The following is a 57671-nucleotide window of genomic DNA, read 5'->3' as shown; positions in this document are numbered from 1 at the left end:
CAATATCCTGCCGATCGAGCAGCGCGTCGAGGCGCGCTATACGATCAGCGTCCATGGCCAGCCTCCGCAATCGGGCGCCAGATTGGCGATCCGCGTTCGGCCCGCAGCGATGGGATGGTCTTGCCGTCTATATCGGTGATGCCATAATCCTGCGCGACTTCGGCGGTGATGAAGGTGCCGCCCGACCGGGCCATGATCGCCGGATCGGCGGCCAGCGCGGCGATGACGCGGCCCGGAAATTCGGGCGAACAACCAATCAGCGGATTGGTCACGGTGCGGGTTTTCATGGCCGGGTCGGCCGTCAGGTTGCGGTTGGCCCGCTCGGTAAAGGTCAGCCCCTGCCAGAGCGAGAGCGAGGCGACATTATGCGGCTCCAGCTCGATCGCCATGTCGCGCGCCATCCGGTCGACCGCTGATTTGCAGGTGCCGAACACCGCGCCATAAGTATAGGTGACCCCGACATAGCCCGAAATTGCGACGATCAGCCCTGATCGCTGCGGCGTCATGATCTTTGCCGCGTGCCAGGCGGCGGTGAAATTGGACCGCACCCCCACATCCACCATCTCCCAATTGGACAGCGGCTTTTCCCAGAAGGGCAGGGGGGTGGTCAGATCCTCCGGCAAAGCGAAGGCATTGTTGACGAGGATATCGAGGCGACCCTGTTCACCGGCGACCCGATCGAACAGTGCGGCGACCTGCGCATCGTCGCCATGATCGACCGCCACCGCAATGCCGCGCCCCCCGCGTGCATCGCATTGCGCCGCTGTCTCGCCCACCGTGCCGGGCAGCGCATGATCGCTTGGCCGAACCGAGCGGCCCGTCACATAGACGGTTGCGCCCTGATCGGCGAGCGCAAGCGCAATGCCCTTGCCGATCCCCCGGCTCGCCCCGGTGACGACTGCCACCTTGCCTGTCAGCTGTCCCATCCCGTACAACTCCCTTATTGTCTCAATCATGGTCCGCGAAAAAGGCGGTGCTGATATCGCCCCGTGCGCGACCGGTGAAATGCGGCGCGCTGAATGCCATGCCCATCAGCCCCTGCGACCAGTCGACCGCTGGGCCATCATCGCGGAACCAGTCATAGACCATCATGCGGCGGGTGATCCGCCAGTCGCCCGTGCGCCGTTCCATCGCGTCAAGATAACGACCGCCCAGCCAGACATCGCGTGCGCCATCGCCCGCGTCGATGCGGTGATAGGCGCTGACCTGGGTTTCGACCCGCGCCCGATCACCCTCGATCACGACATGGCTTTGCCCCAATATATGTTGCGTAACGGCGATCGCATCCGATCCCGGCACCACCCAGGCGAGATAGGCGGCGAAATCGCCCGCAAATATGCCATAGTCGGTTGTCGCATCCGGCCAGAAACAGGCGCTGATCAATCCGGCGTCGCGCCGATCCTCGCCCCGCGCCAGTTGTGCCAGGCAGTCGCTGATCTGCTGACGGTCAGCCAGCAGGCGCCATGCCGGGTCGTCTGGCATTGCCATATTCTCCATCATGTTACCCTCATAACTGGCGCAATATGGACGGGTTCGCCGTCACTCGACAGGCACGCGGCCGGATATCGGCCCGGCGATAAGCAGGCTCGTCATCGCCACGCGGTCTTTCCATCGCCGCGTCAGCGTGCATCATTAAAACGGCCCCTGCTCAAGCGGGGCGGGAATTGAGCAGGAGAGAAACATGACCAGCCCGACGCTCGATTGTTCGGATATCGACCAATATCTGGGCAAGCCGATCCAGCCGGCCCGCATGGTGGAGCCGATCGCCAATAGCGACATTCGTCGCTGGGTGCAGGGGATGCGCTACCCCAACCGGCTCCATTATGACGCAGGCTATGCCGCGCAGAGCCGCTGGGGCGGGCTGGTCGCGCCGCAAAGTTTCGCCGTCACCATGGATTGCGCCCATGGCTCTGCGCCTGCCTGTGTCGGCAGCATCCCCAACAGCCATTTGCTGTTCGGCGGCGACGAATGGTGGTTTTACGGCCCGCGCATGAAAGGCGGCGACCGCATCTGGAACGAGCGCGTCCCGTTCGACTATACGGTCAAGGACACGAAATTCGCCGGGCCGACCTGTTTCCAGCGCGGTGACAATTTCTACTATAATCATGACGGCGACCTGATCGCCAAGCAGCGGTCCACCACGATCCGCTACAATCAGGCAGCGGGCAAGGACAATGCGCCCACCGATGGTTTTGACGATCCGGTCTGGACCGACGATGAGCTGGAAACGCTAGAATCGCGCAAGATGGAATGGATCCAGATGCTGCACGATCTGGGTCATGACCGGCGCTGGTGGGACGATGTCACCGTCGGCGCGGCATTGCCGCAGCGGGTGATCGGTCCCCATTCGATCGTGTCCTTCACCACCGAATGGCGCGCCTATATGTTCACCCAATGGGGTGGCACCCATCGCCGCACTGATCTCGACATGGAAGCGCTGGGCTTCGTCAAGGAAATGGCCGGGCATGAAAATGATCCGGTGATGGAAGCGATCAATCCCGAATTTACCGACGGCGCCTATATCGGCCCGTCGCGCGGTCATCTGTTCCCACGCTGGGCGCGCTTCATCGGGATGCCACGCGGCTATGGCTATGGCGCGTCGATGGGGGCGTGGATCACCGACTATTTCGCGGGCTGGGCAGGCGAGTGGGGCATGGTCCGCCATTCCGCCTGCAACTATCGCGGCCCGGCGCTGACCGGTGATATCACGGTGACGACCGGTACCATCCTCGACAAGTTCGTGGATGCAGAAGGCCGTCACATGGTGCAGGTGGACTGTCGGCTGATGAACCAGCTTGGCGTCACGCTGGCGACCGCCAAGGGTGAAGTCGAGCTGCCGAAAAAGCCCGCTTAATCCGGCAGCGGCAAATATACGCTGGCGCGCAGGCCTCCTTTGGCCTGTGTTGCCAGCGTGACATGGCCGCCATGCGCCTGCGCCGCCGACTGGACGATGGAGAGGCCGAGGCCGACCCCGCCGGTGCGCCGGTTTCGCGAGGGTTCGCCGCGGAAGAACGGCTCGAACGCGCGGTTCAGATGGTCCTGGCTCATGCCGGGGCCATTATCGGCCACCTCGACCACCGCCATCATGCCTTCGGTCCGCACCGTGACGTGCGCGGCGTCGCCATATTTGACGGCATTGTCGATCAGGTTGGTAAACAGCCGGCGCAGCAGGATCATGTCGCCATGGATGGTGATGGGGGAGATGTCGGCGATGGTGACGGCATGGCCCAAATCGGCAAAATCATCGACCAGCCCTTCGACCAGCAGGCCCAGGTCGAGTGGCTCCATCAGGCGCGGGCGGCTTTCATTGTCGACGAAGTCCAAGGTGGTGCTGATCAACTGCTCCATCTGCGCGATTTCCTCCTGCGCTGCCGTTCGGATCGGGTCGGGTGCGGCGGCAAGGTGGAAGTGGAGACGGGACAGCGGGGTACGTAGATCATGCGCGATCGCGCCGACCACCGACGTGCGTTCCTGAACGAAGCGGGCGATGCGCGCCTGCATGTCGTTGATGGACCGGGCGGCCATGCGGATTTCGGTCGGTCCCTCGACCGGCACCGGCGCTGCCTCGACCCCGGCGCCCAGCAGCTCGGCCGACGCGGCAAAGCTGCGGATCGGGCGGGTCAGTCGCGCGCTGAACCACATGCTGACCGGAATGATGAACAGCAGGCTGAACAGAAATGTATCCCGCCCGGTCAGGTTCCAGATGGTATCGGGCCTACGCGATTCGCGCGTCACCATGCGCCATCGACCATCGGGCTGCTTTACCGCCACGGTGAAGGTACCCATGATGAAGGGATCGGCCCTGCCGTCGCGCCCATATAGCGCGACTTCATGGCTTATCTGGCTGAAACGGGCCTGGTCGCCACTGTTCAGATAGATGCGCACATCGGCTTGCGCCACGCCAAGCCGCTGCGCCAGCATGGTCGCGACCAGCTTTTCCGTCCGGTCGGTCATTGCGCGCGGCGCCGTTTGTTCGACGCGGGTTTGCAGGATCGGCTTGTCGCGCAGCACGGGCTGCCCCCGCACGATCCGGGCGATTTCATAGACGGACAGCGGGATGCGCGCGGGCGGATGGATCAGGAAGAGGGTCGAAAGGCTGAACAGCGTCAGCGTCGCCATCACGCCAAACGCCATCGCCAGCATATGGGCGTGGATCGAGTTGGCCCATAGCCGGAACCGCGTCATCATGTCCGTGTCACCGCAGGCAGGAAAATATAGCCTTCGCTGCGTATCGTGCGGATGATCTCGCCATGGGTGCGGGTGCCCAGTTTGCGCCGCAACCGGCTGACCTGCGTGTCGATCGCCCGGTCGAAGGCATCGCTATCCTCTCCCCGCGCCAGTTCCAGCAGCAGGTCGCGGTTCAATATCTGCTGCGGCTTTTCGATGAAGGTCAGCAGCAGGCCGAATTCCCCCTCCGACAGGCCGATGATGACCCCGCCCGGATCGCGCAAGACCCGCCGCACCGGGTCCAGCCGCCAGCCGTCAAACTGGTAATGGGCGGTCGCGTTGGCGCTTTCGCCCGCAACCGGCCGTCGCCGCCGTTCCAGCGCGCGGATGCGGGCGAGCAATTCGCGCGGCGATACGGGCTTGGGCAGATAGTCGTCGGCCCCGCCCTCAAGGCCCGCGATCCGGTCCGTCTCGGTCCCCAGCGCTGATACCATGATAATCCCGACATCGGCGCTGTCCGATAGCGTCCGCGCCAGCGACAGCCCATCCTCGCCCGGCATCATCACGTCGAGGATGACAATATCGGCGGCCTGCCGCGCCAGCGCGGCGCGCATCGAGGGACCATCTTCCGCTTCATCCACATCATAGTCCTGCGCGATCAGGAAATTGCGGATCAATGTACGGAGCGCCGGATCATCATCGACGATCAGCAGCCGGGGGCGGGCAGGGGCTTCGACGTCCGGCATGGCGGCGCTCCTCTCTTGGCTGCTCTTGTCCGTCTTTTCCGGCGCTGTTTCAATTGCGGTGTCCCAGCCATCGCAGGGACAATGATGTCCGCCTTTTGCCGCTCTGTGTCAGCGCAGACAAATTAGTCGGCGTGTCGTCTGCTAAAGCCATGCGCACAGAGGCCGCTCGACCGGCCCGGTAAAGGAGTCAGGGTTATGCCGGATAGCGAAGGGGTGCTGACGCGCCGGGCCATATTGGGGCTGGTCGCTATTGCGCCGTTGGTTTTGGCCGCGCAGGCACCTGCATCTTCCTGCGCCGATCCCGCCACCCTCTCCGCCGCGCAAAAGAGTATGCGCAAGTCGCTCGGCTTCAAATCCCCCGCGCCCGATCCCGCCAAAGCGTGTGGCACATGCGCCTTCTTCACGGGCAAGGGCGCAGATTGCGGCGCGTGCGCGCTGCTGAGCGGCGGCGTGGTCCCGGCCAATGGTGTATGCGACAGTTGGGCGAAGAAGGGTTGATCGCGATGGCGCGCACACCCCGCCAGTTCGTTTGGGACTTGCCCGTCCGTCTGTTTCACTGGGCGCTGGTCCTGCTGATCGGCTTTTCCTGGTGGAGTGCGGAAAATTATCACATGGACTGGCACCGCCTGTCGGGACAGGCTGTGCTGTTCCTGATCGCCTTCCGCCTGATCTGGGGGGTGGTCGGTTCCGATACCGCGCGCTTTGCCCATTTCCTCAAAGGCCCGCGCGCCATCCGCGTCTATCTCGCGGATCGTAATGCGCCTGCCCCTGTCGGTCACAATCCGCTGGGCGGCTGGAGCGTGGTCGCCATGCTGGCGGTTTTGGTTATGCAGGTCGTCAGCGGCCTGTTCGCGGTCGATACAGACGGCATCGAATCCGGGCCGCTGTCGCATCTCGTCGATTTCGATCAGGGACGGCTGGCTTCGGCGATCCACGGCGTCGTTTTTGCCGGGCTGCAAGCGCTGATCGCGCTGCATGTGCTGGCGGTGCTGTTTTATCTCGCGGTGCGGCGGCGCAATCTGGTTGGCCCGATGGTCACCGGGAGCGCTGCCGCGCCAGCCCCCATTTCCGTGCGCCGCGCCGGGCCGCTGGCGCTGGTCGTCGCGCTGTTGTTGTCGACGGCGCTGGCCTGGTGGCTTTTTGCGCAGTCCGCGCTCTGAACCCATGAAAGGATATGCCATGCGCACCTTGCTGATCGCGGCCGGACTTGCGGCGCTGCTGACATCGCCGCTGATCGCGGCACCCGGCGACATCGTCGCCACCCGGATCGCGGGCTTCCGCGAAGTCGGCGCGGCGTTCAAGAATATCAATGACGAGCTGAAATCGGGCCGTCCGCAGCTTTATGTGGTGCAGATTTCGGCGCGCCAGATCCGCGACTATGCGCGCCAGCATATGGGCTGGTTCCCGGCGGGCAGCGGTCCACGCCCCGGCGTCAAGACGGCGGCCAAGCCGGAAATCTGGACCCAGGCACCCGCCTTCAAAAAGGCGCAGGATGGTTTTACCACGCAGGCCAATGCCTTTGCCGGGGTCGCGGGCAGCGGCGACGTGGCGAAAATGCGCGTCGCGGCCAAGGCGCTGGGCGGCAGTTGCGCGACCTGTCACCGCAGCTTCCGGGTCGAGGACAAACGCTGATGCGCCGCGCGCTGCTCCTGCTGGCTTTCTCCCCTGCGCCGCTCTGGGCGCAGGCGGCCGACCTCGACATACCGGTCGCAGCGGCCGATCATTTTCCGCACGGCATCTCCGTCAAGGGGCGCGTCTATACCGACCGGCGCGGCCTGACCCTTTATGGCATGGACATGCGTGCCGCCACTGGCCGTACCGGCCAGCCCGCTATCTATTGCAGCGGTGATTGCCTGGCCCGATGGGAGCCTTTGCTGGCCCCGCGTGGTGCGCCTGTCTCCCCGGTCCCGCGCGCCTTTGGCGGGCCACGCACAGAAGCGGCGGCGGTAAAGCCCGCGTCCGACAATCCCGACTGGACGGTAATGGAAGGACCGGCCGGGCCGCAATGGGTCTATAAGAAGGTCCATCTGGTGTTCACGCGGAAGGACGCCCGCCCCGGATCGACCGAACATGATGGTGCGGACGCCTATCTGTGGAACAGCCTGAAATATCTGCCACCGCCACCCAAGCTGGTCGCGCCGCCCGATGTCGCTGCGAGGCTGGTCGATGGAGCCTATGTGCTGGCCGATGCGCAGGGCAACTGGCTGTTCAGCCCGAAGGACAGTGATTGCGCCGATCCCTGTGCCTGGCGTCCGCTGGCCACCGGAATGGTGCGGCGGGCCGTGGGGCAATGGAGCGTCCGCCATACCGCTGATCAGGCCCAATGGCTCTATCGCGGCAAGCCCGTTTATCGCGCCGACCCGCGCCAGCCCGTGCCCGCCGACGGCGTGGCGTTGACCCCCTGATCAAGGAGAGCATCATGCTATCGCACAAAATTGCTGCCTTATGCGCTGCCGCCCTTTTCGTTCCGATCGTCCCGGCGCAGACGGCAACCTTGCCCGCGCCACCCGCCAATGGCGAGATGGGCTTCGTCTTTGCTCATTTCGCACCTGCCATCCATCAGGGCGATCAGGATTGCCCGGATGGTCCTGTCGCGACGCTGCGCGACAATTATCTCCAGACCCAGGCATCCGCCGAACGGCTGCGGCTGCTGGAAAAGCCCAATGAGGCGGAACTGACCAAACGCTGGACCGGCTATGCCTTTGGTCCGCAAGGCACCAACATCTGCACCCATCCCGACAAGTTCGACCGTCCGTCCCAGCGCATCGTGCAGGGCAAGGTCGCGCAGGGGCTGGATCTGGACGGAGGCGCGGATGCGGAAGGCTGCGACCATGATCCCTTTACCAGCCCCACGGGGCAGGCGGGCGTCGACAACCAGATGTGGCGCGCGATGGGATGCGTGCGGACGTGGCGCGGGGTCGATGGCACGGGCGGCGACATCGTGCGCGGGCTGACCCAGTTTTTGATCAGCGGCGAACATACGCAGGTGTTGCTGCTGACCGGCGTGGACAGCCTGTCGGACGATCCCGACGTGACCGTCATCTACGCCAATAGCGAAGATCGCGCCGTCGTGGATGCCAAACAGAATTTCATGCCTGACGCCAGCTACACCGTCGTTGCCAATGCGCAGCATCGCAATGTGCTGAAAGGCCGGATCGTCGGGGGCGTGCTGATGACCGACCCGGCGCATATCCGCCTGCGCCAGAGCTGGGGGCAGGGATCCGAACGCGACATTCGCGGCAAGCGCACCGAATATGACATGACCAAGGCGCGCCTGCGCCTGACCTTCCAGCCGGACGGGTCGTTGAAAGGGCTGGTCGGCGGCTATCAGCCGATCTGGAACATCATGGCGAGTGCGTCGATCGGCGGGGAAGGGGCGGCCACGACGGCGGGCTATGACTGCGCTGCCATGTATGCGGCGCTGAAAAAACTTGCCGATGGGGACCGCGATCCGGCGACCGGCCAGTGCCGCCGCATCTCCAGCGCGATGGAGGTGTTGGCCGTTCCGGCTTTCGTCAATGATACGCTGCCCGCAACCAGGGTGGCGCAACAATGATCCGCGCGCTCTGCTTCCTCGCCGCGCTGGGCCTGACCGCCTGTTCGGCGGAAAAAGCGCCGCAAAGTGTGTCCGCTGAGCCTTCCTTCGTACCGCTCAAGGCGCCGCTGGGCCAGATCGTGGCGATGCGCCGCCTGACCGAAGCGCAATATCGCAACAGTATCGCCGACATATTCGGTCCCGACATCCGCGTCGCCGGCCGGTTCGAGCCGATCGTGCGACCGGTGCATGAGTTGATCGCGACCGGCGCAGCATCCTCCACCATTTCACCGGCAGGCCTTGAGCAATTCGATGCCATGGCCCGCGCCATCGCCGCGCAAATATTCGATGCCGATCATCGCGCCCAGTTCATGGCTTGCGCTCCGCGCGATGTGGCGGCCCCCGATCCCGATTGCGCCGCGCGCGTTCTGGTGCCCGTGGGCCGCTATCTCTTCCGCCGTCCCATGACTCAGGAAGAAGTTGCCGCCTATGTCATGATGGCGGGCAAGGCGACGGCGTCCAGCGGTGATTTCCACAAGGGACTGGAACTGGCGCTGGCCGCGATGCTGGTATCGCCGCACTTCCTCTATGTCGTGGAAAGCGCGGAAGCTGATCCCGAAAGCCCCGGCGACCTGCGGCTCGACAATCTGGCCCGTGCGTCCCGGCTCAGCTTCCTGTTGTGGAACACGACGCCCAATGAGACCCTGCTCAAGGCGGCGGAACAGGGCCAGCTGACCGACCCGTCCCAACTGGCCGCCATTGCCGGGCGCATGGTCCGCTCCCCCCGGCTGGAGGATGGCGTGCGCGCTTTCTTTGCCGACATGCTGTTGTTCGAGAAATTCGACGAAATGGCCAAGGACCAGATCGTCTATCCCCGTTTCAACCCCGATGTCGCGTCGGCGCTGTCCGAACAGATGCTGCGGATGATCGTCGATCAGCTGGTGACGCAAAAGGGCGATTATCGCGACCTGTTCACCACCCGACGGACTTTCATCAACCGCGCGCTGGGACCGCTCTATCAGGCCAAGGTTACTTCGACGCAGGGCTGGGTGCCGTATGAGTTTGCGCCGGGCGATGATCGCGCGGGCCTGCTGGGGCAGGCCGGATTCCTGGCGCTCTACGCCCATTCGGGACGCAGTTCACCAACCCTGCGCGGCCGGGCGATCCGTGAATTGCTGCTCTGCCAACCCGTCCCCAATCCGCCCGGCAACGTCAATTTCACCGCGGTGCAGGACGTGACCAGCACTGCCATGCCGACCGCGAAAATGCGCCTGACCGCGCATAATAGCGACCCGGTCTGCGCCGCCTGTCACAGGATCACCGATCCGCTGGGCCTGCCGCTCGAAAAATTCGATGGCATCGGGGCGTTCCGTCGCCAAGAAAATGGCGCGCCGATCGATACGGCGGGCCTGTTCGAGGGCGTCGCGTTCCAGGGCAATATCGGCCTGGGCAAGGCACTCGCCGCCAGCACATCCACGACCGAATGTGTCGCTGGCCGCGCCTTCCAATATGCCACCGGCCGCGTGCCAGAGGATGACGGCGCATTGGCGGGCGGGATCGAGCAGGATTTTGCGAAGGACGGCTATCGCATCGCGTCCCTCTTCCTGCGCGTCGCCACCATGCCACAGGCCTATCGCATCGCCGCCCCGCCATTGGCTGCACCCGAAATCGCCATGACCACCAGCAAGGGAGTCCATCCATGAGCTTTACCCTGAACCGCCGCACTGCGTTGCGCGGCATGGTCAACGGCATGGCGGTCGCCGTCGGCCTGCCGCTGCTTGACGCATTTCTGGACGGCAATGGCACGGCGATGGCGGCGACCGGTGCGCCGGTGCCGGTGCGCTTTGGCACATGGTTCTGGGGTCTGGGGGTCAATCCGCCCCGGTGGTATCCCAGCAAGATCGGTGCCGACTATGATCTGAAAGAAGAATTGGCCGCGATTGCGCCGCTTAAGCACAAGGTCAACATATTGGGCGATTTCAGCCTGCCGCTGGATGGCAAGCCCAACCTGCCGCATATTAGCGGCGGCATCGGCATCCGCACCGGCATGGCGATCGCATCCGACCGGGGCTTGCCCGCGCCCTCCTTCGACGTGGCGATCGGCGACATGATCGGCACCCGCACCCGATTCCGCTCGCTTGAACTCTCGGCCACGGGCGATCCGCGCAATTCGCTGTCGGGGCGCGGCAATGGCAATCTCAATCCCGCTGAAGTCTCCCCCGCTGCGCTCTATACCCGCATTTTTGGCCCCGACTTTCGCGATCCCAACAGCGCGACCTTCACCCCCGATCCCGCGCTGCTAGCCCGGCGCAGCGTGTTGTCGGGCGTGGCGGATCAGCGCCAGGCGCTTCACGCGCGACTGGGTGCGGCGGACCGGCAGAAGCTCGACCAATATTTCACATCCGTGCGCCAGCTGGAAAAGCAGCTCGACGTGCAGCTGACCAAGCCCGAACCGATGCAAAGCTGCGTCGTGCCGAAATCTGTTGCCGACCGGCCGGTCAATGCGGAAATCGAAAATGTCATGGCCAATCATCAGGTGATGACCGACCTGCTGGTGATGGCACTGGCATGCGACAATGTCCGCGTGTTCAACATGAATTTCAACAATGGCGCATCGTCGCTGACGCGGATCGGAAGCACCATCACCCATCATCAACTGACCCATGAGGAGGTGATGGACAATCGCCTGGGCTACCAGCCGGAGGTCACCTTCTACGTCAATAAATGCATGGAAGCCTGGACCTATTTCATCAAGGCGCTGGACGCGGTGCAGGAAGGGGAGCGGACCCTGCTGGATAACGCACTCGTCTTTGCCCATAGCGAAACCGAATTCGCCAAATTCCACACCATCGACAATATCCCGATGATGACCGCCGGGTCGGCGGGCGGGCGGGTGAAAACCGGGCTGCACATCACCGGCGAAGGTACGCCCGTCAGCCGCGTCGGCCTGACGCTGCAACAGTTGATGGGCGTGCCGGTGGATAAATGGGGGACCGACAGTATGGAAACCAACAAGCCGGTATCCGCGCTCATCGCCTGATTGTCAGGGGAGGGGCAGTGCCACCCGCCGTCCCTCCCGCGCCGAAATCTGCGCCGCCTCGATCACTTCCTGTACCGCCACGGCCTGCTCCAGCGTTACGGGCAGGGGCGCGCCGGACAGGATTGCGGTCGCAACCTGTGCATAATAGTCCTGCTGGCACCCCGGCAACGCCGGGCGCAGCGTCACGCGACCTTGCCCATCATGATAGACGACCGGATCGTCATCGGCACCCCAGCCCCGATCGCCGGGGCGCAATCCGGCCACCAACTGTACTTCCTGCTGGTCGAGGCGCTTCTTGACCAGCGTGCCGTTCATGCCATGCACCATGAAGCGCGGGCTGCCCCCATCCTCGCCGCCCGGCGCGCTCATGCTGGCGTGCAGCACGACGCGCATGTCAGGATAGAGCAGCACGACATGCGCCCAATCGTCCGATGCGGATCCTTCGCGCAGGGCCGCAATGTCCGCGTTCACGCTCTGCGGTCGCCCGAACAGCGCCAGCGCCTGATCGACCAGATGCGGCCCCAGGTCGAACCATACGCCCGACCCCGGTGATCCATCCTCGCGCCATCGGTCACGCACATCCGGCCGGAACCGGTCAAAATGCGATTCAAAATGGGTGATTCGCCCGACCAGACCATCCTCGATCCCCGCGCGGATGCTCAGAAAATCGCTGTCGAACCGCCGGTTGTGAAATACCGCCAATTGCCTGCCACATTGGGCCGCCAGCGCCGCCAGATCCTTCGCTTCGGCCAGTGACAGGGCGAACGGCTTGTCCACCACGACATGCTTGCCCGCGCGCAGCGCGTCGGCGGCGAGCGGCGTATGGGTGGCGCTGGGCGTCGCAATCACCACCAGGTCGATCGCGGGATCGGAAAAAATATCCGCCGCTGACCCGGCACAACGGATGGTGGGGTCGAGCGCTGCCACTTCATTGGCTTTGCTGGTGCTGATGACCGTCAGCGCCATCGCCGGAACCGCCCGCAGCAGTGGCGCGTGGAATATGCGGCCAGCCGCGCCATAGCCGACCAGCCCAACCCGGATCGCATCAACCACGCAAGGCCTCCGCAACCATCGGTGCCAGCTTGCCCACGATAACCGCAACGCCCTTGTCATTGGGATGAATACCATCGGGCAGTTGCAGCGCCCGATCGCCGATCACCCCATCCAGCATGAAAGGGTAGAGCGCCGCGTCATATTTCTTCGCCAGCGCCGGAAAGATCGGGTTGAAGGCGGCGGCATAGTCCGGCCCCATGTTGGGCGACGCCAGCATCCCCGTCAGCAGCACGGGAATATCCCGCTTTTTCAGCTCGGCGAGGATCGCGTCCAGATTGTCCCGCGTGGCGTCAGGACTCAAGCCGCGCAGCATGTCGTTGCCACCCAGCCCCACCAGTATCAGGTCCGGCTTGCGCGCCAGCCCGTCCAGCGTGAAGGCCAGCCGCGCCAGCCCCGCCGCACTGGTATCGCCCGACACGCCGGCATTGACGACCTGCGCCTTCATCCCGCGCGCGGCCAAAGCCTGCTCCAGCACCGGGGCCAGTCCCTTGTCCTGATCCAGATTATAGCCGGCATACAGGCTGTCGCCGAATGTCACGACCAGCTTGCCATCGGCCACCGGCGCGGCGGCAGGGGTGGCCTGCGCACTGTTGGCGACCGGGGGTGGGGGCGGTGCCTTGTCCGAACATGCGCCTGCCAGTTGGACAAACAGCGCCAGTGCCCCATATTGCCAATATCTGCCCGCCAAGGAGCGCTCCTTCTTCATGCATATGCCTATCGATCCAGCCACTATCGCGATCCGCGCGCATAATGTCACCCTCTCGCTTGGCACCCGCGACGCGCCAGTCCAGATATTGAAGGGCGTCGATCTCACCCTGTTGCGCGGCGAAAGCATCGCTATCCTGGGCGCATCGGGATCGGGCAAAAGCTCGCTGATGGCGGTATTGTGCGGGCTGGAACGCGCCAGCGGCGGGGACGTGCATATCGGCGGGGTCGATTTCGGCGCGCTGGATGAGGATGCGCTGGCCCGCGCCCGGCGGGGCCGCATCGGCATCGTGTTGCAAAGTTTCCACTTGCTTCCCACCATGACCGCTCAGGAAAATGTCGCCGTGCCGCTGGAACTGGCGGGGGAAGCGGACGCCTTCGCCCGTGCCGCCGATGAATTGCGCGCGGTCGGGCTAGGCCACCGGCTGGACCATTATCCCGCCCAATTGTCGGGCGGGGAGCAACAGCGCGTCGCCATCGCCCGCGCCGTCGCGCCACGCCCGACCATTCTGTTCGCCGACGAACCGACCGGCAATCTCGACGCGACCACCGGGGTCACCATCATGGACCTGCTGTTCGATCGCCAGCGGGCGGCGGGTGCAACATTGGTCATCATCACCCATGATCCGGCATTGGCCGAACGCTGCGGCCGGATCGTGGAAATGCGCGACGGCCAGATCGTTTCGGACCGCGCTGCATGAGCGCGCTCAATTGGGCGACAAGCTGGCGCATCGCCCGGCGTGATCTGCTTGGCCGGTTCCGGGGATTGCGGCTGCTGTTCCTCTGCCTGTTCCTGGGCGTCGCCACGCTGGCCGCGATCGGCAGCCTGACCTCTGCCATCACGCAGGAACTGAGCCAGCGCGGGCAGGGATTGCTGGGCGGCGACGTGGAAATCGCGATGACCCAGCGCGAAGCAGGGGAGGGCGAGAAAGCCGCGTTCCGCCGTTTCGGCACATTGAGCGAGACAATCCGCCTGCGCGCCATGGCGCGGGGTGAGCGGCCCGATGCGCCCGCCGTGCTGACAGAACTCAAGGGCGTGGACAGCGCCTATCCGCTTTATGGCACATTGACCCTGCAAGGCGGAACTTATCGCGCGCCACTGGCACCCGACCATATCCTGGTCGGTCCCGCACTCGCTGACCGGCTGACTGTCAAACCCGGCGACCGGCTGATCTATGGCACCGGGACCTTCACCATCGCCGCGATCATCGCCGACGAACCCGATCGGCTGGGCGAGGGCTTCACGCTTGGCCCGGTCGCCATCATCTCGCTCGACGGATTGCGTCGCACCGGCCTGATCCAGCCCGGCAGCCTCTATAACAGCAAATATCGCCTGCGCCTGCCGGCCGGGACCGATGCAAAGGCGGTTCGGGACGATCTGGAAAAACAATATCCGTCGGCCGGTTGGGAATATAAGGACCGTGATGACGCCGCGCCGGGGGCCAGCCGCTTCATCATCCGCATGGGGCAGTTTCTCTCGCTCATCGGCCTTGCCGCGCTGGTGATCGCGGGCATCGGCGTCAGCAACGGCGTCGCCTCCTATCTCGCATTGAAACGCCCCGGCATTGCGACGTTCAAAGTGCTGGGCGCGACGTCCAGCGACATTGCGCGCATCTACCTGCTCCAGATTGGCTGTATCGCGCTGCTCGGCATCGCCTGCGGGCTTTTCGTCGGGGGGCTTCTGCCCCCTGCGATCGTCGCGCTGGCCGGTGATGTGCTTCCGGTCAGCCCCGGCTTCCGGCTTCACCCGCTGCCGCTCGTCACCAGCGCCGCCTATGGCCTGCTGATCGCCTTCCTCTTCACCCTGCCGCCGCTCGCCCGCGCTCGGACCCAGCCTGCCGCCTTGATCTTTCGCGGCGTGGTCGATCCGCGCCACGGCATCGACCGGCGCAGCATCCTTGCCATGGCGGCGGCGGGCGCGTTGCTCGTGGCACTGGCGCTCGGCACGGCGCGGGAACCGCTCTTCTCCGCCGCGGTGCTGGGTGCGACTGCTGCGGTCCTGCTGCTCCTGCTCGGCATTGGCTGGGGCGTGCGCCAGATCGCCCAGCGCGCGCCGCGCCCGCGTCGGCCCCTGCTGCGCCTGGCGCTGGCCAATCTCCACCGTCCCGGCGCGCAAACCGCCGCGCTGATCGTCGCGCTCGGCCTGGCGCTGACCTTGTTCGTGACGCTGGCGGGCATCCAGACCAGCCTCGACAGTGAAATCCGCAATGTCGTGCCCAAGACCGCCCCGGCGCAGTTCGTGCTGGATATCCCGTCGGCACAGGCCGACCGCTTCCAGGCCGTCGTGCGCAAACAAGCTCCGGACGCGCAGTTCAACATCGTTCCTTCCCTGCGCGGCACGATAGTCGCTTATGGCAATCAGCGCGTTGCCGACCTGGCCGAACTGCCCGAAGGTGCCTGGTTCCTGCGCGGCGAGCGTGGCGTCACCTACAGCGCGACCCTGCCGCAGGGCAGTGATCTGGTCGCGGGGGAATGGTGGGCACCCGATTATGCCGGACCACCGCTCGTCTCCTTTGATGCAGAGGCCGCCAAGCTGCTGGGTATTGGCGTTGGCGATACATTGACCGTCAGCCTGCTGGGGCGCGAAATCACCGCACGCATCGCCTCCCTGCGCAAGATCAACTGGGATACGATGGGCTTCAACTATATCCTCGTCTTTTCCCCCGGCATCGTTTCCGCCGCGCCGCACAGCCTGGCCGCGACCATCACCATGGATACGCGCCACGACAGCGCGGTCACCCGCGACCTGCTCACCGCCTTTCCCGGCGTGTCCGTGATCGCGGTCGGTGAAGTCATTGCACAGGTCGGCGCGATCATGACGCAAATGTCCGCCGCCATCGTTGCCGCCGCCTCGGTCGCGATTCTGGCGGGCATAGCCGTGCTGGTCGGTGCCATCGCCGCGTCGCGTCAGGCGCGCAGCTATGACAGTGTGATCCTGAAAACGCTGGGCGCGACCCGCGCGCAATTATTGGGCGGGCAGGCGCTCGAATATGGCCTGCTCGCCACGATGCTGGCGCTCGTCGCGCTGGCGCTGGGGTCCGGCGCGGCCTGGTTCGTGATCGTCCAGATCTTCGAGTTCCACTGGTCACCCGACTGGCTGGTCGTGCTGGCAACGCTGGGCGGCGGCGCGCTGCTGACGCTGGGCATTGGCCTTGCCGGATCGATCCCGCTGCTCTCGGTGCGTCCCGCGACCGCGCTGCGCCAGTTGTAACCTGCTGGCGACAATGACAAATGGCGTTAGCTAGACCCTGACAGGCTTTGTCACGTGCCTTCCGCGTGCCCGAACATCTATTTCGCCCCTCGATCCAATCGTTACGCTGTGGGGGTGAAACATGAAGAAGCAGATTTTGGGTGTCGGCATGATGGTCGCGATCGGTGCGGCCGCCGCGCCCGCGCTGGCGCAAAGTGCGGGCGTAACCGGGCATGAGGCGATACCAGCCCTGCCCACACCCAATATCGGCGCGGCTTTTCGCGACCTGTCGGGCGACGGCACGACCATTGCAGGCGTGGTCCGCCGGGATGCGACCAACCACGAAGCCTATCGTATTACGGCCAGCGGCTATGAACGGCTCAACGGCCTGTCGGGGCACGCCTATGTCCTGGCCAACGGGGTGTCTGACGATGGTCGCGTGATCGTGGGCGTGTCGCAGACCGGGTCGGCCACACGCGGCAGCGCGATCATATGGGAAGGGACGGCGCTGACCGAACTGGGCCATTTGGCGACCAGCGCCTCGGTCCAGAACAGCGTGGCCTTTGGCGTATCGGGCAATGGCCAGGTCGCGGTGGGCAGCAGCACGATCGATAATGGTACAACCCATGCCGTGCGCTGGGTCGACAAGGGCGCGGCGCAGGATCTGCACGGTGGATCCTTTGCCTATTCCATCGCCCAGCGCGCAAGCCGCGATGGCGGCGTCATCATCGGCTATGGCGGCACTTCGGCCCGCACCAACGAAGCCTTTGCCTGGACCGCCAGCGGGGGGATGCAGGGGCTGGGCGTCCTTGCCTCGCAATCTGCCGATGCAGGTGCCTATAGCCGCGCAACCGATGTGTCGGCCGATGGCGGCACCATTGTCGGCTTTTCGGCGGGCAGCAATGACCGGGCACAGGCATTCCGCTGGAACAACAGCAGCGGCGGCATGGTGTCGCTGGGCCTGCTGGAAGGCGGGACGGACAGTCGCGCCTATGCGGTCAATGCCGATGGCAGCGTGATTGTGGGTTCGGCCACCCGTCCATCGACCGTGGTGCCCTCCATTCAGGATACGCTGGCGATGCGCTGGACATCGACCACTGGCATCCAGACGGTTGTCGCCTGGCTCACCAGCGCGGGCGTTTCGGTCGGTTCCGACAGCTTCACCGACGCGGTCGCGATCAGCGACGATGGCCGGACCATCATCGGCACCGGCCAGATCAACGGCAAGACGCAGGAATATATTGCCCGCGTCGCGGCGGCCACACCTGCGCCAACCCCAACGCCAACGCCAACGCCAACGCCTACGCCTACGCCTACGCCTACGCCCACGCCCACGCCGACCCCCGGCACCGGCGTTATCGGTCTGGTCGATTTCCTCGCCACCGTGTCGGACGGCGGTGTCGGTCTCAACACCATCCTCAACGCGGCCAGCCTGACCTTGTTCGGTGCCCATCACCGCCCGTTGACGGATTTTACCCGGACCGGGCGCGGTTGCGTCTGGGCCACCGGGGACTTCGCCCATGGGCGGCAGGATCGCAACGCCTGGCTGGGCGAGGTCGGCCTGTGCCATGATCTGGGTGCTGCCGTGCGGATCGGCCTTGGTGGCGGGCTGGGTGGCGCGGATCAGGATTTGTCATTGGGTGGCCGGTTCAAGGGCGATGGCTATCATCTGGTCGGTGAAATTGACGCGCGCATCCCCGACACGCCCGTCCTTCTCAGCCTGACCGGCTATTATGCCGACTGGAACCTGCGCATCGACCGCGCCTATCGCAATGGCACTGCGACCGACCAGTCGCGGGGCGAAACCGACGCGCGCAGCTGGGCAGTGCGCGGGCGGATCGACTGGCGCGACATGGCAAAATTCGGCGTGGTCAGCCTGTCCTCCTATGCCGCCTATACCCATGGCCGGGTCAGCATCGACGGCTATACCGAAACCGGCGGCGGCTTCCCGGTCCAGCTCAACCGGTCGGAAGCGGGCTTTGACGAAGTCCGGCTTGGCGCGGTGACGGCGATGCCGATCGGGACGAGCATGTCGCTCCAGGCGTCGGGTGAATGGGTTCACCGGCTCGATCAGGATCGAGCTGCCCTGACCGGCACGATCATTGGCGCGGGCGGTTTTGTGCTGGCTTCGCCGGCGGTTGATCGCAACTGGGGTCGTGTCGGGCTGGATCTCGACATCGGGCTGGGTGGATCGGCGCTGCTCAGCCTTTCCAGCCATGCCCGGATCGGCGGGGGCGAGGACGCACAGCTGAGCGGCAGCATTGGCCTGCGCTTCGGCTTCTGAACGGCAGGCGCTGCGGTCGGCCGATCCCTCCTCGGCCGATCCTGTCGCGCCATGCGGGGTAAGCCATGGTCTTCATTGACAGGTGGAGGGAGGCATGACGAGTGTGGCAACAATGGCGCAGGGGGTGACGCGCTCCTTTGTCGATCTGCGCGCCTGGGCGGCGGGTGTGACGGTGGCGGCGGGGGAGGGCGACGCCTTCCTGTCCGCCCGCGCGTTGCTGCCCCAGCCCGAAGGTCCGGTGACGATCGGGTTGATCGCCCCGCCGCAGGGCAGCGGATCGGTCGCGGTCCTGCCCGCCGACGAATTTGTCATCGTCGAATCCGGCAGCGTCCAGATTGACCAGCGCACGCTGAATGAAGGCGACAGCGTTGTCCTGTGCGAAGGCGCAGGCTTCGACTGGATAGCGGCAGCCGACAGCCGCCTTCTCTTCGTGCGCCGCACCGGCGGCTCCGTGGCCGATGGCGCGATCATCCCGATCGACACCAAGGCTCCGCTCGAACCGTCGGGCGCGCCGCTTGCCGAACTGCTGGTCGGGCCGACCCCGTCCTGCCGCAACTTCACCGACTATCGCTCGGCCGATGGCGAATTTGTCTGCGGCACCTGGGATTCAACCCCCTATCACCGCCGTTCGATGGCCTATCGCCATTATGAGCTGATGTATCTGCTCGATGGCAGCGTCACCTTCGTCGATGGCGCGGGGGCGCAAGGGACGTTCGGCAAGGGCGATATCTTCCTGGTCGAACAGGGCGCATCATGCAGCTGGGACAGCCAGGTCCACGTCAAGAAGGTGTATGCCATCTATCGTCCGGCGTGACGGCTCAGGCGAGGGGATCCAGCGTCCCCAACCAGGCCACCAGCACCAAAATGCCGATCGCCGCGCCCGTCTCCAGCAACAGTGAGAGACGCAGCGCGGCGATCGCGCCTTCAGCACCCCGCTCCAGCGCCGGGGTCAGCCGCCAGCGATTGAGCGCCGCCAGCCCCAGCATCGCGCCGAACACAGCCAGCTTCGCGCCCAGCAGCCAGCCATAGCGGCTGCCCACCAGCGCAGGCAGGTCGGCCACGCCCACGATCATCAGGCTGTTGACCACCCCGGTCATGACCAGAGTGGCTACGAACAGGGTTCCCAGCAGCGAAAACTTCGCCAGCATCACCGCGACCCGATCAATATTGGGGCGGCGCGCCGTTACCGCGTGCAGCAATGCGGCCAGCGCTCCGATCCACCCCGAAGCCGCCCAGATATGCGCGACATCGGCGGCGCGGTGAACAGACCCGGCGACGTCTTCGGTTGCCCCCGCATGGCCGGTCCAGGCGATCGTTGCAGCGGCGACGGCGGCCGGGATCAATACCCAGCGATCCTGCCCGGCAACAGCCAGCACAAGAGCGGCCAGCAAGGCCACGCCCCGCACCACCAGCACCAGGCCGATCGGCGTCATCGTCAGCAAAATCTCTGCCGTCGCCCAGTCGGGCGGCAGTAACGGGGTGCCGGTCATGCTCGCCGCGCTGGCCAGCAGCCACAGCGCCGACAGCGCCATGCCTCCCAACGCCAGCGCGACCAGCAATGCGCGCTGCCCCGCCATGCCCATCGCCCACCAGAATAATGGCAGGCCCATGAGCAGGGCCAGGTCGGCCATCAGGCCAAAGCGCGCCAGTAGCAGCATCCCCGCATCCATGACGGCTTACTTGACCTTGAAGCTGTAGCCGCCTTCCATCTTGTGCTGGTCGGCGCCGACAATATGCCATTTCAGGTCATAGCTGCCAGCAGGGAGCGCGCGGGGCAGGGTGACGATCATCGTCTTGCCATCAGGCGCGACCACGGTTTTGAACCCCTTGATCGGCATCGGCGCATGATCGCTCATGCCCGGCATCCCGGTCATGACCAGATCGATGCCCGAAAGCGGCCCCAGGAACTTCTCGGAAAAAGTGAGAGTCAGCTTGGTCGGCTTGGCCACGGTCGCATTGGCGGCGGGGCTGGACGACAGGAGTTTGCTATGGGCCAGCGCCGTACCGGGCAGGATGGCGATCGACAGGGCGATGGCGGCGGTCAGGAAACGGGACATGCGGACTTCTCCATGATGGTGGTTAGGGGATATTACGCATGGACTTGCCCGACCCCTCATCGCAGGTGCATGATTTTTTGTCCTCGCCGGATGAGGGATCGGCGCGCGCCGCGCGTATGCCGCGATGAGGATGGAGCATGTGCAAATGAGTGATCTTGATCAGTTGCTGGGGCAGATACGCGCGATGCCGGTCGACGCCCGGCTGGAGCAGATGGACGGCGCGGTCATGCAGGCTGTTGTCTGCCGCCGCGAACAGGGCATGGCACGGCGCAGCCTGATGCTAGCCGGATTGCTGGCGCTCGGCATCGGCTGGGCGGGCAGCATCGTGCCGTCGGCGCCCGCGCAGGCGGCCTCCACGCCGATCGGCATGTCGGATTACGCGCCGTCGCGCCTGCTCGGCCAATGAGCCTGAAGCGCTACCTGCTCGTCGCGCTGGTCGCCTTCGCCGCTGCACTGGCGGCGGTGCTGTGCGCGCGGTTGTGGATCGCGCCGCCGCCGCGCGTGGAAAGTGAAGTCCATGCCCTGCTGCATGAGAAGCTGACGCTCGATGCGGCCCAGGAACAGCGCATCCACGCGCTCGAAGCCGCCTTCGCCATTCGCCGCGAAGCGCTGGAGGCGGAAATGCGCGCCGACAATGCCCGGCTGGCGCAGGCGATTGCGGCGGAACATGGCTATGGCCCGCAGGTCGGCCAAGCCGTGGACCGCACCCATCATGTCATGGGCGCGCTGCAAAAGGAGACGCTCCAGCATATTTTCGCGATGCGCGCGGTGCTGCGCCCCGATCAGGCGGCCCAGTTTGACGCGGCCGTCGTCAAGGCACTGACCCAGCCCGCCCCCCGGTGAGTGCAGCCGAACCCGATGACAGGGCGCTGGCCACGCTGGCGCTGGCCGGGCATCAGGATGCTTATGCCGCGTTGATGCGACGGCACCGCGATGCCGTATGGCGATTGGCGCGCGGCCATGTCGGCGATGGCGACGAAGCGCTCGACATCACGCAGGAGGTATTTGTTGCCGCCTTTGCCGCGTTGGGCCGTTATGATGGCGCGCGCCCGTTTCGCACATGGATCGCGCGGATCACGCTCAACAAATGCCGCGACTGGGGCCGCCGCCGCGCGGTGCGGCGCTTCTTCGCCTTTGCCCGCCCCATCGACGAAGCCGGCGATATCGCCGACGCCGCGTCAGACCCGGAACAGGCGCTGCAATCGCAGCGCGAACTCGCCCGCATCAACGCCGCCATCGCCGCGCTGCCCACGACGCTGAAGGATGTGCTGCTGCTCCGCACGATCGAGGCGATGAGCCAGGCGGATACCGCCGCTGCACTCGGCCTGACCGAAAAGGCGGTCGAAACCCGCCTCTATCGCGCGCGCGCAAAATTGTCGGAAAGTTTGAGGGATGACGCTGTGCCCCGCGTATGAAGGGGCATGACCAACCTGACCCTCGACCGCCGCACCCTGTTCAAAAGCGCCGCTGCCCTTGGCCTCGCCAACGCTTTCCCCGCCTGGGCGCAAAGCGGCACGCACGGCCTGCACCCCGCACCGGGCGTCCTGTCGGGCGAAACCATAGCGCTGACCGTGGCCGACAGTCATTTCGCCACCGGTGGACGATCTGCCCACGCGATCACCATCAACGGCACCGTCCCCGCGCCGCTGATCCGGTTGCGCGAAGGGCAGAATGTCCGTCTGTCCGTCACCAATCGTCTGAAAGAGGACACATCGATCCACTGGCACGGCCTGATCGTCCCCTTCCAGATGGACGGCGTGCCGGGCGTCAGTTTCCCCGGCATCGCGCCGGGCGAAACCTTCCATTATGAATTCCCCATCCGCCAGTCGGGCACCTACTGGTATCACAGCCATTCGGGGATGCAGGAGGCGATGGGCCATTATGGCCCGATCGTCATCGATCCCGCTGGCGTCGATCCGGTGCAGGCGACGCGCGAGCATGTGATCGTCCTGTCCGACTGGTCGCCGGTCCACCCCCATGTGCAGCTCAAGCGCCTGAAGCAATCGGGCGGCTATTATAATATGCAACGCCAGACTCTGGCCGGATTGCTCGAGGGCAAGGACCAGCCCCTCAAGGACCGGATCGACTGGGGCAAGATGCGGATGGACCCGACCGATATTTCGGACGTCACCGGCTCCACCTACAGCTATCTGGTCAATGGCCATGGCATAGCGGAAAACTGGACCGGGCTGTTCACGCCGGGCGAGCGGGTCCGCCTGCGCATCATCAATGCATCGGCCATGACCAATTTCAACGTGCGCCTTCCCGGCCTGCCCATGACCGTGGTGCAATGCGATGGCCAGCATGTTCAGCCGGTCGAGACCGACGAATTCCAGATCGGCATCGCCGAAACCTATGACGTGATCGTCCAGCCGACCGACGCCACCGCATATGGCCTGATCGCCGAAGCCATCGACCGCTCCGGCCTGGTCCGCGCGACCCTCGCGCCGCAGATCGGCATGGTCGCGGCCATCCCGCCGCTGCGCGCCCGGCCTCTCCTTACCATGAAGGATATGGGAATGGACATGGCCGGCATGGACATGGGGCAGGGGGGCGTGATCGACCTCAGCCAACCCGCAAATGAGAGCATGGCGGGGCATAGTATGAAGATGCTCGACCCCACGGTCGCGCCCAATGTGCCGATGGGACCGGGGGTGGCTACGCTCTCCTCCATGCCGGCGGACCGCACGGCGGACCGGCCTACGGGGCTGGAGGATGTCGACCATCGCGTCCTTACCTATGCCGACCTGCGATCGCTGGAACCCAACGAAGATGCGCGCTCCCCGACCCGGTCGATCGACATTCACCTGACCGCCAATATGGAACGCTATATGTGGTCCTTCGACGGGGTGAAGCTGTCGGACGGCGCAGACCCCATCGCTTTCCGCCATATGGAGCGGGTGCGCGTCACCCTGATCAACGACACGATGATGCCGCACCCCATCCATATCCACGGCCATTTCTTCCAGTTGCTGACCGGCGACGATCCGACACACAATCCGCGCAAGCATACGGTCAACGTCCTGCCCGGCGGCAAGATCAGTTTCGACCTGACCGCCGACGCGCTGGGCGACTGGGCGTTCCACTGTCACATGCTGATGCACATGCACACGGGGATGATGCGCGTCGTGACTGTCCGCCACGCGGAGGACGCGGCATGAAGCGCCTGATCGCCGCGCTGCTGCTGGCCAGCACCGCCACACCCGCACTGGCGCAAATGGATCATAGCCAGATGGACCATGGCGCGCACCAGATGCCGCCTGCGCCGGAAGCCGCGCCCACCGATCCCCATGCCGGCCACGCCATGCCCGCGCCCGGCGACAGCGTGCCGCAGGGCGACGCCCCGCCGATCCCGACCGATCATGCCGCCGAAGCCTTCTACCCCGCCGCCACCATGGCCCGCGCCCGCGCGGCCATGATCAAGGAAAGCGGCGGCATGAGTTTCTCGCAGCTGATGCTCGACCGCCTCGAATATCGCGCGCACAAGGGCGCGAACGGTTACGCATGGGAGGGCGAGGGCTGGATCGGCGGCGACATCAACCGTTTCGCGGTCAAGACCGAAGGGGAGGGCGAAGTCGGCGGCGCGCTTGAAAGCGCGGAACTACAGGCGCTCTACAGCCGGGCGCTCAACCCCTGGTTCAATGTCGAGGCGGGTGTGCGGCAGGATTTCCGCCCGCAACCCCAACGCACTTACGCCGTGGTCGGTATCGAAGGTCTCGCCCCTTACTGGTTCGAGGTCGGTGCGCAGGCGTTCCTGTCCACGAAGGGCGACGCCCATCTCCGGCTGGAGGGCAGCTACGACCAGCGCATCACCCAGCGCCTGATCCTGCAACCCGCCGCCGAAATGAATATCGCCGCGCAGGACGTGCCGGAATTGGGCATCGGGTCGGGTATCTCCGACATCGAACTGGGCCTGCGCCTGCGCTACGAATTCGCCCGCGAATTTGCGCCCTATGTCGGCGTCCACTGGGAACGCAAGCTGGGCGACACCGCCCGCTATGCGCGCGCGGCGGGGGAGGGCGCGTCAGCCACCAGTCTGGTGATGGGCGTGCGTTTCTGGTTTTGACCGGAACTACCCCCCTCCGTTCGTTTCTCGACTTCGCTGGAAACGAACGGAGGTTTGTGCTTACCCCAAATGCCGCTCGACCAACGCGACATGCAGCCGGATACCCAGCCCCAGCACATCGTCGTTGAAATCATAATGCGGGTTGTGCAGCGGTGCCCCGCCGTCCGGCTTTGCCTGACCCAGCCAGATATAGGCACCCTTGCACGCTTGCAGCATGAAGGCGAAATCCTCTGACGTGAAGGCGGGATCGGGCGCCAGTTGCGCGATGCCAACGGTCGCGGCGGCGTCCAGCGCCTCCTGCGCCGCTTCGGCATCGTTGATCGTCGCGGGATAGTAACGCTGATAATCGACCGTCGCGCTCAAGCCATTGGCCAGCGCCACACCGGCCGCGATCTCGCGGATCGACGCTTCGATCTTGTCCTGTACCGCTGGATCGAAGGTCCGCACCGTCCCGCCGATGCGAACCTCGGCGGGGATCACATTATGCGTATGCCCGCCATGGATTTGCGTGATCGACAGCACCGCCGATGCGGTCGGCGCGATCCGGCGCGCTATGATCGCGTTCATCTGCGTCACAAGGCTGGCCGCCGCCAGGATGGCGTCGGGCGTATCCTGCGGAATCGCGGCATGGCCACCGCGCCCTTCCAGCACGATCTCAAACTTGTCCGCCGCACCCATGATCGGGCCGGGCCGGGTCGCGATGGTGCCGGCGGGCAGATCGGGCCAGTTATGCAGTCCGAACACCCGGTCGCACGGGAAGCGCTCGAACAGCCCTTCCAGCACCATCTCGCGCGCGCCGCCCTGCCCCTCTTCGGCGGGCTGGAAGAAGAAATTGACTGTCCCGTCGAAATTGCGGCTGCGCGTCAGTTGCTGCGCCGCGCCCAGCAGCATCGCGACATGGCCGTCATGGCCGCAGCCGTGGAAGGTGCCCGGCGTTTTGCTGGCCCAGGGCAGGTTGGTCTGCTCCTCGATCGGCAGGGCGTCCATGTCCGCGCGCAGCCCGATGCTGCGCCCCGACGCGCCGTTGCGCAACACGCCCACCACGCCCGTCCGCCCGATCCCCTCATGCACTTCCAGCCCCAGCGCACGCAGCTGCTCGGCAATGCGCCCGGCGGTGCGATGCTCGCAAAAGCCCAGTTCCGGGTGCGCATGAATGTCGCGGCGGAACGCGATCAGCGGGTCGATCAGATCGGCAATATCGGTCATAAAATATCGTGTTCCCGCGCAGGCGGGAACCCGGCCCCGCCGTTTCGACTGGGTTCCCGCCTGCGCGGGAACCCACCTCGCCCCCAAATCCTAACGCTGCTCACCGAACAGATGCTGGATTGGATAATGATGTTTGATGAAGGGGGATTTGATCACGACATAGCTGAAATATTTTTCGATGCCGTAATCGCTCTCCAGCATCCCCTCGATGATCGACTGATAATGGCCGACGCCGCGCGTCACGAATTTCAGCAGATAGTCGTATCCGCCGCTGACCAGATGACATTCGACGATTTCGTCCAGCTTGCGGATGCGCGTCTCGAACCGGGAAAAGTCGCCCGACCGATGCTCGCTCAGCGTGACTTCGGTAAAGACGGTCAGAAATTCGCCCAGCTTGTGCAGGTTGATATGCGCGCCATAGCCGGTGATATAGCCCGCCTTCTCCAGCCGTTTCACGCGGGTGAGGCAGGGGCTGGGGGACAGGCCGACCGCATCGGCCAGTTCGACATTGGTGATCCGGCCCGACTGCTGAAGCTGCGTCAGGATTTTCAGGTCGATCCTGTCCAGTCTGGGTCCGCCCAACATGTCCTTGCTCCCCCTTATATTTATCCCAGCGCCGCGCGAATATCGGCCTGTTCGAGCAAGCCGTCGAGTGTTTTCCGTATGCGCGCGAATATCTCGTCCATCTCTGCGTCCGATGCACAGAGCGCCGGGGCCAGGCCGATGATATTGTCGGCAAAGGCGCGGAAAATGACGCCATTGGCATAGCCATCGGCAAACAGCCGGTCGGCGATTTTGAGCGCCGGGTCGAACCGCGCCTTGGTCCCCTTGTCCGCCACCAGTTCGATAGCCCCCAGCAACCCGCGCCCGCGCGTGTCGCCGACCATCGGATGGTCGGCAATGCCCGCCAGCCCCGCGTCGAAGCGCGCCGCCACTTTCTGACCGTTCGCCAATATCCCGCCATCGGTATAGAGGCGCAACACTTCCAGCCCCACCGCCGCGCTCACCGGATGGCCCGAATAGGTCGCGCCATGGCCGATCACCACGTCAGCCGCCGCGCCATCGGCAATGCCCTGATACACTTTGTCCGACATCAGCACCGCGCCCATCGGCACATAACCGGCGGTCAGCCCCTTGGCGACGGTCATCAGGTCGGGCGTCACGCCCTCCGCTTCGCAGGCGAACATCGGCCCGGTACGGCCAAAGGCGGTGATGACCTCATCAGCGACCAGCAATATGTCCAGCTCATCGCACGCCTGCCGCATGGCCTTGAGCCAACCCACCGGCGGCACGATCACCCCGCCCGATCCCTGAATCGGCTCGCAGAAGAAGGCAGCGACATTGTCCGCGCCGAGGTCCGCGACCTTGTCCTTCAACTGCTGCACCGACCGGGCGATGATGGCGGAGTCATCGCCTTCCAGATCGCTGCGATAGGGGTAGGGCGACGCGATATGATGCTGCCAGCGCAGCGGCAGGTCGAAATTGCGGTGGAAATTGGCGAGCGCCGTCAGCCCCGCGCCGCTGCTGCTCGATCCATGATAGCCCCGCTCCAGCGCGATGCACTGCTTCTTGGTCGGCTTGCCGATCGCGTTGAAATAATGGGTGATATAGCGGATCGCGCTGTCCACTGCATCCGACCCGCCCAGCGTGAAATAGACATGGTCGAGTCCCTCGGGCGACAGCGCGACCAGCCTCTCGGCCAGCCGTGCAGCCGGTTCGCAACCAAAATGGAAATAGCCGGTCGCATAGGGCAGGCGGCGCATCTGCTCGGCTGCTGCCTCGACGATGCTGTCCTGCCCGTAACCCACATTGACGCACCATAGCCCGGCAAAGGCATCCAGCACCTCGCGCCCGTCCATGTCGGTCAGCCACATGCCCTTGCCGCTTTGCAGCATGGTCGCGCCGCGCGCCTCATGGGCGCGGAAGGATGTGACCGAATGGATCAGGTGATCGCGGTCGATGTCCAGCAGGGATCGGTTGGATTGGTGCATCGTCGGGTGCTCGCCATGGTGGTTATGGGATGCAGCCTATCCTTGTGCTGCGGGTGCATAGCCTGATATGGGGCGAATTGGCGCCCTTGCTGGCTTTAATCGCGAGCTGATGCGGCATAATCTGCTGCTGTGTTAAGCAAGGCTGCTCCCGCGAAGGCGGGGCCCCAGTCCTGGGGTCTGAACTGGGTCCCCGCTTTCGCGGGAACACGCCGCTTCTTGTTCAGTGGTGCAGGATTAGGTCAAGGCCTCGGCAATCGCCCTGCCACATTGCGCGGTATTGGCTGTGCCTTTGAGGTCGCCGGTGCGCAGGCCCGGTTCCGCCAGCACCGTTTCCACCGCCCGCATGATCGCGGCGGCCGCCTCCGCCTCGCCCAGATGCTCCAGCATCATCGCCGCCGACCAGATCTGCCCCACCGGGTTGGCAATGCCCTTGCCCGCAATATCCGGCGCGGACCCATGGACCGGCTCGAACAGCGACGGGTGGGTGCCATCCGGGTTGATATTGCCCGATGGCGCCACGCCGATGGTCCCGGTGCAGGCCGGGCCAAGGTCCGACAATATGTCGCCGAACAGGTTGGACGCGACCACCACGTCGAACCGGTCGGGGTTCAGCACGAATTGTGCGGTCAAAATGTCGATATGATATTTGTCATGGGTGACGGTCGGGTAATTCTTGGCCATCTCCTCCACCCGCTCGTCCCACCAGGGCATGGTGATGGCGATGCCGTTGGACTTGGTGGCGGAGGTGACATGCTTGCGTGTCCGCGTCGCGGCCAGATCGAACGCATAGCGCAACACCCGGTCAGTGCCGTGCCGGGTCATCACCGTTTCCTGGATCACGATCTCGCGATCGGTGCCGGGGAACATCTTGCCGCCGACCGAGCTATATTCGCCTTCTGTGTTCTCGCGCACGACCCAGAAATCGATATCGCCCGGCTCACGGCCCACGAGCGGGCAGGGGACGCCGGGCATCAGCCGGACGGGGCGCAGATTGACATATTGGTCATATTCGCGCCGGAACTGGAGCAGCGATCCCCACAGCGAAATATGATCCGGCACCGTATTGGGCCAGCCGACCGCGCCAAAGAAGATCGCATCGGGCTTGCCGATCTGGTCCTTCCAGTCGTCCGGCATCATCTGGCCATGTTTGACATAGTAATCGCAGCAGGCGAAATCCTGCCACTTTTGCGCGATGGTGAAACCATAAAGGCTTGCCGCCCGCTCCAGCACGCGAATGCCTTCGGGCATGACTTCCTTGCCAATGCCGTCGCCGGGAATGACGGAGATATTGTAGTTGCGGGCCATAAATAACTCCCGTTTGGGCTGAGCCTGTCGAAGCCCTGTTCTGTCTTGAAGTGAAGTACGACCCGTCGACAGGCTCAGGGCGAACGGATGTGGGCTAAAGTTTCAGCCCGCCGATATGAAACGCCTTGGTCTCCAGATATTCCTCGATCCCCGCATGCGCGCCTTCGCGGCCCAGGCCCGACATCTTGACCCCGCCGAACGGCGCGACCTCCATGGCGATCGATCCGCTGTTGAGCGCGACCATGCCCGCCTCCAGCCGCTCCGCCACGCGGAAGGCGCGGTGCAGATTTTCGGTGTAGAAATAGCTGGCCAGGCCATAGCTGGTCGCATTGGCCAGCTCGATCGCCTCATCCTCATGGGTAAAGCGGAACAAGGGCGCGACCGGGCCGAACGTCTCTTCCTCCGCCAGCCGCATGTCCCGCGTCGCGCCGGTCAGCACCACCGGACGCGCAAAGCGCTCCCCCGTCGCCCCTTCGGGTGCCTGCGCAAACAGGGTCGCGCCATGCGACAGCGCATCCTCGACATGCGCCTTCACCTTGTCGGCGGCGGAGACGTTGATCAGCGGCCCGATCGTGCTGCCCGGCATATCCCCCGGCGCGACGTTCAGCGCCGACACGGCCCTGGCCAGCTTCTCGGCAAACTGGTCGTACACGCCATCCTGCACCAATATCCGGTTAGCGCAGACGCAAGTTTGCCCGGCGTTGCGGAACTTGCTGACCATCGTGCTGGCGACGGCGAGGTCGATGTCGGCGTCATCGAACACGATCAGCGGCGCATTGCCGCCCAGCTCCAAGCCCACGCGCTTGATCGTGTCGGCGCACTGCCGCATCAGTAAAGCACCCACGCGGGTCGATCCGGTAAAGGACAGTTTGCGCACGACGGGGCTGGCGGTCAACGCCCCGCCGATCGCGGTGGGCAGGCCAGTGACGACGTTGAACACGCCCGCCGGGAAACCCGCTTCCTCGGCCAGATTCGCCATGGCCAGCGCGCTATAGGGCGTCAGTTCCGAAGGCTTGACCACCACCGGGCATCCCGCAGCCAGCGCAGGCGCGCATTTGCGCGTGATCATCGCAGCCGGGAAATTCCACGGCGTGATCGCGGCGGACACCCCGATCGGCTCCTTCATCACCAATATGCGGCGATTGGCTTCGGGGGCGGGAATCATGCCGCCCTCGACGCGGCGGGCTTCCTCGGCAAACCATTTGATGAAGCTGGCGGCATAGCGGATTTCGCCCTCGGCCTCGGCGGTCGGCTTGCCCTGCTCGGCGGTCATGATCCGGCCCAGATCGACAAGATTGGCCAGCACCAGCGCGTGCCACCGTTCCAGCATGGCGGCGCGATCGCCTGCGGTCCGTGCCTTCCATGCCGGGAAAGCGGCCTCTGCCGCATCAATCGCCGCCTGGGTATCGGCCGCGCTGCAATCGGGCACCGTGCCGATGATCGCACCGGTCGCGGGATTGTCGACCGGCACACTCGCGCCGGATGCCGCGCCGACCCACGCGCCGCCAATATAGGCGCGCTCGACGAAAAGGGCGGGGTTGGAAAGGGAAAGGGTCATCCGAGCGCCTGTGTCGTGAGGGAAAAGATTTTGATCGAAGGGTCCGTTTGCGGCAACGGGCCACGCACCATGCGCATCACCCGGCCAACGCAGGGCAGGCCCAATTCGTCCAGCCAACTGCACAGGGCGCTTTCCTCCGGCACGTCGAGCCGACAGAAAATGCCGTTGTTCGACCCCAGCCAGTGCGAAATCAGTGCCTTCGCGCCCCCGGTATCGGGTGCCACGGTCGGCCCGACGACATAGCCGCGCCCGAACCGGCGAAACAGGGCAAAGCCCACCGGCTCATTGCTGCGCGTCAGCACCACGCCCTGCGCGCCGGGCACCAGCGCGTCGAGCAGCGCGTCGCGGTTCATGCCGCTCGCCCGCCGCGCCAGCGCATGAAGCGTCGGCATGTCCTTTGCGCCGAGTGGCCGCACCCGCTCGTCGGGGATGAGTTCGGCGACCGGCACGGCAAAGGCCGCGCCCTGATGCTGATAGACCGGGCCGATGCTCTCAAACCCCAGCTTGCGATAGAGCGGCGCGCCTTCATCGGTGGCGTTGAGCAGGATCGTGCGATCACCCAGGTCCGCCATCACCTTTTCCATCAACCGGCGGCCCAGCCCCATGCCCTGCGCGGCGGGCGATACGATCACCATCCCCAGCGTCGCGGCATCCGTGCCGTACAGCCATGCCATGGCCGTGCCGATCACGTCGCCATCGCGCTCCGCCACATAGCCAAAACCAAGGCTGAGCAGCATGTCCCAATCCTCGATCCGGTGCGGCCATTTCTGTTCACTGGAAAGCGCGTGGGCAGCGGGCAGGTCATCCACGGTCATCGCCCGCAGGTCCACCATCGCCTCTATGCCTGTCGCCATGCGTCTTGCTCCTCGGCGGAAAAGGTCGTCCGCCTGCCCTGATTAGGAATCACTTGGGGGCAACCTTAATCGGCGCCCTCAAGCATTGGCTGCTGCCTTCGCCCTGATTTTGGAAGATTATCGCGCAGACTTTCCCGCGCAACTGCAACACATGCCGCGCGCGATCCATATTCTGTTATCAGCCTGCATGAAGGAGAGCCGCGCAGTGGATGTTTTCAACCCCGATCTGATCGCCTTGCCACAGGGCAGCAATTTTATCGGCGGGCGGCGCGTTATCGGGCGTGGGCAGGCGATCCCCGTGCGGCGGCCATCGGACGGGCGGGTCTATGCCGATCTCGACAGTGTGGACGACGCGCAATTGGGTGAAGCCGTCGAGGACGCCCAGCGCGCCTATAAGAGCAGCGGCTGGGCGCAGACCGATCCGCGTGGGCGGATGCGGGTGTTGCGCCGCTGGGCCGACCTCATTGAGGCGGACATGGAGACGCTTGCGCCGCTCGAAGCGCTCGGCTCCACCCGCATGATCCACGAAATCCGCGCCTGGGACGTCAGCTACACCGCTGAAACCGTCCGCTTCTTCGCTGAATGGGCGGACAAGATCGGCGGCGAAGTCGCGGCGACCACTCCGGACAAGCTGGGCCTCACCATCCACGAACCCTATGGCGTCGTCGCGGCGATTGCGCCCTGGAACCTGCCACTGGTGATGGCCGCCTGGAAAATCGCGCCTGCCATTGCGGCGGGCAACAGCATCGTGTTGAAGCCGTCGGAAATGACGCCGTTCAGCATCGTGCGTCTCGCCGAACTGGCGATCGAGGCCGGCCTGCCCGCGGGCATCTTCAACATCGTCCAGGGCGACGGGCGCAGCGTCGGCGATCCGCTGGTGCGGCGTCCTGAAGTCGCGAAAGTCACCTTCACCGGATCGACGGCTACGGGCGCAGCGATCATGACCGCCTGCGCCCAGACCGGGCCAAAGCCGGTGACGCTGGAACTGGGCGGCAAAAGCCCGCAGATCATTTTCGCCGACGCAGGGCTGGACAAGGCATCGGCCATCGTTGCCCGCGCGATCACGCTCAACGCCGGGCAAGTCTGCGTCGCGGGATCGCGCCTGCTGGTGCAGGAGGGCGTCGCCGATCAGGTGATCGACTGCATCATGACAGCCTTCGCCGCGCACAAGGCGGGACCGACCTGGGCCAGCGACAGCACGCTAGGCCCGATAATTTCCGAAGGCCAGCTCGACCGGATCGACGGCATCGTCCAGCGCGCCGTGGCCGATGGCGCACAGGTGCTGACCGGCGGCAGCCGCGCCACCGCGCCACAGGATGGCAGCTTTTTTCTGCCCACTTTGCTGCAAAATGCTGCGCAGCATAGCGAAGCGGTACAGGGCGAAATTTTCGGCCCCGTGCTGACCGTCCAGACCTTCACGGACGAAATGGAGGCCTATGCGCTGGCCAATGACAGCGCCTATGGGCTGGCGGCGGGCGTCCACACCAGCGACCTGACCCGCGCCCTGCGCGCCACCCGCACGCTGGAGGCCGGCACCGTCTGGGTCAACCGCTATGGCCGCAGCAATGATTTCATCCTGCCCACCGGCGGCTTCAAGCAATCGGGCATAGGCAAGGATCTGGGCCGTGAGGCCTATGTTGCCAATCTCAAGACCAAGGTGGCGCTGATCGAATTCTGATCAGCGCGCGGCCATCTGCGCCGTCGCACGCACGTCGATCACGCCCAGCCGCGCGATGCTGCGCGCCTGCCCCAGTTCGACGATTTGCTCGACATGGGCGTGGCGGCCCTGCGCCACTTTCAAACGGTAACGGCCATAACGGACCCGCTCGAAACTGAACATGCCGTCAAATTCGGTGCGGGCGCGATAGGCGGTCGCACCGTCCATCGTCTGCAATTCCATCATCTCCCCCGCCAGCGCCCGCCCGTCCATCGCCAGCATCCCCTCTACCGCAGCGGAGGGCGACACGCCCAATTCCACCACTTCGCGCAACCCCGCGCGTGGGGTGACGAGGATGCCGGGATTGCTTGTTATGTCGAACGGATCGGACAGCGACGCTTCGTCCAGCGCAATCTTGACCGGAGTAGCGGGGCTTAGCCCGTCCAGTTCCGTGCCCTCGGTCGCCTCGTCGCGCAGGCGCGCTGGCAGCGGCATGTCGTTCACCAGCACGCCGACCGGATCAGGGAAGGGCGGCTCGCCCGCATCACGCCGCCCGTTGCCGTCAAGATCGTGAAAGGCCCGCACCAGCAGCGCGCCGCCGCGCGCCTGTGACGCTGAACGCACGCGCCCGAACCGCCCATCGCCATCCGGCCCGACGCTGAATGTCAGTCCCAGCCCGACGGCAAAGGCGCGGCGGCTGTCGCCTGACAGGTTCAGCGTCAACGCCGCCCGGCCGAAATCGCGCGCATAGGCCGCGTCGATCGCGAGCCTATCGTCACCCGCGGCATAATTGGCGGAAATCTGCACCATGTCGGCGACGCCGAGCGCCCGGTTCGCGGTCAGTTGCACCCCCATCAGCGCCGGATCAGGCGCCAGTCGCCAATGCACTTCGCCGCGCAAGCGTATCTTGCCTGCCCGCCCACTCACCAGCAGCCCCGCCGTCGCACTGTCGCGCGCTATCCCGCCGGTCGCCCTGACCCGGCTCCACCCGCCGACCAGGCTGGCTGACACGCTGCGCGTCGCTACGGACAGGCGACCATTTGCCTCCATCCCCTGTCCGCTGCGCTGCCGGGTCGATCGCAGGTCGAAATGGACCGGCAGGATCAGCCCCGCGGCATGGACCGGCCGGTCGATCGCAACCCCGATGGAGGATCGTAGCGCCGGGTCGATCCGGTCGGACAGCAAGCCGCGATTGCGCACCGCCTCCACGGCAACGCTCGTCTTGAAGATATCGCCCACGACCGACGCGCGCATCGCCGCGCCGCCACCCTTGCACCCGGCCCAGGATAGCTCCCCCAGCATCCCCGCCAGTCCGCCGCGCAGGTTGAGATGCGCAAAATTCGCGCTGCCGCTTGAGGACGGCGCACGCATGACCGCCGCGCCGACCGACGCCCCCCGGCCCAGCCCATGGTCCACCGCCATGGTGCCGCGCCACCCCGATGCCGGGGTCGGGCGGCTTGCCCCGAAACGCAACAGATCATGATTGCCCTGCACCAATGTCGTGGACCACCATGTTTCGCCCGGTCCTGGCGATTGCGCTGCTATATTATAGACGCGCCGCTCACGCCGCACTTGCCCCTGCGGGCCATATCGCACCACTTCCAGCACATTGACGCCATGGCGCAACGCAACGTCGCGAAAGGCATAGCGCCCCGCCGCATCGCCAGGTGTCACGCGCAGCAATTCGCCGTTGCGATAGAGTTCCGCGTCCCACCCCAGCGGCAACAGCCCGGTCAACGCCACCTTGTCAAATTCGCCGATAGCATCCAGCGGCCGGTTGGTCAGCGCCACGCCACGCCCGCTGGCGGACCCGGCGACCAGCGGCACGGCAAAACTGTCGACATCCCCGATGGCCGCCTGCGTCGCGCCGACCGGACCCAGCAATTGCCCATCGGGATCGGCCCGGTACAGCCGCAACCGCAGGCTGTCGGGCATCCCGTGCGCGTCGGATGCCAGCCGCGCTTCGACCGACGCATAGGCCAGTTCGCCCGTCGCCAGCATTTCATAGCGCGTTGCCCGCGTCTGCGCGCCCTTCGCGTCGCGCTGCCACCCGGCTGACAGCGACGCATCCAGCGCGGGCATACGCCACAGTCGATAGGGAAAGGCGCGCCGTTCCAGCCCCGCGGTCTGCGGCTGCGCCCTGGTCGTCAGCCGTTCCGCCGCCGCCGTCCGGCGCAACGCCGCTTCGATGGGCAGGGGGGTGGGCGATGTGATCGTCAGGATCGCATTGGTCGTGTCGGCCTCGAAGCTGACGCCCAGCCAGCGGCCCAGCGCGGGCGTTGCTACACACCATCCCGACCGGCTGTCATAAATGTCGTTCGCGCCCAGCCGCATATATTCCGTGCCGAACCGCGCCTCGCCCTTGTCGCGATCGATGGCGATGCGCCGCGCCTCATCGAATGCCCAGCCTTCCGCCCGGCGCTTGTCCTCGCTCGGCACCACCGCGATCTTCAGCGCGTCGATGACATCGCCCAGATCCAGGCATATCGACTCCTCGACCGCAAAGGCGCGGATGCCGTTGCCAACCGACAGCGATCCGACCCGCGCGTCAAACAACAGCGCGTCGTCAGAGGACAGCGTGGCGGTCGCCGCCATCGCCGGACCCGCGCAGAGCAGCAGCAGGACCAGCAGGCATGACAGCAGGATACGCCACAGCCGGGGCTGCGCGTTCATCGGACTTCGCCCGGTTGTCTGGCGTCAGGGCCGCGCCACGGGCGCTTCGCTCACCGCCCCGCCCGACGCCGGGTCCGTTTCCACGAACCGCACCTTGAGCGGCCCTGTCGCCCGCGCCAGCGCCGTCCTGTCGATCGGCAGCATGATGTGCCGCTGCGCCACTTCGGGATAGGCGGCGACGCCCTTGATCGTCGCGATCGGCGTCTTGCCGTCGGCCTGCATCAGGTCCAGCGTGCCATAGACGGATCGGTCACCCGCGCGCATCAGGTCGACATCCAGTTGCGCCTGCCCCTCCTGCACGCTCAGCCGGGCGTTGCTCAGGCTCGCGCTGCCCTTGGGTTCACCCACGCGCACGATCACCGGAATGGTCACGCCGTAAATGGGCGTCAGGCTGATCGACATGCCGTCCGTGGCGGGTTGCGGCGCGGCTGCATCGGCGACGTCCGGCACGGCGCGGAACAGCAGGTGCGCGCGATATTCGCCGCCCGGCATGGTCGGCGGCACCCGCACGCCAATTCGCACCGTCTGCGACTGCTGCGGCGCCAGCGTGATCTTGCGCGGGGCATAGGTGATCAGGTCCAGCGCGGCGGCATCCCGTTGCGACGCGGTCGCTTCATCGACCGATTCAATCGTCCCTTGCGCCGTCATCTTTCGCAGCACCAGCGATATGCGGTAGGTCGTCGCCCTGTCGCCGGTATTGTTCACCACCACTTCGCCGCCGCTATTGGGCGCCATGATCAGTCGGGTGGGCGCGACCAGCAGGTCGCCTGCGGCCGCCCGCGCGATCGTCGGCGCAAGCGCAGGGATGGCGGCCATCGCCATCACCATCATAATGCGTTTCATATAATACCCCATGTCAGCGGCATCGTGTCCAGCGGGCCGCAAGGGTCAGGGATGACGAAAATTGGTTAGCAACTCGCTAACCATGTGGTGGCGACGATCAGAAATATTCGACCATCACCTCATAGCTGCCGATGTACGCCCCTTCGGGCTGCGCCGCCGACAGGGTGAGTGTACCGCCGACGCTAAACTGATTTTTGCGTTTGCCGGGGTTCAGCACCATCGTCGATTGCGACGCCTTGGGGATCGCCAGCATGGCGTCGCCGCGCGCGGTGGTCAGCTGCGCGGGGGTCAGCAGGATGCCGACCATATAATCTTTCGGCCCGGTGACATAGAATAGCCCGGTCCGTTCGCCGCCCAGACATTGCAGCCCGGCGGAGCAGCGCATGACGCCCGATGGCGTCAGCGTGATCGTGCCGCCCGACGATGTGGCCGCGACCATCCCGAAACTGATGTCGGTCGCGGCCTCGACAATCGGCGCAGATTTGCGCGTGTCGGCCAGCGCGAGCTGACCGGGCAGGGGGAACAGGCTTACGGCAATCGCCGCCATGGCGGGCATTGCACGCATCACCCTGTCCTCCCCTCCGGCATCGGCGCGGCAAGGGTACGGCGCTAATGCGCCGCCCCGGCCGACCATGATTTTACTGATAGGAAACCGAAACCGAATATTGGCCCGAATAGGAACCAGCAACCTGATTGGCGCCGACGTTCAGCGTGCCCGCCACCTTGAAGCTGCCCGCGCCAGTGCCCGACAGGGTCATCGCCGACGTCGTCGTGGCCAAAGCCACGGCCATGCTGTTGGAACCGCCATCTGTCAGGGTGATCGACGGATTGTCGATCGCGACGCTGACGGTTTCGTTCGCCGTGCCGGTGACCGCAAAAGCGCCCGCCGTCGTCGTGCCAAAGCAGGACAGGCCGCTACCGCACACGCGGCTATTATCTTCGGCAATGGCGACGGTGGCAGCAGCCGCGGACGGCACGATCTTGCCAAAGTCCAGGTCCGACGATTTGGTCACGGTGATAGCACTCAGGATCTTGACCGTCGCATCGCCGGTGGCGGATGCGGCATGGGCCGGTTCGATCGAAAGTGCGGCGCCAGCAAACAGCATGGCAGTCAGGCCCAGGGCCTGAACGGATTTCTTGGTCATATGATATACCCCTTGGATTGCGTCGGCATTCCAGCTCCGACAGGGATATGGATAGGCAATGTCCGTCTATCTAAGGCTAATGGGCATGGTAAAGCCGCCATTAACCATGTGAACGGGCAAGAATTTACCTATAAACTACTGATATTCAAAGCTAATATTATATTGCCCGGCATAGATGCCCGGCGGTGTTCCCGCTGCCACGATCATCTGCCCGCCCACGGCATAGGCTGTGCCAGCCGGACTGGCCATCACCACCGGCCCGGACGGCAACAAAGTCACCATCACATGCGCGGCATCCGGTCCCGTCATCGCGACCACCGGGTCGATCGACACCGCCAGAGGCAATTCAGCGCCGGTCAGCCGGAACAGCGCAGGCTTGCCCTCGCCCAAACACAGCGTAACGCCGTTACATTCGGTCCCGCCATCGGGCCGCACTGTTACCATGCCATCGCGCGCCGCAGGAAGAATACGCCCGAAATCGAGCGATTCTTCCTGGGTCGCCGATAACGACCGGATGATCGTCACCGCCGCGCCGCCAGAGGCGGCATTCGCTGTATGAACCATGGCAAGGCTGGAACAAGCCATGGCTCCGGCGAACAGGATGACCCGCATCAAGGGGTATGAAATGATGCTGCCATCCCGCATTGCGCCGTTGTGCCCGCGAATTGGTATAAATACGTAAGCATAAATGCTTACCGCAACGTTAAGCCTGTTGCAGCGCTGGCGAGGCGCCATTGTCCGGGTTCAGCGTCACAAAGCCAGACGCATAGGCCAGCCGCATCACATCGGTGAAATTGTCCGCGCCCAGCTTCAGCATCAGTTTGGCGCGATGGGCTTCGGCGGTGCGCACGCTGATCCCCATTTGCTCGGCCGCGTCCTTGTTGGTCATGCCGCTGACCAGCAGGCGCAACAGTTCGCTTTCCCGTTCGGAAAGGCCCGCGATGCGCTGCTGCGCGTCGGCGCTGGCGCTCTGGTCGTTCAGTACGGCCTTCAACTGGTCCAGCCCGGCCTTGACTGCGGCATAGAGCGCTTGGGGCTGGCACGGCTTTTCCAGATAATCGACCGCCCCCATCTTCATCGCCTGCACCGCCTGGCGAATCTCGCCCTTGCCCGACATCATGATGGTGGGAAACAGGCTGTGTTTGGCACCCATTTGCGCGATCGTCTCGAACCCGTCCAGGCCGGGCATATAGACGTCCATCAGCAACAGCCCGCCAGCGACCGGCATGGCGTCGAGGAACTGCGTGCCGGACGCGAACATCTCGACATCGATTCCCGGCACGATTTCCAGCATGTCGCGTAACGCAACGCACGTGAGTTCGTCGTCATCGACGACATAAACCTTATGTATCACGCCGACCCCAGCCTGTTAAACATTTGTTATATACTTGCGCTAGCGGAACTGCATGACGCCATCAAGCATTCTGGGGTGCAAAACCGGCACAGGATCGCCCCACAGGGGGACAGAATCCGTCCTGTCAGTAATGGTAGCGTTAAATCACCGGTCCATCCGCGCTGTGATCGTCGCGAATCGACTGGCGGCCTCGCGAATCTGTTGCGGCCATTGCCTGTCGGACCAACCATCCAGCGCTTCATAAAGCTCTCGCAGCGCGCTGGTCGTCGTCGCACTCTCGAACAGGCCCGCAGTCCCTGCCAGCTGGTGCATCGCGGTGCGCAGATCAGCCTTCGCCTCGCTGGTCAGGCCATCGGATGCGGCGGCGTTGGCGAACTGTGCAGCGATATTGTCCAGCCGTTCGCGATACATGTGCGCCAGCCGGGGCGCAGACGACGGGGATGGAGAGGATCCATCCGCCACCCGATGGTCGTTACCGGCACGCAGCCACGGCTCCAGCACCGCCTGCAATTCGCCTAGCCGCACGGGTTTCGCCACATGCCCCTGCATCCCGGCGTCCAGGCAGGCGGCGATGTCGTCGGCATAGGCATTGGCGCTGATCGCGATGATCGGCAGCTGATCGGCGCTGTGTCCCCGCCTTCGCAACTTGCGCGCCGCCGTCAACCCATCCATGTGCGGCATACGCAGGTCCATCAAAACCAGCGCATAGGGCAATCCGCGTGCATGGGCGTCGTCCACCTTGGTGATTGCTTCGACACCATTGGTCGCGATTGTGACATCATGGCCCAGCCGTTCCAGCATTTCCGACACCAGCAGCTGATTGATGTCATGATCTTCGACCAGCAGGATGCGGCGCGCGACCACGCCCTTGACCCGATCTGGCTGGGCAGGCGGTGCCGCCGCCACCGTCTCATCTTGCGCTGCCACCAGCGGTATCTGAAGCGCGACGATGGTGCCTTCACCCAAATCGCTGCGCAGCAGAATATGTCCGCCCATCAGCCGCGCCAGCTGGTCGCATATCGCCAGGCCAAGGCCCGATCCGCCATGGCGTTGCGCGGACCCGCCATGCGCCTGCACAAATTCCTGAAAGATCGCGGTCTGCCGGTCGCGGGCGATGCCGATACCGGTATCCTCCACCGCTATGCGCAGCATGGCACCAGGCAGCCTGACCGCCCGAATGGTGATATGCCCCTCATGGGTAAATTTGATCGCATTGGCCAACAGGTTGACGATGATCTGGCGCAGTCGCAACCGGTCGCACAATATCATCTGCGGCAATGCCGGATCGACGATGACGGACACGGGCAACGCCTTGCGCTCTGCCAGCGCATTTAGCGCGGCAACACTCGCCTGCAATTTTTTCCGCAGGTTCACCGGTTCGGGTTCCAGCGCCATCTGCCCCGCCTCGATCCGCGAAAAATCCAATATGTCGTTCAGCAACTCCATCATCGATTGGCTGGATTCTAGGATCAACTCCAGCTTGGTGCGCTGTGCATGACGTGGTTCATCCTGCAACAGCAATTCGGTAAAGCCGATCACACCGTTCATGGGCGTGCGGATTTCATGGCTCATATTCGCCAGGAACACTGCCTTGGCATTGGCTGCCTGTTCGGCGCGCACCAGCGCATTCTCATTTTCCTGTTCCAGCTCTTTGCGTCGGCTAATGTCGGTGCCAACCCCGATCAGGCCGATCAGCTGGCCCTGCGCATCCATTTCCGGGCCGCAGATCAGATCGACCCAGCAAATGCCGCCATCGCTGTGGCAAAAGCGTAACTCCACCCGCCACGTCAGCCCTTGCGAAACGGCGGATCGCCATTGCGCGCGTATCTTCTCGCGATCATCAGGATGGATCGCCCCCATCCACCCCACGCCCATCACCGCGCCGCGCGACAGGCCGGTGGTTTTCAGCCAGGCATCATTGGCAAAATTGCAGAAACCCAGATCATCGGTGCGGAAAATGCCCGCGGGCGACAGGCTGGCGAGCGCGGAAAAATGCCGTTCGCTTTCCTCCAGTGCGCCGACCGCGCGCTGGAGCCCCGCTTCGCGCTCCATCAACTCGCTGGTCTTGATCGCCACCTGCCGCAGCGCATAGGTCTCACGCCGGATGTAGGACAGCGCCAATATGCCGAATATCCAGCTGATCGCCAGTCCACACACCAGCACCAGCCACCCCTCGCTGGTCGATACGCTCCCCTCGAACTGGGGCGTGCTGGTCCAGCGCACCGTCCATCGCTGTTCCATCAGCAACAGGGTCCGGGTTACGCTATAATGGGGTTTGTGATCGTCCTTGGCCGCGCTGGCATAGATGGTGTCATCCATGTCCGCCACAGGACCATCGAAAATATGGATGTCGATCGAACGCCCCTGGCTTTGCGTCAATCCTTCCATCAGGCGGCTGGCGATGAATGGCGCATAGATCCACGCGATCAGCGCCCTGCGCCGCTGATCCACGGTGGCATGGGGCAGGTCGGCGCGATAGAGCGGTCGCAACAGCAGGAAGCCGGGGCGTTGCTGCTTGTCCTGCACCAATATGATGCGCCGGGTGATCGTTGCCTTGCCGGTGTCGCGCGCGTGCAGCGCAGCGGATCGCCGTCGGGCATCGGCCAATATGTCCAGCCCCATGGCCGCGCGGTTGGCCGCGACCGGCTCGATCTGGGCAATGACGCCGCGCAAGGCGGCCCCGCTGTCGGGATGGATGCGATAGCCGGGGAACGCCTGTTGCTGCTTTTGCAGGAAGTCCGGCAACTGCGCAGCGTCCAGAGGACGGATATAGCCCATGCCGTTCAGGCCGGGCAGGAATGTACCCATGTCCAGCGCGGTAACATAGGCGCGCCAGTCCTCCGGAGTAATGTCGTCTGACGCAGCAAACAGCGCTGCTGCGCCATCCAGGCTGCGGGCATAGGCTTCCAGCCGGTACTGCAACGCCCGCTCATTCTCCCGCGCCAGCACGGCGAAGCTGGCCTGGTTGCGGTCATGGACAAATTCGGATGTGACTTTCCACGCAGTCAATGTGCCGCCGATCATGACCATCATGACGGCGCTCATCGTGGCAGTATAATGCGCAATCGGCTCCCCGCGCCACAATATCCGCCATCCCTTCCAGGGACTGAGCATGATGACCGGGGTTACGATCAGCACGCCCAGCAGGTCGCCGGCCCACCAGGTCGTCCAGCTTTTGGCAATCGCCGCGGCCGGGATCGTGTGGTTCAGGTAGAGCGTGGCGACGCCAATGCTTGGCGCGACCAGACAGGCCAGAGGACAGATCAGCGCTGCCATCACCGCAACATCGCTCGCCGATGTCAGCCGGATCGGCGTCCCGAACCGGACGCGCACGATGTTGCCGGCGATCAGCGCCTGCAATGTCGATCCGATCGCGATGCATAGTGCGTTGGACAGGATCAGCGGCAGGCCCGCCGTCTCCATCCGCATCATGCCGATGGCGGCATTGACGACGAACGAACCGACCGCAACGCCCGGCCACAGCGCACGCCCGAAAATCAGGATGGCGGCCACCGCAATGCCCGACGCTGGCCAGATCAAAGTCGCATAGCCGGGCGGGATCGCCATTTTCAGGCCCAGCCATCCGGTGACGCAATAGACCAGCGCCAGCCCAGCATTCAGCATCACGGCGCGCGGCGCAAATCGGCCCCCGCGCACCGTCCGGTCACCTCCGGTCAACGCCCGGCTGCCTTGTTGCTCCATCTTGCCCCCCGGCACAGGCAGGGCGGCGTGGTTCCGGCCCGTCTGGATTCCCGCTTATAGGGGGTCGCGCGCAATCGGCAATGTCAGGACGGCGTGGCGAACCGTTCGATGCGATAGGGCTGGATCGGAATGTCGGTCGCGCCCTTGGCGATGATTTCCGCCATCGTCTCGCCCACGCCCGGCCCGATCTGGAATCCAGACCCCGAAAAGCCGAACGCATAATATAGCCCGCTGGTCGTCGCGCTGGGTCCCATCACTGGCTGGCTGTCGGGCATATAGCCTTCGATACCGGACCACACCCGGATGATGTTCAGCTTCCCCAGCTGTGGGGCGAGGCGCCGGATATGCTTCAACTGGCTGAGCGTATTTTGCGGCTCGACATAGGCGCGATACTGGTCGGGGAAGGATGGTCCCCGCGTACTGCCCCCCAGCACGATATTGCCGCGCGCGACCTGCCGGAAATAGACGGTTTCCTCTTCCAGCGGGGTCATCACGCCAACGGCGGGCAGGATGCTGTAGGGGATCGGCTCGGTCACGCTCATGTTCGGGCCTTTGGGCACGATGGGAACCGGCTCGCCGAACTGCGACGACAAGGCATTGCCCCACGCCCCCGCCGTTATCAGCAGGATGGGCGCGCGAAACGTCCGCCCGTCCGCTGCGGTGACGATGAAATCCTCGCCGACCTTCTGCGCGTCGACGATCTTCGTATTTTCATGGATCACCGCGCCCAGCCGCGCCGCCGCCCGCGCAAAGGCAGGTGCCGCCAGCCGTGGATTGGCGTGACCATCTGTCGCCGAATAGGAACCGGCCAGCACGTCCGGCCCGAAGAAGGGGAATTGGTCGCGCAGCGCATTGCCGCTCAGCAATTCCAGCTCCAGCCCTTCCGCGCGCGCGTTGGCGGCATATTCCTCCATCGACCCCACCAGTTCGGGCCGCTCGCGATAGCAGACGCGGATATGACCGGACTGGAGATATTCGACATCCGCCCCCAGCAATTCGCGCGATTGCCGCCAGATGGCAATAGCGCGATTGGCCAGCGGCAACTGGTGGATGGGCCGCCCCTGCCGCCGCACATTGCCGAAATTGGTCCCGCTCGCCTGCCGGCCGATCAGGTCGGTTTCCAGCAGGGTGACAGACAGGCCATGGCCGCGCAGGAACAGGGCCGCCGATGATCCCATCAGCCCGCCGCCCACGATGATGACGTCGCTGGCCCCGCTCATTGATCGTCTCCAATCGCGATGGTCAGCGGCTTGACCGGAGCCTGGCCACGCAACCGCCCGACCTGTTCGACCGGAATGTCGGCTTCCGCTGCAATCAGCTCGGCCGCTGCCAGCCCGCAATAGCGCCCCTGGCACCGCCCCATGCCGACCCGGCTGAACGCCTTGGCCCGGTTCGCTTCCTGCGCGCCCGTCTCGCGCATCACAGCCCGCAAGTCGCCCGCCGTCACCCCCTCGCATCGGCACAACAGTGCGTCGTCCGGCAATTGCGATGCTTGTTCCGAAGGCCAGGGAAATGCCTTGGCCAGACCGCGCGCAAATTTCGCATAGGTGCCGACATCGCCGCGCAACGACGCCATCTCGCCCTTGTCCACCGGCAGGCCCAGATCGGCCAGTGCCGCCAGCGCGCCCAGTCGCCCGCTCGCCTCCGCCGACCGCGCGCCCAATATCTTCGCGCCATCGCCCGCCAGATAGGTGCCCGCCACGCTCGACCGCCCGTCACCGTCCCGCTCCGGCAGCCATTGTCGCGTCACAGGATCGAAAGTGAAGGCGCAGCGCGCCAGATCGGCCAGTTGGGTTTCCGGCCGCAAATGATGCCCCATCGCCACCGCGTCGCAGGCGATCTGCTGCTCGACTCCCGCCCCGGTGCGAAACCGGATGCCGCTCACGCCTTCGGCGGCATTACCATTTATTTCGAGAGGCTTGATGCCATTATACACTGCCACGCCCGCGCGCTTCAGCTTCATCGTCAGCGCCACGCCATTCCACAGCACGGACGGCACCGCCAGAAGATCGGGCAGCGCCTTGATCCGCGCGCTATAGGGCGCTGTATCCAGCACCGCGACAACCTGGGCGCCCGCTTCGACATATTGGCAGGCGACCAGATAAAGCAGCGGTCCCGATCCCATGAACACGACCTTGTGCCCGATCGACACGGCCTGGCTCTTCAACCCCACCTGCGCCCCGCCCAGACTGTAGCTGCCTGCAAACTGCCAGCCCTTGACCGGCATCAGTCGATCGGTCGCCCCGGTGCAGAGCAATAGCGCATCATAGGGTAGCGCGTCCTGATATGTCTGGCTCGCTGTCCAGACTTGCCCGCCCGCAATATTCCACACCAATGCTTCGGGCCGATAATCGATCTTGCCTTTCAGCCCGTCGAACGTCTCGTGCAGCGCCTGCGCCCGCCCGGCTTCGCTGCCGTAGAGCTTGGCATAGGGCCGGGTGAAATTGTCGGGCTGGCGGCGATAAATCTGCCCGCCATCGCGCCGCCCTTCGTCCAGGACGATCGGACGAATCCCCGCCTGCACGCAGGCTTCCGCCGCGCGCGTTCCCGCTGGCCCGGCCCCGACGATAATTATGCGTGGTTCGACCATGACGCCCCCGGCTGGCTGGTGACTATTTGCTGGCCCGATGCCGCCAGCGTCGAACAGGCGCGCAGCCGATCACCGCTTTCCGTCCACACCCAGCAGTCCTGACACGCCCCCATCAGGCAGAAACCGGCCCGCTTTTCCGGCCCGAACTCGGACTGGCGCAACATGCTGCCGCTGCTCAACAGGGCAACCATCAGCGTGTCGCCGTCCAGCGCCTCGACGGGCTTACCATCGACATGCACGGTAATGATGGGGCGGTCGGTTTCGCCCAGACGAACGAAGCGGCTCATGAGGGGATCAAACTTTCATCTCCATGATGACACAATATCTGGCTGCCCTTGGCCAGTGGGCGGCGGGGCGGGGGCGTGGTGTTACAGAGGCCATCCACCCGCGCGGCGCAGCGCGGCAGGAAACGGCAGAGGTCAGGATGATCGCCCGTCCCCCCGATCGGCGGCGGCGCGGCCCCGGCATGGCTTTCCTCCAGCCAGCCCGCGCGCATTTCCGGCACCGATCCGATCAGCAGGTCGGTATAGGGATGGAAGGGTGCAACCCCGAACGCGGCGCGCGGTCCCGTCTCCACCATCGTGCCCGAATAGAGGACGAGGATGTCGTCGCAAATCGCCCGCACCGTCGAAATATCATGGCTGATGAACATCGTCGCGATGCCCAGTTCCCGGCGCAATTCCGCCATCAGCTCCAATATCGCGGCACCCACCACCGTATCGAGCGCCGACGTCACCTCATCGCACAGGATCAGCTGCGGATCGGCCGCCAGCGCCCGCGCCAGATTGATCCGCTGCTTCTGCCCGCCCGACAAGCCGCCGATCGACCGGTCGATCAACGTGGCGGGCAGGCGGATGAGGTCCAGCAGTTCCAGCACCCGCATCCGCGCGGCATTGCCTTTCAGGTCATGGTAGAAGGCCAGCGGCCGCGCCAATATCCGCCCGACGCTATGCGCGGGATTAAGCGCCGTGTCGGCATTCTGGAACACCAGTTGCACCCGGCGGAACTGGTCCCGACTGCGCCCCTGCAATCCCGGCGGCAACACCTCGCCATCCAGCAGCACCTGACCGCTGGCTGGCGGTAGCAGCCCGGCGATAACCCGCGCGATGGTCGACTTGCCCGATCCGCTTTCGCCGATCACGCCCAAAGTCGCACCGCGCTCGATCGTCAGATTGATGTCGCGCAGCACCGGAATGCGCGGGCGACCATCCTTGCCGATCTTGCCATAGCCCGCCGTCAGCCCCCGTATTTCCAGCAGCGGCGCAGCCGACAGGGCGATTTTTTCGGGCGCGGGGCGGATCGCGGGATGCGCCGCCGCCATCAGCGTCCTGGTATAATCATCGGCCGGCGCGTGGAGGATCTGCGCTGCTGCTCCTGCCTCGCGGATGCGCCCCTGGCTCAACACGACGATCTGGTCGGCCATCTGCGCGACCACGGCCAGGTCGTGCGAGACATAGATGGCGGTCGCCCCCCGCTCCAGCACCACCGCCTTGAACGCGCGCAACACCTCGATCTGGGTGGTCACGTCCAGCGCCGTGGTCGGCTCGTCCAATATCACCAGTTCAGGATCGGTGATCAGCGCCATCGCCGCCATCAGCCGCTGCAACTGCCCACCGGACAATTGATGCGGGTAGCGCGCGCCGATCTGATCGGGAAAGGGCAGGGCGAGCGCGCGGAACAGCTCGACCGCCTTGGCCTCCGCCTGTGCGCGGGGCATCAGGTCGTGGATCAGCGCGGGTTCGATCACCTGATCCATGATCGTGCGCGACGGGTTGAACGCCGAGGCTGCCGATTGTGCGATATAGGCGATGCGATTGCCGCGCAGTTGCGCCAGCGCGCTGCGGTCCAGCTTGGTCAGTTCCGCATCGCCCACACGGATCGACCCGCCGGAAATCGTCGCGCCGGGCCGGGCATGGCCCAGCAATGTCAGCGCGATCGTCGTCTTGCCCGACCCGCTCTCGCCGATCAGCGCCAGTACTTCGCCGCGCCGCAACGAAAAATCAATGTCGCTGACGATCGGGAACATCTCCCCCGCCGCATTGCGCGCGGTGACGGTCAAGCTTTTTACCTCGACGTGAGGAGCCTCGCTCATCGGCCTTTCCCCTTGCCCGAAAAGCCGATCGCATCGATCAACAGGTTCACCCCCACGGTCAGCGTCGCAATCGCAACGGCCGGCGCTAAAATCGCCAGTGCCCCTTCGCCCAGCCCCGAAATATTCTCGCGCACCAGCGACCCCAGATCGGCGTCGGGCGGCTGCACGCCCAGGCCCAGGAAGGACAGACCGGACAGCAACAGCACGATGAACACGAAGCGCAGCCCGAAATCGGCAAGCAGCGGGTGGATCATATTGGGCAATATTTCGGCGATGGCGATGTGGAAGCGTCCTTCGCCCCGCGCGCGCGCCACCTGCACATAATCCATCTGCGCCAGATTAACCGCCAGCGCCCGTGCGATCCGGTAATTGCCCGGCACATAGGTGAAGGCCGCGATCAGCAGCAACAGCCCCAGCGACGACCCGAACGCCGCGACCAGCACCAGCGAGAAAATCTTGGACGGGATCGAAATCAGCATGTCCATGAAGCGCGACAGCGGCTCATCAACCTTGGTGCCGCCCACCGCCGCCGTCAGCGCCAGTGCAGTGCCGGTGCTACTGGCCAGCAAAGCCGCCGCCGCCGCCAGCCCGACGGTATAGCGCGCGCCCGACAGCAACCGGCTCAGCACATCGCGGCCCAGATAATCGCTGCCCAGCCAGTGTTTCGCCGACTGTCCGTCGAACACCTCATAGGCGACGAACGCGCCGACCGGATAGGGGGCGAGCATCGGCCCGAACAAGGCGACAGCCAACCAGAAAATGACGAGCGCCAGGCCGACCTTGCCCGACAGCGGAAGGGCTTTGGCTCGTTTGAAAGCAGAAGCGATCATTGGGCACGCAACCTGGGGTTGGCCAGGATCGCGGTGACATCCGCGATCAGCATCAGGATCAGATAGGCGGCGCAGAAGATCATCGCGCACGCCTGCAACAGCGGCATGTCGCGGCTGGTGACGGCGTTGACCATCAGGCTCGCCAGCCCCGGATAGTTGAAGATGGTCTCCACGATCACCGCCCCGCCCAGCAGGTAGGATAGGCTCAGGGCCATCGCGTTGACGATCGGCGCGATCGCATTGGGCATGATGTGCCGCATCACAATCCGCACCGGCGCGACGCCTTTCAGCACCGCCATTTCGACATAGGGCCGGTCCATCTGGTCGATCACCGCCGCCCGCGTCATCCGCGCCATTTGCGCGATGACGATGATGCTCAGCGTCAGGATCGGCATCGCAACCCCGCGCAGATATTCGCCCCACGTCATGTCATCCGCCACCAGGGCGATGGAGGGCAGCCAGCGCAGCTTTACCGAGAAAATCAGCACCGCAACCGTCGCCACCAGAAATTCCGGCACCGCGACCATCGACAGGGTGACGATGTTGAGCGCCCGGTCGATCCGTCCGCCCCGGTTCATCGCCGACCCAATGCCGATGGCCAGCGCGACCGGCACCGCGACCAATGCGCTCAGCGCGGCCAGCAGCAGGCTGTTGGGCAGCCGTTCGGCAATCACCTCCGCCACTGGCATGTTGGCGACCATTGACTGGCCCGGATCGCCGCTCACCATGCCCGTCAGCCAGCTGGCGTAACGGATATGGGCGGGGCGATCGAGGCCCATTTCATGGCGCAGTGCCGCGACCTGTTCGGCCGTGGCGCTCTGCCCCAGCGCTTCCTGCGCCGCGTCGCCGGGCAGCAGTTGCGCGATCACGAAAATCGTCAGCGATACCAGCAGCAGCGTCAGCAGGGACGATGCGAACCGTTTGCCGATCAATGTCAGCGCGGCGCTCATGCCGCTTGCGGAGGATGCGGCCGCCATCAGCCTTCCCACCACACATGTTCGGCAAATTGATAGCCCATCAACCCGCCCAGAGACACAGGATATAGCCCCTTCAACCGCCGGTCATAACCGTCGATCAGGCTGATAAAGACAGGGATGCCGACACCGCAATGCTGGCGGACCAGCCCCTGCATTTCGCCATAAAGCTGCTTGCGTCGCGCCTGATCGGCCTCGCCCCGCGCCTCCAGCAACAGCCGGTCGAACCGCGGATTGTTCCACCCGCTCTCGTTCCAGGCTGCGTCCGATTTGTAGAACAGGCTGAACAGCAGGTCGGCGGTCGGGCGCGGGTTGGTGTTGCCGAAGCCCAGCGGATGCTTCATCCAGTGGGTCGACCAGTAACCATCGCCCGGCACCCGGTTGACCGCCAGCTTCAATCCCACGCGCGACCCATATTCCTGCAATGTCGACGCCATGTCGACCGATCCGTCCGCCGCTGGCGACGCATAGACCGGCAGCCGCACGCCCGACAGGCCCGCCCGCTGCAAATGCCAGCGCGCCTTGTCCAGATCGAGTGTGGTCTGCGGCAGATCGGCGCGATAATAGGGGTGGAAGGGCGGGATCGGATGATCGTTGGCGATGGTCGCATAGCCGCGATAGAGCGCCCGCTTGATCAATGGCCGGTCGAGCAGATATTTCATCGCCGCGACAAAATGCGGGTTGCCGGTCGGCAATTGCCGCTGCTGCATTATCAGGTTGGTGTACAGGCCCGACTGGGTTTCCAGCAGGCCATGGCCGCGCGACGCCATGACCCGCTTGGTCGAACGTGGATTGACCGCAATCACCAGATGCACGTCGCCCGACAACAGCGCATTGACCCGGCTGACCTCATCGGGAATGCCGATCAGCTCAATCTCTTCCAGATAGGGCTTGCCCGGTTTCCAGAAATTGGGATTGCGCCGTCCCAGCGTCCGCACGCCCGGCCGGAACTGCGCACACATATAGGGACCAGTCCCGTTGGCAGTGCGAAAATCGCGTGTTCCCGCGCGCAGGATCAGGAAATGGGATTGCGCCAAAATGGTCGGCAAATCCGCATTGGGTCCGGTCAGGCGGATCGTCAGCGCATGCCGCCCCGTCGCCTTCACCAGCGCGAACTGCTCGGCAATCTGCGCCATCTTCGACCCGGTGGCCGCATCCTTGTGCCGCAGCAGCGACCAGACGACATCGGCGGCGGTCAGCTCCGCGCCATTGTGGAATGTCACGCCCTTGCGCAACCGCACATGCCAGTTGATCTGGTCCGCGCTTTCCATCCGCTCGGCCAGCGCGGGGCGGGGGACAAGGTTGCGATCGAGCTGGGTCAGGCCGCTGTAGAACATATAATGGCGCACATAGTCGGTCGACAGCGCGCCCTTGGCCGGGTCCAGCGTGTCGGCGGTCGAGCTGGACAGGCTGGCGACGCGGATGCGCCCGCCCACGCGCGGCCTGGATGCCGCCAGCGCGCCATTGGGCAGCAGCAGCCCGGTGCCAAGGGCAAGCCCCGCACCGATCAAGTCACGGCGGGAAAAGGGCGAAAGCATGTCGCTCAATGGATTACATCCTGCCATTTATACCATAGCCCCACCACGGCAGGAACCATGGCTTGCCAAAATGCCCCGGCACGCTCGGCCAGTCGAGATTGGCCCAGGGATTGGCCTCCGGCTCGCCGCTCATCACGCGCGCCATCTGCTGTCCCATATGCGTCGCCATCTGCACGCCATGGCCGCTATAGCCCATCGAATAATAGAGGCCGTCGGTCTCGCCCGCGCGCGGCAGCCGGTCGGCGGTCAGGTCGACCATCCCGCCCCAGACATGAACGACGCCCACGTCTTTCAACGCCGGGAAAATCTCGCCCAGCACGTCCTCAAGGATGCGTCCGCTCTTCATGTCGGACCGGGGATCGCTGATCGCAAAGCGCGCGCGTCCGCCAAAGATCAGGCGGTTGTCGGGGGTCAGCCGGAAATAATTGCCGATATTCTTGCTGGTCACATAATTGCGCCGTCCCGGCAGCAGCCGTTCGATCAGCGCGTCGTCCAGCCGCTCGGTCGCGATCACGAAACTGCCGACCGACACGATCCGCCGCCGGAAAAAGCCGAATGGCGCAGCGGCAGGCGCCCCGCCGGTCGCGACCAGCACCTGCTTCGCGGCGACGGACCCGCGCGATGACGTGACCCGCCACCCGCTGGCCAGCCGATCCAGCCCTATGACCTCGGCGCCCTCAAAAATCCGCGCACCGGCCCGCGTCGCCGCTTCCGCCAGCCCGACGCCGAAGCGGGCGGGATGGATTTGCGCACTCGTCGTCTGGATCAGCGCGCCATGAAAGGCGTCGGACCCCACTTCGTCGCGGATGCGCTCCGGCGGCACCAGCCGGACATTTTCGTCCACTTCCGCCGCCAGCAGGTCATGCGCCCGCGCCAACTTGTCATAATGTTGGGGCTTGGCTGCCAGCTTCACCCGGCCGCAGCGGGTGAAATTGCAATCAATGCCTTCCTCGCGCGCCAGCCGCTCGACCGTATCGACCGCGTCGCAATGCGCCCGATACCAGGCCTTCGCCACATCCTTACCGAACTTGGCCGACAGCGCGCCATAATCATGCGCGGTGCCATTATTGCACTGGCCGCCATTGCGCCCCGACGCCTCACCCACGACCTGCCCGGCCTCCAGCAGCACGACGCTCGCGCCGCGCCGCGCCAGCGCCAGCGCCGCCGACAGGCCGGTAAAGCCGCCGCCGATAATGGCGACATCGGCCGACCCGTCGACCCCGCCCTCCGCCCCGCCGGCAAAGGCCGGGGCGCTGGCGAGCCAGTAGGAGAGGGGGGCGGCGGCGCTCATCCGACGATCAGAGACCCACGACTGCCGGCAGGCAACCGATATGCGGGATTTCCACGTCGCGATAGAAGGGGTTGGACGGCTCATGCCCGCGACCCACGAAAACGCGGCAGCCAAAATGCAGGTCGGTCGCCGTATTCTGGTCGTAACGGAAGCTGGACGATACGTGCATCATATCCTCCGGGTTCGCGCCCAACTGGTCGAACATATATTCAAACGCCTGCATCCGCGGCTTGTAGGCCTGCGCCATTTGCGCGGTAAAGACTGCGTGGAAGGGCGCGCCGAGCATCCCCACATTATGGTGGATCTGGTCGTTCATCGCGTTGGAAAGGATGACGAGCGGGATCTTGTCGCCAATCTGGCTGAGGCCACCGGCTACATCGTCATGCGGACCCCAGGTCGGCACGGCGGCATAGACCGCATCGGCGTCTGCCTCATTATAAGCGACGCCCCATTTCTGGCACGTCCGGCGCAGCGAGTTGCGGATGATCTCCTGATAGGGTTCCCAGGCGCCCATCACCTGGTCGAAACGATAAGCACCCCAGTCCTTGCAAAAGGCGGGCAGTTTGTCCGCGTCGATGCGATCGGCCATGAAGGCGGTCGCCATCTCGGTCATGCGGAAACGGGTGAGCGTGCCATAGCAGTCGAAACTGATATATTTGGGCCGGAAATTGGGCATCGGCGGATCGTCCTTTGCGGGTTCTTAAAGCTGGGCCTCGCGGCCATGTGACTGGCACATTACGACATGGGCGCGCCGGAACATGAAGCCCATTTCTTTAATGGCGGGCGCATATATGGGGCTTTTATCGCTGCCCATTCAGCATAGATTGCCGCGCGCTCAATAGCCACGGTCGCGCGCGACTTCGCCCTCCATCGGCGCGCCCGATTGGTGGCGGCGGATATTGGCGATCAGCGCGCGCGCGGCACTGTCGGCGCGGGTCATGCTGGCGACATGGGGGGTCATGATGATGCGCGGATGCGCCCAGAAAGCATGACCTTGCGGCAGCGGTTCCGGGTCGAACACGTCCAGCACCGCGCCCGACAGATGCCGCTCGTCCAGCAAGGACAGCAGATCCTGCTCCACCAGATGCCCGCCCCGCCCGACATTGATCAGGCCCGCGCCGCGCGGCAGCTGCGCCAGCGTCTCCCGGCACAAAATGCCGCGCGTCTCGTCCGTCAGCGGCAGCAGGCAAATCACTATGTCGCAGCCCGACAGGAAGGCAGGCAAAGCCGCCGCGCCCGCAAAACAATTGACGCCCTCGACGCTATGGGCCGACCGGCTCCATCCCGACAGCGGAAAACCGAATGGCCGGAGCGCCCCCAGCACCGCCTGCCCCAGATTGCCCAGCCCCATCACGCCGACGCGGCGCTGGCTGGCGGGCGTCAGCTTGATCGGCGCCCAGCGCCCTTCGCGCTGCGCTATGCCATGGTCGATCAGGTTGCGATGCAGCGCCAGTACCGCCATCGTCGCATATTCGACCATGCCCTGCGCAATCCCCGGCTCGATCATCCGCACCACGCGGACATGGGGCGGCAGGCGCGACATATCGAACTGGTCGATCCCCGCGCCGATCGAAAACAATATCTCCAGCGCGGGCAATGTCGCGATCAGCTCCACCGATGGATTCCACGCGGCGAGGTAGCGGATGGCGGCGGGATCATGCGCGTCCGCCGGATCGGCAAAGCCGATATCCGCCGCCTCGGCCTCAAAAATATCGCGCCAGATGCGCCCGCGTTCGGGATCGGATGTATAAAGCAGGGTCATGCCATGGACTTTCGGATGGGCGCGGGACGGCGGCCGGCCTTGGCCTGCCACCAGATGAGAGGACCGGAAACGCACAGCGCGGCCAATGCCAGCGCGACGATCAGCAGCACGGCCCGACCGGCTGCGCCAAAAGCGTCGCCCGCATGGAGCGGCAACACGCTCATCCACAAAGCGGGGTTGAACTGCGCGCGGGTCGCGCTGACGATATGCGGCTGCGCCAGCGTCACGATGACGCGATGGATCGCGCGCGCATTGCGTTCGGGCGCATGAAAATTGACGATCAGCCGGTCGCCATCGATCCGCAGGTCGCGCAGCGCGGCTTCGGGAAAGGCTGTCTGCGCCAAAGCAACGCTGCGGTCGATCGTTGCGGCCGAAGCGGTGGAGGGCGCACTGGCTGCGCCGCTGCCCAGCCATTCGGGCACCACCAGCAACAGGCCCGTCGTCGCCACGAACAGCAGGATGGCGCTCAGCACGACGCCCGCCGTGCGATGGCATTGGCGCAGCACCAGCCGGGGCGACAATGTCCAGCGTACCGTCAGCGCCTTGCCCATCTTGCCGCGCTTGGGCCACCAATAGGCCAGGCCGCTTGCCACCATCGCCAGCAAGGCGATGCCGTTCAGGATCACCACCGCCATGCCAACCTTGCCCGCCATCAACCGAAAGTGGATTTGCAGCGCCGCCTCGACCGGAAAGGCCAGGACGCTACCGGATCGCAAAATCGCACCACCTGCCGGATCGACCGACGCATAGCGCACCGCGCCGTCATGATCGCCCAATTGTGCGAACCAGCTTGCCCCATCAGCATCGGGCGCAAACAGGCGCGTCACCCGATAGCCAGCCATCGCCCGGTTCGCCTGCGTCACCGCCATGCCAACCGAAACCTCCGGTCCCGTCCCGCCGCTGGTCATCGCCACCGGATCGATCAGCCGCGCCAGCGGTCCGCGATAGACCAGCATCGCCCCGCTCAGCGCCTGCACCAGCAGGAACGCCGCCATGGCCAGGCCGATCATCCGGTGCAGGCGCAACATCAGCGCGCGGTTCATGGGGCATCCCTCAAAAACGAAAAGGGCCGCCAACGACAGGAGGAGGGATGTCGTTGGCGGCCCGAAAGAGAGGCGCGAACGCCTCCCCGGCACCTGTTTAGAAGTTGAACGTACCGCGCACCGTGAAGGAACGGGGCATACCCGGCTGCACCCACAAGGCTGCATAGGAGCTGGCATAATATTTCTTGTCGAACAGATTATCGACATTGGCTGACAGCTTGAACTGGTCGTTGATCGTGACCGATCCCATCAGCTTGGCGATGGTGTAGCTGGGCAGGAAGAATTTGGTCGCCGTCTCGCCCAGACGCTTGCCCACATGGTTCACGCCACCACCCAGCATCGCTTCATGATTGCCGATGGAGAAATTATTGAACAGCAGGATATTGCCCTGATGCTTGGGAATGTTGACCAGCGGATCGCCCTTCAGGATCGGCGCACCGAAATTGGGGTCGAACACGTTGCTGGCCCAGCCCGCATCGGTATAGGCATAGGTCAGAAACAGCTCGAACCCGGCAGGCAGCTTGGCATTCACGTCGAATTCCACGCCCTTGCTGTCAGCCCCGCCCACCGGCTTGGAAAAGCCTGCATTGACCGGATCGGTCGACAGCACGTTGGTCTTTTCCATCTTGTAGAGCGACAACGTGCTGGTGATTTTGCCGTCGGTGGTCACGAACTTCGCGCCCACTTCATAGCTTTTGCTGATTTCCGGCGCGAAGGGCTGGCCGTCGAAACCCACGCCGCTGTTGGGGCGGAAGCCCTTGCCATAGCTGGCATAGAGCGAAACGGTGCTGGTCGGCTCGAATACCAGACCGGCCATCGGGCTGAACTTGGTATAGCTCTTGTTCGGGTTGGTGCCGTTCAGGCGCAGGTCGATATTCTGGCTGAAATGATCGTAACGGCCGCCGAAACGCACCTTGAACTGTTCAGTAATCTCGATCTGATCCTGCGCATAAATGCCCCAGGCCTTCTGCACTTCATTTGCGTCCTGAATGACGACATTGGGGACGGGCGCGGCGATGTTGTAATTGGGATTGAAAATGTCGATCGAATAGGACTGGTCGGCCGCGACCGGGCGATAGCGGGTCTGGAACGTGTCGATCTCGAACTTGTCCCAATCCGCGCCGACGCGGATATTGTGGACGATCGACCCGGTTTCTGCCTTGCCGCTGATTTCGCCACGGAAAACCATATGGGTGGTGCTGTAATCGCGATAACGACGCTGGCGGGTGAGGGTGCGTCCGTCATTGTCGATCCGCTGGCGGCCCAGCACCAGCTCAGGATCGCTCGAATAACCCTCGAACGTGGTGTCCTTGTAGCCCGCGCCCAGCATCACGACCCAGTCGTCGCTCAGGTCATGCTGCAACTGCGCCTGATGGCCCAGCACTTCGACCTCGATCGGCCCGTCGCCGGGGTTGCCCAGAAAACGGGTGTTGGGAATGACGCCCAGCGTATAGCCGCTGATGGTGCCATTGGCCGCAACGGTTGGTATAGCGAGAACGCCGCGATCGAACGGTACTTCCTGGTTCACATATTCCAGTTCGTAAGTGAAGATCGTCTTGTCCGACAGCTTCGCCAGGAAGGACGGATTCAGCACATATTTGCGCGTCTCCACCGTGTCGCGGAAGCTTTCGGCATTTTCGACCGCACCGGTCAGGCGGATGGCGACCGTGTCGGAGACGGGCAGATTATAGTCGCCCTCGACGCGATAGGTGTTCCATTTGCCGCCCGCGACCGAAAAGCTGCCGCCTTCCTTGAAGGTCGGCTTCTTGCTGACGATGTTGACCGTGCCACCCGGCTCGCCGCGCCCGAACAGCGCGCTGTTGGGACCCTTGAGTACTTCGATCCGCTCGACGTTCGATGCATCGCGCGGGCCACCATAACCACGGCCACCGTTAAAGCCGTTGACCAGGAAGCCGCTCGGAAAATTCTCGTCCCCGGCAAAGCCGCGGATCGCGAAACTGTCCCACAGGCCACCGAAATTATTCTGCTTGGAAATGCCGCTGGCCAGTTCCAGCGCGGTGTCGAGCCGGGTGATGTTCAGGTCGTTGAGCAGCTTGCCTTCCAGAAACTGGACCGCCTGCGGGATTTCCTTGACCGGCGTGTCGCCAAAATATTGGCGCTTCAGGCCGGTGACGATGATGTCGCTGGATTCGGCGGCGGGAGCCTGCGCGATCACGGCAGACGGCAGCGCGATGGCGGCGGTGCTGGCGATCAGTGCCAGACGGAGTGTGGATGATGTGCGCATGATGAAATCCCCTTAAAAAATCGCTGTTCCGAACGTCCTGCGAAGCGGGGACCGGCGGGTCCTTTTTATGTCCGACGCGGACTATTGGTCCTGTCATCGGGTGCCGGGCCACTGGGTGTTTGTGCCACCTCTTCTTAAGATCGAGGCTAGGACGAGTACTAGGGCGTGGTGACGA

General features: G+C 64.7%; 52 protein-coding genes (1 of these 52 running past the window's edge). 18 read left to right on the top strand and 34 right to left on the bottom strand.

Annotation, left to right across the window (positions count from 1 at the left end):
• The 3 genes in view from EBBID32_RS11025 to EBBID32_RS11015 are tightly spaced (at most 22 nt apart) and all read right to left on the bottom strand, a layout consistent with a single transcriptional unit that may run on beyond the window.
• Window positions 1–55, bottom strand: the 5' end (the start) of a protein-coding gene (locus EBBID32_RS11025; protein WP_006956675.1) for a nuclear transport factor 2 family protein. Its footprint begins 506 nt before the window's first position; the window shows 55 of its 561 coding nt (coding positions 1–55); the start codon lies at window positions 53–55; its stop codon lies off the left edge, out of view.
• Window positions 45–926, bottom strand: coding sequence for an SDR family NAD(P)-dependent oxidoreductase (locus EBBID32_RS11020; protein ID WP_006956673.1), 882 nt, complete (start codon window positions 924–926; stop codon window positions 45–47). Before EBBID32_RS11020 ends, EBBID32_RS11025 begins: the two co-directional genes overlap by 11 nt.
• A 22-nt stretch (window positions 927–948) precedes the next feature.
• Window positions 949–1488, bottom strand: a complete 540-nt coding sequence (locus EBBID32_RS11015; protein ID WP_231382171.1) for a nuclear transport factor 2 family protein — start codon at window positions 1486–1488, stop codon at window positions 949–951.
• Between the two features lie 193 nt (window positions 1489–1681).
• Here EBBID32_RS11015 and EBBID32_RS11010 point away from each other — a divergent pair, with 193 nt between their 5' ends.
• On the top strand, window positions 1682–2854 hold the full coding sequence (locus EBBID32_RS11010) for an FAS1-like dehydratase domain-containing protein (protein WP_006956657.1): 1173 nt from the start codon (window positions 1682–1684) through the stop codon (window positions 2852–2854).
• On the opposite strand, the gene EBBID32_RS11005 is transcribed toward EBBID32_RS11010, so the two are convergent.
• Together EBBID32_RS11005 and EBBID32_RS11000 are read right to left on the bottom strand one after the other, a co-directional pair.
• The gene (locus EBBID32_RS11005) at window positions 2851–4188 is read right to left on the bottom strand and encodes a sensor histidine kinase (protein WP_037490144.1); all 1338 of its coding nucleotides are present in this window, start codon (window positions 4186–4188) and stop codon (window positions 2851–2853) included. The genes EBBID32_RS11010 and EBBID32_RS11005 overlap by 4 nt on opposite strands.
• A complete protein-coding gene (locus EBBID32_RS11000; RefSeq protein WP_006956654.1) occupies window positions 4185–4913 on the bottom strand; it encodes a response regulator in 729 nt (242 codons plus the stop codon). Before EBBID32_RS11000 ends, EBBID32_RS11005 begins: the two co-directional genes overlap by 4 nt.
• A 195-nt stretch (window positions 4914–5108) precedes the next feature.
• On the opposite strand from EBBID32_RS11000, the gene EBBID32_RS10995 reads away from it, so the two are divergent.
• Genes EBBID32_RS10995 through EBBID32_RS10965 form a run of 7 tightly spaced genes read left to right on the top strand, consistent with a single transcriptional unit; the run spans window position 5109 to window position 11488 of the window.
• On the top strand, window positions 5109–5411 hold the full coding sequence (locus EBBID32_RS10995; RefSeq protein WP_006956649.1) for a high-potential iron-sulfur protein: 303 nt from the start codon (window positions 5109–5111) through the stop codon (window positions 5409–5411).
• A gap of 5 nt (window positions 5412–5416) precedes the next feature.
• Complete coding sequence (locus EBBID32_RS10990; protein WP_051093328.1) at window positions 5417–6073, top strand: cytochrome b/b6 domain-containing protein; 657 nt, start codon at window positions 5417–5419, stop codon at window positions 6071–6073.
• A 19-nt stretch (window positions 6074–6092) separates the two neighbouring features.
• The gene (locus tag EBBID32_RS10985) at window positions 6093–6545 is read left to right on the top strand and encodes a c-type cytochrome (RefSeq protein WP_006956647.1); all 453 of its coding nucleotides are present in this window, start codon (window positions 6093–6095) and stop codon (window positions 6543–6545) included.
• Window positions 6545–7318: a hypothetical protein gene (locus EBBID32_RS10980; RefSeq protein WP_006956646.1), complete on the top strand. Its 774-nt coding sequence runs from the start codon at window positions 6545–6547 to the stop codon at window positions 7316–7318. The genes EBBID32_RS10985 and EBBID32_RS10980 overlap by 1 nt, the downstream gene beginning before the upstream one ends.
• 14 nt (window positions 7319–7332) lie before the next feature.
• Complete coding sequence (locus tag EBBID32_RS10975) at window positions 7333–8469, top strand: hypothetical protein (protein WP_006956645.1); 1137 nt, start codon at window positions 7333–7335, stop codon at window positions 8467–8469.
• Entirely contained in the window at window positions 8466–10151 is a 1686-nt protein-coding gene (locus EBBID32_RS10970; RefSeq protein ID WP_006956644.1) for a DUF1592 domain-containing protein, read from the top strand. The genes EBBID32_RS10975 and EBBID32_RS10970 overlap by 4 nt, the downstream gene beginning before the upstream one ends.
• Window positions 10148–11488 (top strand): DUF1552 domain-containing protein, encoded by a 1341-nt coding sequence (locus tag EBBID32_RS10965; RefSeq protein WP_006956642.1) that lies wholly within the window; start codon window positions 10148–10150, stop codon window positions 11486–11488. Before EBBID32_RS10970 ends, EBBID32_RS10965 begins: the two co-directional genes overlap by 4 nt.
• A 3-nt stretch (window positions 11489–11491) precedes the next feature.
• Here the strand turns inward: EBBID32_RS10965 and EBBID32_RS10960 are convergent, their stop codons facing one another.
• Both EBBID32_RS10960 and EBBID32_RS10955 read right to left on the bottom strand, forming a co-directional pair.
• Window positions 11492–12541 carry an oxidoreductase gene (locus EBBID32_RS10960; RefSeq protein ID WP_006956640.1) on the bottom strand — a complete coding sequence of 350 codons (1050 nt, stop codon included), beginning with the start codon at window positions 12539–12541 and terminating at the stop codon, window positions 11492–11494.
• Complete coding sequence (locus EBBID32_RS10955) at window positions 12534–13247, bottom strand: arylesterase (RefSeq protein WP_037490140.1); 714 nt, start codon at window positions 13245–13247, stop codon at window positions 12534–12536. The genes EBBID32_RS10960 and EBBID32_RS10955 overlap by 8 nt, the downstream gene beginning before the upstream one ends.
• Here EBBID32_RS10955 and EBBID32_RS10950 point away from each other — a divergent pair.
• The 4 genes from EBBID32_RS10950 to EBBID32_RS10935 all read left to right on the top strand — a co-directional run bounded on the left by EBBID32_RS10950 (window position 13246) and on the right by EBBID32_RS10935 (window position 19534).
• Entirely contained in the window at window positions 13246–13947 is a 702-nt protein-coding gene (locus EBBID32_RS10950) for an ABC transporter ATP-binding protein (protein WP_006956636.1), read from the top strand. The two genes, EBBID32_RS10955 and EBBID32_RS10950, sit on opposite strands and share 2 nt — an antisense overlap.
• Window positions 13944–16457: an ABC transporter permease gene (locus EBBID32_RS10945; RefSeq protein WP_006956634.1), complete on the top strand. Its 2514-nt coding sequence runs from the start codon at window positions 13944–13946 to the stop codon at window positions 16455–16457. Before EBBID32_RS10950 ends, EBBID32_RS10945 begins: the two co-directional genes overlap by 4 nt.
• 121 nt (window positions 16458–16578) lie before the next feature.
• Window positions 16579–18720 (top strand): HAF repeat-containing protein, encoded by a 2142-nt coding sequence (locus EBBID32_RS10940; protein WP_006956632.1) that lies wholly within the window; start codon window positions 16579–16581, stop codon window positions 18718–18720.
• 94 nt (window positions 18721–18814) lie between these two features.
• Window positions 18815–19534 (top strand): cupin domain-containing protein, encoded by a 720-nt coding sequence (locus EBBID32_RS10935; protein ID WP_037490135.1) that lies wholly within the window; start codon window positions 18815–18817, stop codon window positions 19532–19534.
• A gap of 4 nt (window positions 19535–19538) precedes the next feature.
• Here the strand turns inward: EBBID32_RS10935 and copD are convergent, their stop codons facing one another.
• Both copD and copC read right to left on the bottom strand, forming a co-directional pair.
• Window positions 19539–20390: a copper homeostasis membrane protein CopD gene (gene copD, locus EBBID32_RS10930; RefSeq protein ID WP_037490132.1), complete on the bottom strand. Its 852-nt coding sequence runs from the start codon at window positions 20388–20390 to the stop codon at window positions 19539–19541.
• 6 nt (window positions 20391–20396) lie between these two features.
• A complete protein-coding gene (gene copC / locus EBBID32_RS10925; RefSeq protein WP_006956629.1) occupies window positions 20397–20777 on the bottom strand; it encodes a copper homeostasis periplasmic binding protein CopC in 381 nt (126 codons plus the stop codon).
• Window positions 20778–20922: 145 nt separating this feature from the next.
• Here copC and EBBID32_RS10920 point away from each other — a divergent pair, with 145 nt between their 5' ends.
• From EBBID32_RS10920 to EBBID32_RS10900, 5 genes are read left to right on the top strand one after another with little or no spacing between them, the layout of a single operon-like run.
• A complete protein-coding gene (locus EBBID32_RS10920; RefSeq protein ID WP_006956627.1) occupies window positions 20923–21183 on the top strand; it encodes a hypothetical protein in 261 nt (86 codons plus the stop codon).
• Entirely contained in the window at window positions 21180–21620 is a 441-nt protein-coding gene (locus EBBID32_RS10915; RefSeq protein ID WP_006956626.1) for a periplasmic heavy metal sensor, read from the top strand. The genes EBBID32_RS10920 and EBBID32_RS10915 overlap by 4 nt, the downstream gene beginning before the upstream one ends.
• Window positions 21617–22192, top strand: a complete 576-nt coding sequence (locus EBBID32_RS10910) for an RNA polymerase sigma factor (protein WP_006956625.1) — start codon at window positions 21617–21619, stop codon at window positions 22190–22192. The genes EBBID32_RS10915 and EBBID32_RS10910 overlap by 4 nt, the downstream gene beginning before the upstream one ends.
• A 6-nt stretch (window positions 22193–22198) precedes the next feature.
• A complete protein-coding gene (locus EBBID32_RS10905; protein ID WP_006956624.1) occupies window positions 22199–23938 on the top strand; it encodes a copper resistance system multicopper oxidase in 1740 nt (579 codons plus the stop codon).
• Complete coding sequence (locus EBBID32_RS10900; protein ID WP_006956623.1) at window positions 23935–24843, top strand: copper resistance protein B; 909 nt, start codon at window positions 23935–23937, stop codon at window positions 24841–24843. Before EBBID32_RS10905 ends, EBBID32_RS10900 begins: the two co-directional genes overlap by 4 nt.
• 60 nt (window positions 24844–24903) lie before the next feature.
• Here EBBID32_RS10900 and EBBID32_RS10895 read toward each other — a convergent pair whose 3' ends face one another.
• The 6 genes from EBBID32_RS10895 to EBBID32_RS10870 all read right to left on the bottom strand — a co-directional run bounded on the left by EBBID32_RS10895 (window position 24904) and on the right by EBBID32_RS10870 (window position 31757).
• The gene (locus EBBID32_RS10895) at window positions 24904–26049 is read right to left on the bottom strand and encodes a M20 aminoacylase family protein (protein ID WP_006956622.1); all 1146 of its coding nucleotides are present in this window, start codon (window positions 26047–26049) and stop codon (window positions 24904–24906) included.
• Window positions 26050–26139: 90 nt separating this feature from the next.
• Window positions 26140–26634: an Lrp/AsnC family transcriptional regulator gene (locus EBBID32_RS10890; RefSeq protein ID WP_037490126.1), complete on the bottom strand. Its 495-nt coding sequence runs from the start codon at window positions 26632–26634 to the stop codon at window positions 26140–26142.
• A 20-nt stretch (window positions 26635–26654) separates the two neighbouring features.
• Window positions 26655–28040, bottom strand: a complete 1386-nt coding sequence (locus EBBID32_RS10885; protein WP_006956609.1) for an aminotransferase class III-fold pyridoxal phosphate-dependent enzyme — start codon at window positions 28038–28040, stop codon at window positions 26655–26657.
• A gap of 234 nt (window positions 28041–28274) precedes the next feature.
• A complete protein-coding gene (locus EBBID32_RS10880) occupies window positions 28275–29345 on the bottom strand; it encodes a tartrate dehydrogenase (protein WP_006956607.1) in 1071 nt (356 codons plus the stop codon).
• 94 nt (window positions 29346–29439) lie between these two features.
• Complete coding sequence (locus EBBID32_RS10875) at window positions 29440–30903, bottom strand: NAD-dependent succinate-semialdehyde dehydrogenase (protein ID WP_006956605.1); 1464 nt, start codon at window positions 30901–30903, stop codon at window positions 29440–29442.
• Window positions 30900–31757, bottom strand: coding sequence for a GNAT family N-acetyltransferase (locus EBBID32_RS10870; RefSeq protein ID WP_006956603.1), 858 nt, complete (start codon window positions 31755–31757; stop codon window positions 30900–30902). Before EBBID32_RS10870 ends, EBBID32_RS10875 begins: the two co-directional genes overlap by 4 nt.
• A gap of 205 nt (window positions 31758–31962) precedes the next feature.
• On the opposite strand from EBBID32_RS10870, the gene EBBID32_RS10865 reads away from it, so the two are divergent.
• Complete coding sequence (locus EBBID32_RS10865) at window positions 31963–33435, top strand: aldehyde dehydrogenase family protein (protein ID WP_231382170.1); 1473 nt, start codon at window positions 31963–31965, stop codon at window positions 33433–33435.
• On the opposite strand, the gene EBBID32_RS10860 is transcribed toward EBBID32_RS10865, so the two are convergent.
• The 19 genes from EBBID32_RS10860 to EBBID32_RS10770 form a co-directional block, all read right to left on the bottom strand.
• A complete protein-coding gene (locus EBBID32_RS10860) occupies window positions 33436–36087 on the bottom strand; it encodes a hypothetical protein (RefSeq protein ID WP_006956599.1) in 2652 nt (883 codons plus the stop codon).
• A gap of 24 nt (window positions 36088–36111) precedes the next feature.
• Window positions 36112–36930, bottom strand: coding sequence for a hypothetical protein (locus tag EBBID32_RS10855; protein ID WP_156022530.1), 819 nt, complete (start codon window positions 36928–36930; stop codon window positions 36112–36114).
• Window positions 36931–37027: 97 nt separating this feature from the next.
• Entirely contained in the window at window positions 37028–37495 is a 468-nt protein-coding gene (locus EBBID32_RS10850) for a DUF4402 domain-containing protein (protein ID WP_006956597.1), read from the bottom strand.
• 73 nt (window positions 37496–37568) lie between these two features.
• Entirely contained in the window at window positions 37569–38075 is a 507-nt protein-coding gene (locus EBBID32_RS10845; RefSeq protein ID WP_006956594.1) for a DUF4402 domain-containing protein, read from the bottom strand.
• Between the two features lie 135 nt (window positions 38076–38210).
• Window positions 38211–38639: a DUF4402 domain-containing protein gene (locus tag EBBID32_RS10840; RefSeq protein WP_231382169.1), complete on the bottom strand. Its 429-nt coding sequence runs from the start codon at window positions 38637–38639 to the stop codon at window positions 38211–38213.
• Between the two features lie 139 nt (window positions 38640–38778).
• The gene (locus tag EBBID32_RS10835; RefSeq protein WP_006956588.1) at window positions 38779–39429 is read right to left on the bottom strand and encodes a response regulator transcription factor; all 651 of its coding nucleotides are present in this window, start codon (window positions 39427–39429) and stop codon (window positions 38779–38781) included.
• Window positions 39430–39573: 144 nt separating this feature from the next.
• Window positions 39574–43131, bottom strand: a complete 3558-nt coding sequence (locus EBBID32_RS10830; protein WP_006956587.1) for a CHASE domain-containing protein — start codon at window positions 43129–43131, stop codon at window positions 39574–39576.
• Between the two features lie 83 nt (window positions 43132–43214).
• Window positions 43215–44351, bottom strand: a complete 1137-nt coding sequence (locus tag EBBID32_RS10825; RefSeq protein ID WP_006956586.1) for an NAD(P)/FAD-dependent oxidoreductase — start codon at window positions 44349–44351, stop codon at window positions 43215–43217.
• On the bottom strand, window positions 44348–45721 hold the full coding sequence (locus EBBID32_RS10820; protein WP_037490120.1) for an NAD(P)/FAD-dependent oxidoreductase: 1374 nt from the start codon (window positions 45719–45721) through the stop codon (window positions 44348–44350). Before EBBID32_RS10820 ends, EBBID32_RS10825 begins: the two co-directional genes overlap by 4 nt.
• Window positions 45703–46008, bottom strand: coding sequence for a (2Fe-2S)-binding protein (locus EBBID32_RS10815; RefSeq protein ID WP_006956584.1), 306 nt, complete (start codon window positions 46006–46008; stop codon window positions 45703–45705). Before EBBID32_RS10815 ends, EBBID32_RS10820 begins: the two co-directional genes overlap by 19 nt.
• Window positions 46005–47813 carry an ABC transporter ATP-binding protein gene (locus EBBID32_RS10810; protein WP_037490117.1) on the bottom strand — a complete coding sequence of 603 codons (1809 nt, stop codon included), beginning with the start codon at window positions 47811–47813 and terminating at the stop codon, window positions 46005–46007. Before EBBID32_RS10810 ends, EBBID32_RS10815 begins: the two co-directional genes overlap by 4 nt.
• Window positions 47810–48643 (bottom strand): ABC transporter permease, encoded by an 834-nt coding sequence (locus EBBID32_RS10805; RefSeq protein ID WP_006956581.1) that lies wholly within the window; start codon window positions 48641–48643, stop codon window positions 47810–47812. The genes EBBID32_RS10810 and EBBID32_RS10805 overlap by 4 nt, the downstream gene beginning before the upstream one ends.
• Complete coding sequence (locus EBBID32_RS10800) at window positions 48640–49620, bottom strand: ABC transporter permease (RefSeq protein ID WP_006956580.1); 981 nt, start codon at window positions 49618–49620, stop codon at window positions 48640–48642. Before EBBID32_RS10800 ends, EBBID32_RS10805 begins: the two co-directional genes overlap by 4 nt.
• Window positions 49620–51164 (bottom strand): ABC transporter substrate-binding protein, encoded by a 1545-nt coding sequence (locus EBBID32_RS10795; RefSeq protein ID WP_006956579.1) that lies wholly within the window; start codon window positions 51162–51164, stop codon window positions 49620–49622. Before EBBID32_RS10795 ends, EBBID32_RS10800 begins: the two co-directional genes overlap by 1 nt.
• Before the next feature lie 4 nt (window positions 51165–51168).
• Window positions 51169–52446: an NAD(P)/FAD-dependent oxidoreductase gene (locus EBBID32_RS10790; protein ID WP_006956573.1), complete on the bottom strand. Its 1278-nt coding sequence runs from the start codon at window positions 52444–52446 to the stop codon at window positions 51169–51171.
• Window positions 52447–52453: 7 nt separating this feature from the next.
• Window positions 52454–53122 (bottom strand): haloacid dehalogenase type II, encoded by a 669-nt coding sequence (locus EBBID32_RS10785; protein ID WP_006956572.1) that lies wholly within the window; start codon window positions 53120–53122, stop codon window positions 52454–52456.
• Window positions 53123–53281: 159 nt separating this feature from the next.
• Window positions 53282–54208: a 2-hydroxyacid dehydrogenase gene (locus EBBID32_RS10780; protein ID WP_006956570.1), complete on the bottom strand. Its 927-nt coding sequence runs from the start codon at window positions 54206–54208 to the stop codon at window positions 53282–53284.
• Entirely contained in the window at window positions 54205–55251 is a 1047-nt protein-coding gene (locus tag EBBID32_RS10775) for a PepSY-associated TM helix domain-containing protein (RefSeq protein ID WP_006956569.1), read from the bottom strand. The genes EBBID32_RS10780 and EBBID32_RS10775 overlap by 4 nt, the downstream gene beginning before the upstream one ends.
• 97 nt (window positions 55252–55348) lie before the next feature.
• Window positions 55349–57496 carry a TonB-dependent siderophore receptor gene (locus EBBID32_RS10770; protein ID WP_006956568.1) on the bottom strand — a complete coding sequence of 716 codons (2148 nt, stop codon included), beginning with the start codon at window positions 57494–57496 and terminating at the stop codon, window positions 55349–55351.
• Window positions 57497–57671 lie beyond the last annotated feature (175 nt).

Origin of the sequence: Sphingobium indicum BiD32, assembly GCF_000382885.1 — a bacterium.
In the GTDB taxonomy this organism is placed as follows: Bacteria; Pseudomonadota; Alphaproteobacteria; order Sphingomonadales; family Sphingomonadaceae; genus Sphingobium; species Sphingobium japonicum_C.
Note: the sequence above shows the minus strand (reverse complement) of the source record. Positions and strands in the feature narration are given on the sequence as shown.

Excerpts from the sequence above, each read along its gene's own strand:
- EBBID32_RS10805 (WP_006956581.1), bottom strand. The coding sequence starts at position 48,643 with ATGATCGCTTCTGCTTTCAAACGAGCCAAAGCCCTTCCGCTGTCGGGC.
- copD (WP_037490132.1), bottom strand. The coding sequence starts at position 20,390 with ATGGATGCGGGGATGCTGCTACTGGCGCGCTTTGGCCTGATGGCCGAC.
- EBBID32_RS10900 (WP_006956623.1), top strand. The coding sequence starts at position 23,935 with ATGAAGCGCCTGATCGCCGCGCTGCTGCTGGCCAGCACCGCCACACCC.
- EBBID32_RS10860 (WP_006956599.1), bottom strand. The coding sequence starts at position 36,087 with ATGAACGCGCAGCCCCGGCTGTGGCGTATCCTGCTGTCATGCCTGCTG.
- EBBID32_RS10950 (WP_006956636.1), top strand. The coding sequence starts at position 13,246 with ATGCATATGCCTATCGATCCAGCCACTATCGCGATCCGCGCGCATAAT.
- EBBID32_RS10855 (WP_156022530.1), bottom strand. The coding sequence starts at position 36,930 with ATGAAACGCATTATGATGGTGATGGCGATGGCCGCCATCCCTGCGCTT.
- EBBID32_RS10850 (WP_006956597.1), bottom strand. The coding sequence starts at position 37,495 with ATGCGTGCAATGCCCGCCATGGCGGCGATTGCCGTAAGCCTGTTCCCC.
- EBBID32_RS10980 (WP_006956646.1), top strand. The coding sequence starts at position 6,545 with ATGCGCCGCGCGCTGCTCCTGCTGGCTTTCTCCCCTGCGCCGCTCTGG.
- EBBID32_RS11010 (WP_006956657.1), top strand. The coding sequence starts at position 1,682 with ATGACCAGCCCGACGCTCGATTGTTCGGATATCGACCAATATCTGGGC.
- EBBID32_RS10915 (WP_006956626.1), top strand. The coding sequence starts at position 21,180 with ATGAGCCTGAAGCGCTACCTGCTCGTCGCGCTGGTCGCCTTCGCCGCT.
- EBBID32_RS10870 (WP_006956603.1), bottom strand. The coding sequence starts at position 31,757 with ATGGCGACAGGCATAGAGGCGATGGTGGACCTGCGGGCGATGACCGTG.
- EBBID32_RS10955 (WP_037490140.1), bottom strand. The coding sequence starts at position 13,247 with ATGAAGAAGGAGCGCTCCTTGGCGGGCAGATATTGGCAATATGGGGCA.
- EBBID32_RS10840 (WP_231382169.1), bottom strand. The coding sequence starts at position 38,639 with ATGGTTCATACAGCGAATGCCGCCTCTGGCGGCGCGGCGGTGACGATC.
- EBBID32_RS10935 (WP_037490135.1), top strand. The coding sequence starts at position 18,815 with ATGACGAGTGTGGCAACAATGGCGCAGGGGGTGACGCGCTCCTTTGTC.
- EBBID32_RS10830 (WP_006956587.1), bottom strand. The coding sequence starts at position 43,131 with ATGGAGCAACAAGGCAGCCGGGCGTTGACCGGAGGTGACCGGACGGTG.
- EBBID32_RS10965 (WP_006956642.1), top strand. The coding sequence starts at position 10,148 with ATGAGCTTTACCCTGAACCGCCGCACTGCGTTGCGCGGCATGGTCAAC.
- EBBID32_RS11005 (WP_037490144.1), bottom strand. The coding sequence starts at position 4,188 with ATGATGACGCGGTTCCGGCTATGGGCCAACTCGATCCACGCCCATATG.
- EBBID32_RS10775 (WP_006956569.1), bottom strand. The coding sequence starts at position 55,251 with ATGAACCGCGCGCTGATGTTGCGCCTGCACCGGATGATCGGCCTGGCC.
- copC (WP_006956629.1), bottom strand. The coding sequence starts at position 20,777 with ATGTCCCGTTTCCTGACCGCCGCCATCGCCCTGTCGATCGCCATCCTG.
- EBBID32_RS10815 (WP_006956584.1), bottom strand. The coding sequence starts at position 46,008 with ATGAGCCGCTTCGTTCGTCTGGGCGAAACCGACCGCCCCATCATTACC.
- EBBID32_RS10970 (WP_006956644.1), top strand. The coding sequence starts at position 8,466 with ATGATCCGCGCGCTCTGCTTCCTCGCCGCGCTGGGCCTGACCGCCTGT.
- EBBID32_RS10895 (WP_006956622.1), bottom strand. The coding sequence starts at position 26,049 with ATGACCGATATTGCCGATCTGATCGACCCGCTGATCGCGTTCCGCCGC.
- EBBID32_RS10880 (WP_006956607.1), bottom strand. The coding sequence starts at position 29,345 with ATGGCCCGCAACTACAATATCTCCGTCATTCCCGGCGACGGCATTGGC.
- EBBID32_RS10940 (WP_006956632.1), top strand. The coding sequence starts at position 16,579 with ATGAAGAAGCAGATTTTGGGTGTCGGCATGATGGTCGCGATCGGTGCG.
- EBBID32_RS10995 (WP_006956649.1), top strand. The coding sequence starts at position 5,109 with ATGCCGGATAGCGAAGGGGTGCTGACGCGCCGGGCCATATTGGGGCTG.
- EBBID32_RS10875 (WP_006956605.1), bottom strand. The coding sequence starts at position 30,903 with ATGACCCTTTCCCTTTCCAACCCCGCCCTTTTCGTCGAGCGCGCCTAT.
- EBBID32_RS11020 (WP_006956673.1), bottom strand. The coding sequence starts at position 926 with ATGGGACAGCTGACAGGCAAGGTGGCAGTCGTCACCGGGGCGAGCCGG.
- EBBID32_RS11000 (WP_006956654.1), bottom strand. The coding sequence starts at position 4,913 with ATGCCGGACGTCGAAGCCCCTGCCCGCCCCCGGCTGCTGATCGTCGAT.
- EBBID32_RS10945 (WP_006956634.1), top strand. The coding sequence starts at position 13,944 with ATGAGCGCGCTCAATTGGGCGACAAGCTGGCGCATCGCCCGGCGTGAT.
- EBBID32_RS10975 (WP_006956645.1), top strand. The coding sequence starts at position 7,333 with ATGCTATCGCACAAAATTGCTGCCTTATGCGCTGCCGCCCTTTTCGTT.
- EBBID32_RS10800 (WP_006956580.1), bottom strand. The coding sequence starts at position 49,620 with ATGGCGGCCGCATCCTCCGCAAGCGGCATGAGCGCCGCGCTGACATTG.
- EBBID32_RS11015 (WP_231382171.1), bottom strand. The coding sequence starts at position 1,488 with ATGGCAATGCCAGACGACCCGGCATGGCGCCTGCTGGCTGACCGTCAG.
- EBBID32_RS10785 (WP_006956572.1), bottom strand. The coding sequence starts at position 53,122 with ATGCCCAATTTCCGGCCCAAATATATCAGTTTCGACTGCTATGGCACG.
- EBBID32_RS10780 (WP_006956570.1), bottom strand. The coding sequence starts at position 54,208 with ATGACCCTGCTTTATACATCCGATCCCGAACGCGGGCGCATCTGGCGC.
- EBBID32_RS10770 (WP_006956568.1), bottom strand. The coding sequence starts at position 57,496 with ATGCGCACATCATCCACACTCCGTCTGGCACTGATCGCCAGCACCGCC.
- EBBID32_RS10985 (WP_006956647.1), top strand. The coding sequence starts at position 6,093 with ATGCGCACCTTGCTGATCGCGGCCGGACTTGCGGCGCTGCTGACATCG.
- EBBID32_RS10990 (WP_051093328.1), top strand. The coding sequence starts at position 5,417 with ATGGCGCGCACACCCCGCCAGTTCGTTTGGGACTTGCCCGTCCGTCTG.
- EBBID32_RS10890 (WP_037490126.1), bottom strand. The coding sequence starts at position 26,634 with ATGTTGGGCGGACCCAGACTGGACAGGATCGACCTGAAAATCCTGACG.
- EBBID32_RS10920 (WP_006956627.1), top strand. The coding sequence starts at position 20,923 with ATGAGTGATCTTGATCAGTTGCTGGGGCAGATACGCGCGATGCCGGTC.
- EBBID32_RS10905 (WP_006956624.1), top strand. The coding sequence starts at position 22,199 with ATGACCAACCTGACCCTCGACCGCCGCACCCTGTTCAAAAGCGCCGCT.
- EBBID32_RS10825 (WP_006956586.1), bottom strand. The coding sequence starts at position 44,351 with ATGAGCGGGGCCAGCGACGTCATCATCGTGGGCGGCGGGCTGATGGGA.
- EBBID32_RS10810 (WP_037490117.1), bottom strand. The coding sequence starts at position 47,813 with ATGAGCGAGGCTCCTCACGTCGAGGTAAAAAGCTTGACCGTCACCGCG.
- EBBID32_RS10790 (WP_006956573.1), bottom strand. The coding sequence starts at position 52,446 with ATGAGCGCCGCCGCCCCCCTCTCCTACTGGCTCGCCAGCGCCCCGGCC.
- EBBID32_RS10845 (WP_006956594.1), bottom strand. The coding sequence starts at position 38,075 with ATGACCAAGAAATCCGTTCAGGCCCTGGGCCTGACTGCCATGCTGTTT.
- EBBID32_RS10885 (WP_006956609.1), bottom strand. The coding sequence starts at position 28,040 with ATGCACCAATCCAACCGATCCCTGCTGGACATCGACCGCGATCACCTG.
- EBBID32_RS10820 (WP_037490120.1), bottom strand. The coding sequence starts at position 45,721 with ATGGTCGAACCACGCATAATTATCGTCGGGGCCGGGCCAGCGGGAACG.